Origin of the sequence: Flavobacterium jejuense (assembly GCF_006491595.2) — a bacterium.
GTDB classification, from domain to species: domain Bacteria; phylum Bacteroidota; class Bacteroidia; order Flavobacteriales; family Flavobacteriaceae; genus Flavobacterium; species Flavobacterium jejuense.
Genome location: NZ_VEVQ02000004.1, coordinates 229,150 through 286,820 on the forward strand (window position 1 = coordinate 229,150; position 57,671 = coordinate 286,820).

The 57,671-nt window shown below is 28.7% G+C and carries 56 protein-coding genes (2 of these 56 only partly in view); 26 read left to right on the forward strand and 30 right to left on the reverse strand.

Annotated features, from left to right (window positions below; translation table 11 throughout):
- The 9 genes from FIA58_RS07975 to FIA58_RS08015 form a co-directional block, all read left to right on the forward strand.
- Positions 1 to 716, forward strand: the 3' portion of a protein-coding gene (locus tag FIA58_RS07975; RefSeq protein WP_140961943.1) for an oligosaccharide flippase family protein. It extends 559 nt beyond the left edge of the window; the window shows 716 of its 1,275 coding nt (coding positions 560-1,275); its start codon lies off the left edge, out of view; it ends in the stop codon at positions 714 to 716.
- A gap of 183 nt (positions 717 to 899) precedes the next feature.
- On the forward strand, positions 900 to 1,817 hold the full coding sequence (locus FIA58_RS07980) for a hypothetical protein (protein ID WP_140961945.1): 918 nt from the start codon (positions 900 to 902) through the stop codon (positions 1,815 to 1,817).
- A gap of 3 nt (positions 1,818 to 1,820) precedes the next feature.
- Positions 1,821 to 3,074: a hypothetical protein gene (locus tag FIA58_RS07985; protein ID WP_140961948.1), complete on the forward strand. Its 1,254-nt coding sequence runs from the start codon at positions 1,821 to 1,823 to the stop codon at positions 3,072 to 3,074.
- A complete protein-coding gene (locus FIA58_RS07990) occupies positions 3,071 to 4,171 on the forward strand; it encodes a glycosyltransferase family 4 protein (RefSeq protein WP_140961951.1) in 1,101 nt (366 codons plus the stop codon). The genes FIA58_RS07985 and FIA58_RS07990 overlap by 4 nt, the downstream gene beginning before the upstream one ends.
- Before the next feature lie 35 nt (positions 4,172 to 4,206).
- The gene (locus tag FIA58_RS07995) at positions 4,207 to 5,313 is read left to right on the forward strand and encodes a DUF1972 domain-containing protein (RefSeq protein WP_140961953.1); all 1,107 of its coding nucleotides are present in this window, start codon (positions 4,207 to 4,209) and stop codon (positions 5,311 to 5,313) included.
- A gap of 202 nt (positions 5,314 to 5,515) precedes the next feature.
- Positions 5,516 to 6,589 carry an O-antigen ligase family protein gene (locus FIA58_RS08000; protein ID WP_165928881.1) on the forward strand — a complete coding sequence of 358 codons (1,074 nt, stop codon included), beginning with the start codon at positions 5,516 to 5,518 and terminating at the stop codon, positions 6,587 to 6,589.
- A 1-nt stretch (position 6,590) separates the two neighbouring features.
- Positions 6,591 to 7,574: a UDP-glucuronic acid decarboxylase family protein gene (locus FIA58_RS08005; protein ID WP_140961956.1), complete on the forward strand. Its 984-nt coding sequence runs from the start codon at positions 6,591 to 6,593 to the stop codon at positions 7,572 to 7,574.
- On the forward strand, positions 7,575 to 8,927 hold the full coding sequence (locus FIA58_RS08010) for an undecaprenyl-phosphate glucose phosphotransferase (RefSeq protein ID WP_140961957.1): 1,353 nt from the start codon (positions 7,575 to 7,577) through the stop codon (positions 8,925 to 8,927).
- On the forward strand, positions 8,927 to 9,679 hold the full coding sequence (locus FIA58_RS08015) for a glycosyltransferase family 2 protein (protein ID WP_140961958.1): 753 nt from the start codon (positions 8,927 to 8,929) through the stop codon (positions 9,677 to 9,679). The genes FIA58_RS08010 and FIA58_RS08015 overlap by 1 nt, the downstream gene beginning before the upstream one ends.
- Here the strand turns inward: FIA58_RS08015 and FIA58_RS08020 are convergent.
- The gene (locus FIA58_RS08020; protein ID WP_140961959.1) at positions 9,660 to 10,985 is read right to left on the reverse strand and encodes an acyl-CoA synthetase family protein; all 1,326 of its coding nucleotides are present in this window, start codon (positions 10,983 to 10,985) and stop codon (positions 9,660 to 9,662) included. The genes FIA58_RS08015 and FIA58_RS08020 overlap by 20 nt on opposite strands.
- A 111-nt stretch (positions 10,986 to 11,096) precedes the next feature.
- On the opposite strand from FIA58_RS08020, the gene purD reads away from it, so the two are divergent.
- Positions 11,097 to 12,368, forward strand: a complete 1,272-nt coding sequence (gene purD, locus FIA58_RS08025) for a phosphoribosylamine--glycine ligase (RefSeq protein ID WP_140961960.1) — start codon at positions 11,097 to 11,099, stop codon at positions 12,366 to 12,368.
- Positions 12,369 to 12,393: 25 nt separating this feature from the next.
- Here purD and FIA58_RS08030 read toward each other — a convergent pair whose 3' ends face one another.
- Positions 12,394 to 12,624 carry a DUF6341 family protein gene (locus FIA58_RS08030; RefSeq protein WP_140961961.1) on the reverse strand — a complete coding sequence of 77 codons (231 nt, stop codon included), beginning with the start codon at positions 12,622 to 12,624 and terminating at the stop codon, positions 12,394 to 12,396.
- 46 nt (positions 12,625 to 12,670) lie between these two features.
- Here FIA58_RS08030 and FIA58_RS08035 point away from each other — a divergent pair, with 46 nt between their 5' ends.
- Positions 12,671 to 13,597 (forward strand): DUF6427 family protein, encoded by a 927-nt coding sequence (locus tag FIA58_RS08035; RefSeq protein WP_140961962.1) that lies wholly within the window; start codon positions 12,671 to 12,673, stop codon positions 13,595 to 13,597.
- Here the strand turns inward: FIA58_RS08035 and upp are convergent.
- Complete coding sequence (gene upp / locus FIA58_RS08040; RefSeq protein ID WP_140961963.1) at positions 13,592 to 14,245, reverse strand: uracil phosphoribosyltransferase; 654 nt, start codon at positions 14,243 to 14,245, stop codon at positions 13,592 to 13,594. The genes FIA58_RS08035 and upp overlap by 6 nt on opposite strands.
- A 73-nt stretch (positions 14,246 to 14,318) precedes the next feature.
- Between upp and FIA58_RS08045 the strand changes: the two genes are divergently transcribed.
- The gene (locus tag FIA58_RS08045; protein ID WP_140961964.1) at positions 14,319 to 14,924 is read left to right on the forward strand and encodes a DUF4254 domain-containing protein; all 606 of its coding nucleotides are present in this window, start codon (positions 14,319 to 14,321) and stop codon (positions 14,922 to 14,924) included.
- A gap of 11 nt (positions 14,925 to 14,935) precedes the next feature.
- Positions 14,936 to 15,976 (forward strand): glycosyltransferase family 9 protein, encoded by a 1,041-nt coding sequence (locus FIA58_RS08050; RefSeq protein ID WP_140961965.1) that lies wholly within the window; start codon positions 14,936 to 14,938, stop codon positions 15,974 to 15,976.
- Here the strand turns inward: FIA58_RS08050 and FIA58_RS08055 are convergent.
- On the reverse strand, positions 15,966 to 16,712 hold the full coding sequence (locus tag FIA58_RS08055; RefSeq protein WP_140961966.1) for a lysophospholipid acyltransferase family protein: 747 nt from the start codon (positions 16,710 to 16,712) through the stop codon (positions 15,966 to 15,968). The genes FIA58_RS08050 and FIA58_RS08055 overlap by 11 nt on opposite strands.
- Positions 16,713 to 16,934: 222 nt before the next feature.
- Between FIA58_RS08055 and trpS the strand changes: the two genes are divergently transcribed.
- Positions 16,935 to 17,903 carry a tryptophan--tRNA ligase gene (gene trpS, locus FIA58_RS08060; RefSeq protein ID WP_140961967.1) on the forward strand — a complete coding sequence of 323 codons (969 nt, stop codon included), beginning with the start codon at positions 16,935 to 16,937 and terminating at the stop codon, positions 17,901 to 17,903.
- A gap of 55 nt (positions 17,904 to 17,958) precedes the next feature.
- Here trpS and FIA58_RS08065 read toward each other — a convergent pair whose 3' ends face one another.
- From FIA58_RS08065 to hemB, 6 genes are all read right to left on the reverse strand, one after another.
- Positions 17,959 to 18,603, reverse strand: coding sequence for a hypothetical protein (locus FIA58_RS08065; RefSeq protein WP_140961968.1), 645 nt, complete (start codon positions 18,601 to 18,603; stop codon positions 17,959 to 17,961).
- Complete coding sequence (locus FIA58_RS08070; RefSeq protein WP_140961969.1) at positions 18,596 to 19,264, reverse strand: hypothetical protein; 669 nt, start codon at positions 19,262 to 19,264, stop codon at positions 18,596 to 18,598. The genes FIA58_RS08065 and FIA58_RS08070 overlap by 8 nt, the downstream gene beginning before the upstream one ends.
- A gap of 85 nt (positions 19,265 to 19,349) precedes the next feature.
- Entirely contained in the window at positions 19,350 to 21,926 is a 2,577-nt protein-coding gene (locus FIA58_RS08075) for a phosphoenolpyruvate carboxylase (protein ID WP_140961970.1), read from the reverse strand.
- Positions 21,927 to 22,023: 97 nt separating this feature from the next.
- Complete coding sequence (dprA, locus tag FIA58_RS08080) at positions 22,024 to 23,136, reverse strand: DNA-processing protein DprA (RefSeq protein ID WP_140961971.1); 1,113 nt, start codon at positions 23,134 to 23,136, stop codon at positions 22,024 to 22,026.
- Positions 23,137 to 23,213: 77 nt separating this feature from the next.
- The gene (locus FIA58_RS08085) at positions 23,214 to 24,272 is read right to left on the reverse strand and encodes a CNNM domain-containing protein (protein ID WP_140961972.1); all 1,059 of its coding nucleotides are present in this window, start codon (positions 24,270 to 24,272) and stop codon (positions 23,214 to 23,216) included.
- An 89-nt stretch (positions 24,273 to 24,361) separates the two neighbouring features.
- The gene (gene hemB / locus FIA58_RS08090) at positions 24,362 to 25,351 is read right to left on the reverse strand and encodes a porphobilinogen synthase (protein ID WP_140961973.1); all 990 of its coding nucleotides are present in this window, start codon (positions 25,349 to 25,351) and stop codon (positions 24,362 to 24,364) included.
- 152 nt (positions 25,352 to 25,503) lie between these two features.
- Between hemB and FIA58_RS08095 the strand changes: the two genes are divergently transcribed.
- Both FIA58_RS08095 and FIA58_RS08100 read left to right on the forward strand, forming a co-directional pair.
- Positions 25,504 to 26,139, forward strand: coding sequence for a hypothetical protein (locus tag FIA58_RS08095; protein ID WP_140961974.1), 636 nt, complete (start codon positions 25,504 to 25,506; stop codon positions 26,137 to 26,139).
- A gap of 2 nt (positions 26,140 to 26,141) precedes the next feature.
- Entirely contained in the window at positions 26,142 to 28,034 is a 1,893-nt protein-coding gene (locus FIA58_RS08100) for a hypothetical protein (protein ID WP_140961975.1), read from the forward strand.
- A gap of 60 nt (positions 28,035 to 28,094) precedes the next feature.
- On the opposite strand, the gene FIA58_RS08105 is transcribed toward FIA58_RS08100, so the two are convergent.
- The 9 genes from FIA58_RS08105 to hemA all read right to left on the reverse strand — a co-directional run bounded on the left by FIA58_RS08105 (position 28,095) and on the right by hemA (position 37,116).
- A complete protein-coding gene (locus FIA58_RS08105; protein ID WP_140961976.1) occupies positions 28,095 to 29,081 on the reverse strand; it encodes a DUF4421 family protein in 987 nt (328 codons plus the stop codon).
- Positions 29,072 to 29,974, reverse strand: a complete 903-nt coding sequence (hemF, locus tag FIA58_RS08110; RefSeq protein ID WP_140961977.1) for an oxygen-dependent coproporphyrinogen oxidase — start codon at positions 29,972 to 29,974, stop codon at positions 29,072 to 29,074. The genes FIA58_RS08105 and hemF overlap by 10 nt, the downstream gene beginning before the upstream one ends.
- Before the next feature lie 37 nt (positions 29,975 to 30,011).
- Entirely contained in the window at positions 30,012 to 30,584 is a 573-nt protein-coding gene (locus tag FIA58_RS08115) for a DUF3575 domain-containing protein (protein WP_140961978.1), read from the reverse strand.
- Positions 30,585 to 30,625: 41 nt separating this feature from the next.
- Entirely contained in the window at positions 30,626 to 31,651 is a 1,026-nt protein-coding gene (gene hemE, locus FIA58_RS08120; protein WP_140961979.1) for a uroporphyrinogen decarboxylase, read from the reverse strand.
- 70 nt (positions 31,652 to 31,721) lie between these two features.
- The gene (locus FIA58_RS08125; RefSeq protein WP_140961980.1) at positions 31,722 to 32,387 is read right to left on the reverse strand and encodes a uroporphyrinogen-III synthase; all 666 of its coding nucleotides are present in this window, start codon (positions 32,385 to 32,387) and stop codon (positions 31,722 to 31,724) included.
- The gene (locus FIA58_RS08130; RefSeq protein WP_140961981.1) at positions 32,388 to 33,104 is read right to left on the reverse strand and encodes a potassium channel family protein; all 717 of its coding nucleotides are present in this window, start codon (positions 33,102 to 33,104) and stop codon (positions 32,388 to 32,390) included. It abuts the gene before it with no gap.
- Between the two features lie 11 nt (positions 33,105 to 33,115).
- Positions 33,116 to 34,858: a TrkH family potassium uptake protein gene (locus FIA58_RS08135; protein ID WP_140961982.1), complete on the reverse strand. Its 1,743-nt coding sequence runs from the start codon at positions 34,856 to 34,858 to the stop codon at positions 33,116 to 33,118.
- A gap of 12 nt (positions 34,859 to 34,870) precedes the next feature.
- Positions 34,871 to 35,794, reverse strand: coding sequence for a hydroxymethylbilane synthase (hemC, locus tag FIA58_RS08140; RefSeq protein WP_140961983.1), 924 nt, complete (start codon positions 35,792 to 35,794; stop codon positions 34,871 to 34,873).
- A 74-nt stretch (positions 35,795 to 35,868) separates the two neighbouring features.
- A complete protein-coding gene (gene hemA / locus FIA58_RS08145) occupies positions 35,869 to 37,116 on the reverse strand; it encodes a glutamyl-tRNA reductase (RefSeq protein ID WP_140961984.1) in 1,248 nt (415 codons plus the stop codon).
- A 228-nt stretch (positions 37,117 to 37,344) separates the two neighbouring features.
- Here hemA and FIA58_RS08150 point away from each other — a divergent pair, with 228 nt between their 5' ends.
- The 6 genes from FIA58_RS08150 to FIA58_RS08175 all read left to right on the forward strand — a co-directional run bounded on the left by FIA58_RS08150 (position 37,345) and on the right by FIA58_RS08175 (position 43,550).
- Positions 37,345 to 38,217: a helix-turn-helix transcriptional regulator gene (locus FIA58_RS08150; RefSeq protein ID WP_140961985.1), complete on the forward strand. Its 873-nt coding sequence runs from the start codon at positions 37,345 to 37,347 to the stop codon at positions 38,215 to 38,217.
- 126 nt (positions 38,218 to 38,343) lie between these two features.
- The gene (gene hemH, locus FIA58_RS08155) at positions 38,344 to 39,381 is read left to right on the forward strand and encodes a ferrochelatase (protein ID WP_140961986.1); all 1,038 of its coding nucleotides are present in this window, start codon (positions 38,344 to 38,346) and stop codon (positions 39,379 to 39,381) included.
- Positions 39,381 to 40,733, forward strand: a complete 1,353-nt coding sequence (locus tag FIA58_RS08160) for an MATE family efflux transporter (protein ID WP_208022779.1) — start codon at positions 39,381 to 39,383, stop codon at positions 40,731 to 40,733. The genes hemH and FIA58_RS08160 overlap by 1 nt, the downstream gene beginning before the upstream one ends.
- Entirely contained in the window at positions 40,723 to 41,274 is a 552-nt protein-coding gene (locus FIA58_RS08165) for a CopD family protein (protein WP_140961987.1), read from the forward strand. The genes FIA58_RS08160 and FIA58_RS08165 overlap by 11 nt, the downstream gene beginning before the upstream one ends.
- Positions 41,275 to 41,333: 59 nt before the next feature.
- Positions 41,334 to 42,761: a sensor histidine kinase gene (locus FIA58_RS08170; RefSeq protein WP_140961988.1), complete on the forward strand. Its 1,428-nt coding sequence runs from the start codon at positions 41,334 to 41,336 to the stop codon at positions 42,759 to 42,761.
- 12 nt (positions 42,762 to 42,773) lie between these two features.
- Positions 42,774 to 43,550, forward strand: a complete 777-nt coding sequence (locus FIA58_RS08175; protein ID WP_140961989.1) for an enoyl-CoA hydratase/isomerase family protein — start codon at positions 42,774 to 42,776, stop codon at positions 43,548 to 43,550.
- Positions 43,551 to 43,620: 70 nt separating this feature from the next.
- Here the strand turns inward: FIA58_RS08175 and FIA58_RS08180 are convergent, their stop codons facing one another.
- The 6 genes from FIA58_RS08180 to FIA58_RS08205 form a co-directional block, all read right to left on the reverse strand.
- Complete coding sequence (locus FIA58_RS08180; RefSeq protein ID WP_140961990.1) at positions 43,621 to 45,333, reverse strand: alkaline phosphatase D family protein; 1,713 nt, start codon at positions 45,331 to 45,333, stop codon at positions 43,621 to 43,623.
- Positions 45,334 to 45,489: 156 nt separating this feature from the next.
- Entirely contained in the window at positions 45,490 to 46,134 is a 645-nt protein-coding gene (locus FIA58_RS08185; protein ID WP_140961991.1) for an HD domain-containing protein, read from the reverse strand.
- A gap of 75 nt (positions 46,135 to 46,209) precedes the next feature.
- Complete coding sequence (locus FIA58_RS08190) at positions 46,210 to 47,202, reverse strand: acyl-ACP desaturase (RefSeq protein WP_140961992.1); 993 nt, start codon at positions 47,200 to 47,202, stop codon at positions 46,210 to 46,212.
- Between the two features lie 4 nt (positions 47,203 to 47,206).
- On the reverse strand, positions 47,207 to 47,941 hold the full coding sequence (locus FIA58_RS08195; RefSeq protein WP_140961993.1) for a lysophospholipid acyltransferase family protein: 735 nt from the start codon (positions 47,939 to 47,941) through the stop codon (positions 47,207 to 47,209).
- Positions 47,942 to 48,028: 87 nt separating this feature from the next.
- Positions 48,029 to 48,439 (reverse strand): BrxA/BrxB family bacilliredoxin, encoded by a 411-nt coding sequence (locus tag FIA58_RS08200; protein WP_140961994.1) that lies wholly within the window; start codon positions 48,437 to 48,439, stop codon positions 48,029 to 48,031.
- A 103-nt stretch (positions 48,440 to 48,542) separates the two neighbouring features.
- Entirely contained in the window at positions 48,543 to 49,679 is a 1,137-nt protein-coding gene (locus FIA58_RS08205; protein WP_140961995.1) for a lycopene cyclase family protein, read from the reverse strand.
- Positions 49,680 to 49,805: 126 nt separating this feature from the next.
- Between FIA58_RS08205 and FIA58_RS08210 the strand changes: the two genes are divergently transcribed.
- Complete coding sequence (locus FIA58_RS08210; RefSeq protein WP_140961996.1) at positions 49,806 to 50,291, forward strand: PAS domain-containing protein; 486 nt, start codon at positions 49,806 to 49,808, stop codon at positions 50,289 to 50,291.
- On the opposite strand, the gene FIA58_RS08215 is transcribed toward FIA58_RS08210, so the two are convergent.
- Together FIA58_RS08215 and FIA58_RS08220 are read right to left on the reverse strand one after the other, a co-directional pair.
- A complete protein-coding gene (locus FIA58_RS08215) occupies positions 50,288 to 50,677 on the reverse strand; it encodes an acyl-CoA thioesterase (RefSeq protein WP_140961997.1) in 390 nt (129 codons plus the stop codon). The two genes, FIA58_RS08210 and FIA58_RS08215, sit on opposite strands and share 4 nt — an antisense overlap.
- 98 nt (positions 50,678 to 50,775) lie before the next feature.
- The gene (locus FIA58_RS08220) at positions 50,776 to 53,025 is read right to left on the reverse strand and encodes a TonB-dependent receptor (protein ID WP_140961998.1); all 2,250 of its coding nucleotides are present in this window, start codon (positions 53,023 to 53,025) and stop codon (positions 50,776 to 50,778) included.
- Positions 53,026 to 53,114: 89 nt separating this feature from the next.
- Between FIA58_RS08220 and FIA58_RS08225 the strand changes: the two genes are divergently transcribed.
- The 3 genes from FIA58_RS08225 to FIA58_RS08235 are packed head-to-tail and all read left to right on the forward strand — an operon-like array spanning position 53,115 to position 56,056.
- Complete coding sequence (locus tag FIA58_RS08225; protein ID WP_140962075.1) at positions 53,115 to 53,762, forward strand: metal-dependent transcriptional regulator; 648 nt, start codon at positions 53,115 to 53,117, stop codon at positions 53,760 to 53,762.
- An 11-nt stretch (positions 53,763 to 53,773) separates the two neighbouring features.
- On the forward strand, positions 53,774 to 55,648 hold the full coding sequence (locus FIA58_RS08230; protein ID WP_140961999.1) for an Nramp family divalent metal transporter: 1,875 nt from the start codon (positions 53,774 to 53,776) through the stop codon (positions 55,646 to 55,648).
- A gap of 9 nt (positions 55,649 to 55,657) precedes the next feature.
- Positions 55,658 to 56,056, forward strand: a complete 399-nt coding sequence (locus tag FIA58_RS08235) for a hypothetical protein (protein ID WP_140962000.1) — start codon at positions 55,658 to 55,660, stop codon at positions 56,054 to 56,056.
- Here FIA58_RS08235 and FIA58_RS08240 read toward each other — a convergent pair.
- The 3 genes in view from FIA58_RS08240 to feoB are tightly spaced (at most 38 nt apart) and all read right to left on the reverse strand, a layout consistent with a single transcriptional unit that may run on beyond the window.
- Positions 56,053 to 56,181, reverse strand: a complete 129-nt coding sequence (locus FIA58_RS08240) for a FeoB-associated Cys-rich membrane protein (protein ID WP_140962001.1) — start codon at positions 56,179 to 56,181, stop codon at positions 56,053 to 56,055. The genes FIA58_RS08235 and FIA58_RS08240 overlap by 4 nt on opposite strands.
- A 13-nt stretch (positions 56,182 to 56,194) precedes the next feature.
- Entirely contained in the window at positions 56,195 to 57,043 is an 849-nt protein-coding gene (locus FIA58_RS08245) for a hypothetical protein (RefSeq protein WP_140962002.1), read from the reverse strand.
- Between the two features lie 38 nt (positions 57,044 to 57,081).
- On the reverse strand, positions 57,082 to 57,671 hold the 3' portion of the coding sequence (feoB, locus tag FIA58_RS08250; protein WP_140962003.1) for a ferrous iron transport protein B. Its footprint extends 1,525 nt past the window's final position; only the last 590 of its 2,115 coding nucleotides appear in the window; its start codon lies beyond the right edge, outside the window; the stop codon is at positions 57,082 to 57,084.

A 57,671-nucleotide genomic window follows, 5' to 3' on the forward strand; every position in this document is an offset into this window, starting at 1 on the left:
TAAGCTCTTTGTTTTTTAATGCAATTGGACTTTTAATTATAAAAAAAAAATATGTTTTTAAAATCGTATTTCCAAAATACAATGTAGTTAAAAACATAATCAAAAAAGATTTTTCATTTTGTATTTCTCAACTTTCTTTATCAATAAGACAATTATCACCACTAGTATTGACTAGCTATTTTTTAGGTTTTTCATTAGCAGGACAATATAAAGTTTTAGAACAAGTAATTAGTTTATGTAGAACATTTATCCAAGTGTTTTTAAAATTCTTTTATCCAAGTGTTTGTTTAAAATATAAAAACAATAAAAAAGAAGGAATACATTATTGGAAAAAGTATACAATTTTTATAGTTTTTATTATTTTTTCAATAATTTCAACAATATATTGTTTTTCAAATGCAACATTACAATTTTTTCATTTGACGTCGCAAGACATAAACTCGATTTCTTCATTATTTAAAGTTTCTTTAATTGTTTCTTTATTAATGTCTATATCACTACCCTTAGAACAATTAATGTTTGTTCAAGAAAAACACATTAAGTATGTTAGAACAACAATTTTAATTACACTAACTAATCTAATCATAATACTTTTATTCATTCATAGTTTTCAATTAAAAGCAATAATTTTTTCATTAATCTTTGCAGAATTATTATTTATATTTTTCTATTATATATTCACAAAAAAAGGAGCTATAAATAACATAAAAAAGTAGAATTGATTTCAGTTTATAACTTTTTTATTGAGCAAAAGAGATAATAAAAAAACAAATAGTTATCAATTAGGTTGCTTATATAACATATTTTTTTAAAGTTTTTAACTCTTATTTTATTAAAGAAACTTGTATAATCATTATATATTAAATACTTTTAAAAAGAAAAAAACTAAAAGAAATAAAATGCTAAATAAAATAAAATTACTCTATAAAAAGGTTTATCAAAAATGGAATTATGATATACAAAAATCACTAGTTTTAAATGGTAAAATTTTAGCAGACATAAATAATAATAAAAAAGAAGTATTATCATTAGACGAAGTTGAGTTCCAAGTATTTTCACAAAGAGGAGAAGATGGAGTAATTCAATATTTAATTAATAAAATTGATATTCCAAATAAAATTTTTGTTGAGTTTGGAGTTGAAACCTATACAGAATCAAATACAAGATTTTTATTAATAAATAATAATTGGTCAGGTTTAATAATTGATGGGGATAAGAATAATATTAACTTTATTAAAAAAGATTATATTTATTGGAAATATGATATTACAGTAAAAGAAAGTTTTATTACAAAAGAAAATATAAATCAAATAATTTCAGAATATACCAAAGAAAAAGACATCGGAGTTTTAAGTGTGGATATAGACGGAAATGACTATTGGATTTGGAAAGAAATTGAATGTATTAAGCCAAGAATAGTTATCTGCGAATATAACTCAGTATTTGGAGATAAAATGAGAGTTACTGTACCATATAATGAGAATTTTATTAGAACAAAAGAACATTATTCAGACTTATATTTTGGAGCTTCTTTAGCTGCATTTTGTGAATTAGCTGAATCAAAAGGATATGATTTTATTGGAACAACTAGAGCTGGAGTTAATGCTTATTTTGTTAGAAAAGATTTATCATTACCATTTAAAAAATTATGTACCAATTCAATATATAATGAATCTGATAATCGTGATTCGAGAGATGAAAAAGGAAATTTAACATTTTTGAGACATAATGAAAGATTAGAAGTTATCAAAAACAAAACTGTTTTTGATTTAGAGAAAAATGAGGAAGTTTTGATAAAAGAATGTTTTAAAATTTAAAGGATGCGTATTTTACAAAACAAAAGTAATTTCTATAGTATTCTATTTTTTCTTTGCATTGGAGTTTCTTATTTAAATAATTATGAATTAACGTTCATGGTTTGGACAATTTCTTTTTTATTAACAATTAAGGATAAATACTCTTTAAGTATAATTAAATGCATTCTTCCTTTTGCTATTATTTTACTAATAGCTTTTGTAGTATCTTTTTTTTATACAAGTTCTATTTATTTAAAGATTAGAGATTTTACTTATTTATTTAAACCTATACTGGGCTTACTATTGGGGTATCAGCTTTTAATTGTAAACCCTAAAGAAGCATTTAAAATTATAGTAAGAACAGGCTTTATAATTGCACTTATTCATTTATTATTAGTTGTAAAATCGATATTTGAAAGTGGTGCTTTTATTGTAAATCATATTAGGCAAGTTGGAGGCTATTTTAGTGATTTTGAAGTTTATGTGATTATAATTTTGATTTTTTATAAACATTATAATTTAGATTATTCATTAAAAAAAAGAAACACCATATTATTAATAGTTTCGGTCTCTTGTTTTCTATATTTATCTAGGACTAATTTTATTCAATTTATAATTTTTTATTTAGCACTAAAAGGATATTTAATATTTACAAAAAAAGCAGTTAAAATAATTTTAATTTCTTTAATATCAACTCTTTTAGCATATTCTGTAGTCTTATATATTAACCCTAAGAGACAAGGTAGAGGTTTAGAAGCTTTTTTATATAAGGTTAAGATAGCTCCTATTGAACCTTTTAAAACAAAGATAAATAAAGAGGATTGGAGAGATTTTAATGACAACTATCGATCATATGAAAATATTATAACTATAAAACAAGTCTCCAATGAAGGTCTTTTGGCAGTAATTTTTGGTAAAGGATTAGGTTCAAATATAAACTTAGGAAGGAAAATAGGAACAAATGATGGAACTATTGTACAGCTCATTCCAATTTTGCATAATGGATTTATTACTGTTTTTTTGAAGTCAGGTATTATAGGTGTTTTTTTTCTTTTCTTTTTTCTTTTTTCTTTATATAGACAAAGAAAATCCTCTATCCCTATTGTAAATTATATTAATTTTCTTTTGATGGGAACAGCAGTTTTCTTAATTGTTTCTAATTGGGTATTTATGGGTTTATATCTTAAATTAGATAACAAGTCTATTATGATTGGTTTTTTATTATCATTAAGAATTTTAATTTTAAAAAAAGAAGAATATCAAAACTTAAATGAATGAAAAAGAAAAGAATCTTAGTTGATTGTCATAAGTTTGATGAAGATTACCAAGGAATTACAACATATATAAAAGGTCTTTATTCAGAGTTAATAAAAGATAGTAATTACCATTATTATTTTATTTCTTATAATAAAAACAAACTTAGTAAAGAATTTGGAACACATGAAAATGTTACTTATTTAAAGTATTTTTCAAAAAATAAATGGATTCGTTTATTATTAGATTTACCTTTTAAAATTTTAATTAATAAAATAAATGTTGCTCATTTTCAGTATGTAGTTCCTCCTATAAAGTTTTGTAGATATATTGTTACAATTCATGATGTACTTTTCTTAGATTTCCCTCAGTTTTTCAAAAAAGAATATCAACTTAAAAATAATTTTTTATTTAAGAATTCAGCTAAAATTGCTGACATTGTTTTAACTGTTTCTGAATATTCTAAAAAAAGAATACAGTATTATTATAAATTAAAAAAACAAATATTTGTAATTCCAAATGCGATAAATGAAGATTTTTTATACTCCTATGATAAACAAGAAAGTATAGATTATATAGAGCAAAAATTCGGAGTTAAAAATTATTTCCTTTTAGTTAGTAGAATTGAGCCAAGGAAAAATCATTTAATTTTATTAAAATCATTTGTTGAAAATAAATACTATAGCGATAACAGTTTAGTTTTTGTTGGTAAAAGAGATTTACACTATGAGGAATTTGAAAACTATTACATTAAATTAACAGAAGAAATTAAACGTAAAGTTTTAATATTAGAAAATGTAAATAATAAAGATTTAGTTGCATTTTATCAGGCGGCTAAAATCTTTGTTTATCCATCTTTTGCTGAAGGTTTTGGAATACCACCTCTAGAGTCTTTATCTGTTAACATTCCAACTATTTGTTCAAATACAACAGCAATGTCTGATTATACTTTTTTTGAAGACTTTTTATTTAATCCAAATGACTCAAATGACTTAAATTTAAAAATTAAAAAAGCATTACAAAATCCCAATCTCGATGAAATTATAACAAAAATGAGAAAAAATTATAATTGGAAAACTTCTTCTAGTATATTTGTTGATGTCATAAACAAAATAAAATAATCTTATTACTATTTTTGTTATTGAAAAAGAAAGAAATGAGAATAGGAATACTTGGAACTAGAGGAATCCCAAACCATTATGGAGGTTTTGAGCAATTTGCCGAATTTTTTGCAACTTATGCCGCAGATCAAGGACATGAGGTATATGTTTATAATTCTCATAGTCATCCATACAAAGGAAAAAACTTTAAAGGCGTTCATATTGTTCATTGCTATGATCCTGAAAATAAAATAGGAACAGTTGGTCAATTTATCTATGACTTAAATTGTATCAAAGATGCTAGAAATAAAGATTTTGATATTATTTTACAATTAGGATATACAAGTAGCTCTTTCTGGTATTCATTTCATCCTAAGAAGGCAATCGTTATAACAAATATGGATGGTTTAGAATGGAAACGAACTAAATATTCTAAAAAAGTACAGAAAGCGCTTCAAATAGCAGAACGGTTTGCTGTTAAAAAAAGTGATTTTTTAATTTCAGACTCAATAGGAATTCAAAAGTACATTACAGAAAAATACCAAAAGCAAAGTACTTATATAGCTTATGGTGCTAACAATTTCAACAACCCTAATCCAGATATTTTAAAACATTATCAAGTTGAAAAAGAAAAGTTCAATATGATAATGGCTCGTTTTGAACCTGAAAACAATATTGAAATGGTGCTTGAAGGTGTAGCCGAAACAAAAACAAAAACTCCAATTCTTGTTATAGGAAATCACAATACTAAATATGGTTCATATTTAAAACAAAAGTTCTCAATCTATCAACACATTAGGTTTATTGGTGCAGTATATGATTTAGAACATTTGGATAATCTTCGTTATTATTCAAACTTATATTTTCACGGTCATACAGTTGGTGGAACTAATCCTTCATTATTAGAAGCTATGGCTTCTCAGGCATTAGTAGTGGCCCACAATAACGATTTTAATAAAGGAGTTTTAAAAGAAAATGCCTATTACTTTTCATCTAACGAAGAAGTTAAAAAAATCGTAAATTCAATAAAAAAAAGTGATAACTTGCAATTTGTACAAAATAATTATGATGCAATTGAAAAATCCTTTAATTGGGAGAAGATAAATGAACAATATTTACAACTTTTTAAACAGTGTTTGGAAGGACATAATACAAGAGAATAGACAAAACAAATCGTTTATCCCTTTTTTATTATTGATAATTACATTGCCAATATCAATGGCACTTAACAATATTTTGTTATCAATTTTTATACTCAGTTCATTTTTCTATGTTACTAAAAAAAGAAACAAGTTTTCTATAATATTATTATATCCAATAATTTTATTTTTATGGATGACATTATCTTATTTTTGGTCAATTGATATGAACAGAACACTTTTGGCAATACCAAAAGAAATTGGTCTATTGTTAATCCCTTTAGTATTTATTTGGATTCCATTATTTAGTAAAAAACAAAAAGTAAAGATCATTACTTATTATAGTTATACAATGGTTTTTTATGTATTGTATTTTCTTTTAAGGGCTTTTGTTCGTTTTATTATAACAAATGATTCTAGTGTATTTTTTTATCATGGACCAGATAATGATATAGATTCTGGTTTAGTTCCTAGATTATTAAATGCAATTCATTTTTCAGTATATGTTGCAGTAGCATTTTTTTATTTTTTTACTAAAGAATATAAAACAAAAATGGATCAATTTTTGTCTGTTTTACTTTTTGCTTTTGTTATTTTGTTATCCTCTAAAAATATTATTTTAATTTTTATATTTTTAATTTTAATTCAAATTTTCTTCTATTCCAAAATAGCTAATCGTTTTCGTCTACGAAACGTAACACTTCTCTTAATTTTATTTGGTTTTTTTATATCTTTTAATAAAGTTAAAGATCGTTTTTTAATTGAGTTTACTAGTAACACTAAAAAAAGTATTTCCCACAATGTGAGTGTTAAAAAAGTAGAGGGAGTTAATAATATTAGTATTTATGAAGCATGGACACAAGATAAGTTCACATACAATGATTTTTTTCCAGGAACTTCTTTTAGGGTCTACCAATTTAGAATGTTTTTAGAATTTTTAAAAGAAGAACCCATTTTTTGGAAGGGTTTTGGTTTAAACGCTTCACAAAAAAAATTATTAGAAAAAGAAAAGTATTATAATTTGTACCCTAGTTATGGAAGTTTTAATTTCCATAATCAGTATATTCAAAATTTTGCAGAATTAGGTATTGTAGGTTTCATTTTGTTATTGATTTTACTATTTATAAATATTAAAAACGCATTAAAAAGTAAATATTTTACACATATTGCTTTCGCAGTTCTAATGATAAGTTTATTTTTGACAGAATCATTTTTATGGAGGCAGCGTGGAGTATTATTTTTTATTATTTTTTATTGCCTCTTTAATACTACGAACTATCCTAATTTAGAAAAAAAATAAAATGAAAAGAATATTAATTACAGGTGCTGCGGGTTTTTTAGGTTCACATTTGTGTGACCGTTTTTTGTTAGAAGGGTATTTTGTAATAGGAATGGATAATTTAATAACTGGTGATTTAAAAAATATAGAGCATCTTTTTAAAGAAAAGAATTTCGAATTTTATCATCATGATATTACAAAATTTGTACATGTTCCAGGTAAATTAGATTATATTTTACATTTTGCTTCACCAGCAAGTCCTATAGATTATCTAAAGATTCCAATACAAACTTTAAAAGTTGGTTCTTTAGGAACACATAATTTGTTAGGTTTAGCAAGGGTAAAAAAAGCACGTATTTTAATTGCTTCTACATCTGAAATTTACGGAGATCCATTGATTCACCCTCAAACAGAAGAATATTATGGAAATGTAAACACAATAGGTCCTAGAGGTGTATATGACGAAGCAAAACGTTTTCAAGAATCAATTACAATGGCCTATAACACATTTCATGGTGTTGAAACCCGTATTTTAAGAATTTTTAATACTTATGGACCAAGAATGAGATTAAATGATGGAAGGGTTATTCCAGCATTTATAGGACAGGCTTTACGAGGAGAAGATTTAACAGTTTTTGGTGATGGAAGCCAAACTCGTTCTTTTTGTTATGTAGATGATCAAGTAGAAGGAATATGGAGATTATTACATTCTGATTACCATTTACCAGTAAATATTGGTAATCCTGATGAAATAACTATAAAAGATTTTGCAGAAGAAATTATTAAATTAACAGGAACAAGTCAAAAGGTTATTTATAAAGATTTACCAATGAATGATCCACTGCAAAGACAACCAGATATTTCAAAAGCGAAAAAAATTTTAGGTTGGGAACCAAAAATTGGAAGAGCAGAAGGAATGAAAATAACATATGACTATTTTAAGTCACTTTCTCCAGAAGAATTAGCTAAAGAAGAGCATAAAGATTTTACCAAATACATCTATTAATTGTCACCAAAAACAGGAAGATATTCAGGCTATATTAGGCCGTTTTCATACGTAGTTGATTTAACAATAATCAATCTACTAGCTTTTTATTTTCTTCCTCAAGAATTAAACAATTTTGGATTTCATTTTTTTATTTCATTTTCATGGATAGTTATTTCGTCGAATGTAGCTTTTTATGAGGTATATAGATTTACAAAAGAGTTTCAGATATTAGGAAAATTAGTTAAACAACACTTGTTTTTTTTAATTTTCAACTTTGCTTATCTTGGTTTTTTTTATAAGTTTTCTGAACCTTCTCAAATGGTTAAATTTATTTCATTTTCCTTAATTTTTATTTCATTTGAAAAATTTGCCGTTTACTATTTACTAAAAAAGTTCAGAGTTACCTTTGGAGGTAATTTTAGAAGAGTAATTATTGTTGGACATGGAAAACAAGTTGATAAATTAATACATTTTTTTAAAGAAAACCCGGATTATGGTTATAAGCTTGAGAAGGTAATTGATGTTAAAGATGGTAAAAAAAATGCATTCCAATCTTGTTTTAATTTTGTTTTAGAAGAAAAAATTGATGAAATCTATTGTTCAATTTCTAGCTTAAGTAATAGTGAACTAAATCTTTTTGTGGATTTCACTGACAATAATTTAAAAAAACTAAAATTACTTCCTGATAATAAAAATGTTTTATCTAGAAATTTAATTTTGGATTATTATGATTACATACCAATTGTTTCACTTCGTAACATACCTTTAGATAAAAGATCAAGTCAAATTATTAAAAGAGTTTTTGATATAGTCTTTTCTTTTTTAGTAATTATTGGAATTTTATCTTGGTTGACTCCTTTAGTCGCAATATTAATTAAATTGGAATCTAAAGGACCTGTCTTTTTTAAACAAAGAAGAAATGGTTTAAATTACGAAGAATTTTATTGTTATAAGTTTAGATCAATGCATTTAAACCCTATAGCAGATTTAGAGCAAGTTCAAAAAAACGATCCGAGAGTTACAAAATTAGGTGCAATATTAAGAAAAACTAGTTTAGATGAATTACCTCAGTTTTTCAATGTTTTGCTAGGTGATATGTCAGTAGTTGGTCCACGACCTCATATGGTTAGCCATACAGAAATGTATGCTAAAAGTGTAGATAAATTTATGGTTCGTCATTTTATTAAGCCTGGCATAACTGGTCTAGCACAAACTAATGGATTTAGGGGTGAAGTAGAAAATAATAGACATATTATAAATAGAGTTAAATATGATATTTTTTACATTGAAAACTGGTCAGTTTTTTTAGATGTAAAAATTATTTTTTCTACTATTCTTAACGCAATTAAAGGAGAAGAAAGGGCATACTAATGAATATTTTAGTTTCCATAATAACACCAACATTTAATTCTGCAAATTTTATTGCCGAGACTATTCAATCTGTTCAAAAACAAACGTATCAAAATTGGGAAATGATTCTTGTTGATGATGGTTCTTCCGATAAAACTGAAGAAATAATTTTATCAATAATTGAAAAAGATAAAAGAATTCAATTTTATAAATTAAATCAAAACTCTGGACCAGCTGTTGCAAGAAATGCAGGTATAGAGAAAGCAAAAGGGGTTTATATGACTTTTCTTGATGCTGATGATATTTGGTTTCCAAATTTTATAGAAAAAAGTATATGTACTATTAATGAAACAAAGATTCCGTTTGTGTTTTCGTCTTACAAACGCTCTAATGAAAATCTTGAATTTGTATATTCAGATTTTATTGTTCCCCAAAAAGTTACTTATACCGATATTTTAAAATCAAATTCCATTAGTTGTTTAACTGCGTTTTTAGACATTAAAATCTTAGGTAAGAAGTTTATGCCGTTGATTAGAAAAAGACAAGACATGGGGCTTTGGTTACAATATTTAAAAGTGATTCCTTTTGCTTATGGGATTCAAGAAACTCAGGCAATTTATAGAATTAGAGAAAATTCACTTTCTAGAAAGAAATCAGATTTGATTAAATATCAATGGCAATTTTACCGTGAAGTAGAGAAATTAAATGTCTTTCAATCTACGTATTATATGTTACATTGGATGTATAGAGGTTTTATGAAATATCGCAATTAAGAAGAGATTCAAATTGTTTCAATTTTCCTCTTTTGGAACGTTGTAAAACTTCTTTTCGATTATATATGAAATGCAAATTAGGTTCTAAATAATTAGTAATTGCTTTTTCAATTTCTAGTATTTGATTTGAATTTAATTCAATTTTACTTACATAATCAATCTCAAAAGTATCTAATTTAGTTTGACGAATAATAAATTCTTTTACATTCCCATCATCTTCAATGATACTTTTGGTAACATAATAAAAGGTTAAACCTGGTGATTTTTTTCCACTAGGTAAAATAGCAACATCATTGGTTCGACCAATTAACTTCTTTAAAATAGGTTTTTTACTAGTGCTTCTTTCATCTAGAATGCCAATATCACCTATTTCATAGCGAATAAATGGGTGAGCTTTGTTAAATAGGGAAGTAACAACAATTTTACCTTCTTTTCCGTATGGTACTGGTTGGTTATTTTCATCTAAGATTTCTATAAATAAGGTTTCACTGTTCACTTGCCATTCTCCTTGGAGATTTTGAAAAGCAATTAAATCTAATTCGGAAGCACCATATTCATTTACTATTGGAACACCTAAATATTTCTCTAATAGTATTCTATCTTTTTCAAACAACATTTCCGAAGTCACCATACACACTTTTAAAGTCGGACAGATATCAGTTAAAATTATATTTTTAGTTTGTAAGTATTTTCCAAATAAAACGATTGAACTTGTATAACCATTGATATAATCAAACTTTGTTGTTTGGAATTTTTTTAGAACACCCTCTAATATTTTATCTGATAGATCAAAAATAGGGAAACGATATCTTTTACTTAAAAAGTCTTTAAAACGTTCTTTTTGGTAACCCAAATAATCTAAAGGAATTCCATAAAAACGAGCTTGATAAGAAGAATTAAAATCAATTCGATACCAACCAAATCGATAAATAATGGAAGCCCAAGTAATAGCGTGTGCTTCCTTATCTTTTGCAAAAATAAAAGGATCTCCACTTGAACCAGAGGTTTTATTTATAAAAATAGATTTTTTAGTATAAGTATTGGAAAGCCTTTCTTGTAAGGGTTTTTGTAAATCTTTCTTAGTTAGAACGGGTAAATCAGTCCAATTTTTAAAATTCCTTTTGCCAACTAATTTTCGATAAAAAAAATTATTTTCTAAATGATAATCAACAATTTCAGTTTTTTTTAATTCTATAAATTTTTGATATTTATCTTCTGAAATTGCGAGTATTTTCTCCAATTCAACTTGTGCCTTTTTAATAGGAAAGCCATTTAAATTAAGAGTAAGATTAAATAAGTTGAACATAGAATAAATTTAAATTCAAAAATATAAAAAGCAGAATCGATAAACTATTGCGTTGAAACTTTTTTTTCTATTGAAAACAAAGTATTTTTGCCAAACTAACAACACAACAAGATGACAATATTACTTTTAGGTTCTGGAGGACGTGAACACGCTTTAGCATGGAAAATGTTACAAAGTCCAAAATGCACTTCTTTATTTGTGGCTCCAGGAAATGCTGGTACTGCTTCAATTGCAAAAAATGTTTCAATAAATCCAAATGATTTTGAAGCGGTTAAAAAATTAGTTTTAGCCGAAAAAATTGAAATGGTTGTAGTTGGTCCAGAAGATCCTTTGGTAAATGGAATTTATGATTTCTTTAAAAATGATAATGAAATTAATCAAATTCCAGTAATTGGTCCTTCTAAATTAGGTGCTCAATTAGAAGGAAGTAAAGAGTTTGCCAAAGAATTTTTAGTAAAACACAATATACCGACAGCAAAATACGAAAGTTTCACAGCACAAACGGTTGAAAAGGGATGTCAATTTTTGGAAACTTTAAAGGCACCTTATGTTTTAAAAGCAGATGGTTTAGCTGCTGGAAAAGGAGTTTTGATTTTGCAAGATTTAGAGGAAGCTAAAAAAGAATTAAGAAGCATGTTGGTTGATGCAAAATTTGGTCAAGCATCTTCTAAAGTGGTTATTGAAGAGTTTTTAGACGGTATTGAATTAAGTTGTTTCGTTTTAACGGATGGTAAATCGTATAAAATTCTGCCAACAGCAAAAGATTATAAAAGAATTGGTGAAGGAGACACAGGTTTAAATACAGGTGGAATGGGTGCAGTTTCTCCAGTTCCATTTGCAAACAAAGTGTTATTAGATAAAATTGAACATAGTATCGTTAAACCTACTATTGATGGGTTACAAAAAGACAATATAGAATATAAAGGATTTGTTTTCATTGGCCTTATCAATGTAAATGGAGAACCAATGGTTATAGAGTATAACGTTAGAATGGGTGATCCTGAAACAGAAGTGGTAATGCCAAGATTAAAAAGTGATTTGGTTACTGTTTTTGAAGCTATTGGAAAACAAGAATTAGAAACTGTTACTTTGGAAATAGACGAAAGAAGTGCAACAACTATTATGGTAGTTTCAGGTGGTTATCCAGAAGACTACGAAAAAGGAAAAGAAATAACAGGAATTGATGCAATTACTGACTCAATAGTTTTTCATGCAGGAACAAAATTAGAAAACGAAAAAGTAGTAACAAATGGAGGACGAGTTTTAGCTGTTACCTCTTACGGAAATTCTTTTGATGAAGCCATAAAAAAATCTTATCAAAGTATAGCTAAACTACAATTTGATAAGATGTATTATCGTAAAGATATAGGTTTTGACTTATAAATAAAGTTCCTCTTTTAGAGGAATTTTATTTTAAAAATGAATGAGCTGTTGTATCTTGAGTATCTTCATTATTTGCTTTGTGAGCATATAATTGTTTTACCCAATACACCATAGCAACACAACAAATAATGATAAAAACCCAGTTAACACCGTTTGCTAACCACCAATTAGTTAACTCTTCTTTTCTTAATGCATCAAAAGGGATGAATAAAAAATCAGTAAAAAGAGAAGCAATTCCTTCAAAAAATGATTTCATTTTAATAATGTATTATATTTACACTACAAAAGTATAAAATATCCTGATGATAGCAAGCATTTTTAATAAAACAAGACCTTTTAATTATGTAATTATTGCAACGTTACTTTTAGTAGCATTTGTTTTATATTCTTTTTTTCATGTAACATTCTCAGGTTGGCAAGGAGTTTTATATGGAGCTTTCTATTTTATAGCTACAGCTGCCTCTTGTCTATTGGTTAATTTCATATCATTAAAAAATAATTTAACAAGAAATAATAACTATGCTATTTTATTGTTTTTTATTTTTTTATTGTTTTTCCCAACAATTTTTAAAAATAAAAATATTTTAATTTCTAACTTTTTCTTACTCCTTTCTTTACGAAGATTAATTTCATTGAAATCAATGAAAAACACAAAAGAAAAGATTTTTGATGCTTCTTTTTGGATTTTCTTAGCGGCATTATTCCATTTTTGGAGTATTTTGTATATTATGTTGGTTTTTATTTCAATTGTTTTACACGTTTCAAGAGATTATAAAAATTGGATTATACCAGGAATTGCTTTGTTTAGTGTTATTATTTTATTCTTCATTTTTAATATAATAAGCGAAAATGCTTTATTAGAAGATATTTTTAATAAAACTTATATTAGCTTTGATTTCACCTATTTTGAAAATATTTACCAAAATATTGCTCTTGCTGTTTTTTCGTCAATTGGTTTTTTATTTTTTATTAGTATGATAGTAACTTTAAGTGCAAAACCAATGAATATGAAAACTTCCTATAAAAAAATTATATTTTCTTTTTTGTTAGGGCTGGCAATTTATGGTATTTCAGCAGATAAAAACAATAGTTGTTTGGCTTTTTCATTAGCACCTTTAGCAATAATGGGAGCTAATTTTATCGAAAATCAAGAAAACAAAATCATCAAAGAAGTAACATTATACCTTCTCTTTGCGTTAGGATTATTATTTTTTGTAACCCAATTATAATTTGATACCGTAAGCCAAATCTCCTGCATCTCCTAAACCAGGAATGATGTAATTTTTCTCATTTAATTTTTCATCCAAAGCCGCAATCCATAAATGCACATTTTCAGGAACATTCTCTTGTAAATATTGAACACCTTCTGGAGCAGCAATGGCTACTGCAATATGAATCTCTTTTGGTTTTTGTTCCAAATGTAATTTGTGCAAAACAGCTACAATTGACTGCCCAGTTGCAAGCATTGGATCAATTAGAATAAGTGTTTTATCGGCTAAATTTGGAGCCGCTTGATATTCAACTCTGATTTCAAATTCCACATCATTATTCGGATGATATCGATAAGCAGAAACAAAACCGTTATCGGCAGCATCAAAAACATTCATAAAACCAGTATGAAGTGCTAAACCAGCTCTTAAAATCGAGCATAATACAATTTTATCTGAAATTTGAGTAGTTTCTTTTATACCTAAAGGAGTTTGAACACTAGTAGCTTCATAATCTAAAGTTTTACTGAGTTCATAAGCCATTATTTCCCCTATACGTTCTACATTTTTACGAAAACGCATACTATCTTTTTGAATGGATACATCTCTAATTTGAGCTAAGAAATGATTTAAAATACTATTTTCTTCAGAAATATAATGAACATGCATAGGATTAGTTTTTAATTTTCAGGATAAAAGTACAAAAAAACCTTATTTTTGTAGAAATTTAAATTAGTTAATCATGTTTGCAGAATTTGCATTTCCCATATTTGAACGTTCTATAAAAGAATATCACATTATTGATGATGTATACCAACCAACACAAAATCCTTATGAAAAAGGAACAATTGAGCATTTATTATATGCTAAAAATTGGGTTGACACGGTACAATGGCATTATGAAGATATTATTCGTGATCCGCAAATTGACCCTGTAGCAGCTTTAGATTTAAAACGTAAAATCGATGCTTCTAACCAAGTTCGTACCGATATGGTAGAATATATAGATAGCTATTTTCTTCAAAAATATGTAGATGTTCAGGTAAAACCAAATGCAAAAATTAATACTGAAAGTCCAGCTTGGGCAATTGATAGATTGTCTATTTTAGCTTTGAAAATTTACCATATGAATGAAGAAGCAACTCGTGTAGAAGCTTCAGCAGAACATAGAGCAAAATGTCAAGTAAAATTAGACGTTTTATTGGACCAAAAAAATGATATGTTTGCTTCTATTAGTCAGTTGATTGAAGATATCGAAAACGGTGATAAATACATGAAAGTATACAAACAAATGAAAATGTACAACGACGAAGAATTAAATCCGGTTTTGTACCAAAATAAAAAGTAGTCATCGAAAAGATGCCTAATCCAAAACATATTTTAGTAATAAGGCTCTCAGCCATGGGTGATGTTGCCATGACAGTCCCAGTGTTGAGAGTTTTTTCTATGCAATATCCTGAAACTAAAATTACAGTTGTTTCAAGACCCTTTTTTAAACCTTTTTTTAATGATATTCCTAATGTGAATTTCTTTGCAGTAGATTTAAACAAAAGGCACAAAGGTTTTTTAGGCTTATTAAAACTGTTTTCCGATTTAAAAAAAATAAAAATTGATTATGTCGCCGATTTACATAATGTCTTGCGTTCCAAAATCATTCGAACCTTGTTTCTACTTTTCGGAAAAAAAGTAGCAGCAACTGACAAAGGCAGAAAAGCAAAAAAAGAACTTACAAGACTTGAAAACAAGATTTTTCAACCTGTAAAATCCATGTTTAAAAATCATCTGGAAACATTTAATAAGTTAGGTTTTCCAGTAGACTTAAATCAACCAACTTTCCCTAAAAAAGCAACTTTATCAGAAGCAATTTTGAATGAAATTTCTTTTTCTCAAGAGTTAAAGAAAATAGGAATAGCTCCTTTTGCACAATATGAAAGCAAAGTCTATCCTTTGGATTTAATGCAACAAGTTATTGATGATTTGGCTACTAATTCAAATCATATAATTTATCTCTTTGGAGGTGGAAAAAAAGAAATTGAACTATTAAACCAATTGCAAAATAACCATAGAAATGTTATTGTATTAGCTGGTAAATTTAATTTGGAACAAGAATTAACCATCATTTCAAATCTTGACGTTATGTTGTCTATGGATTCTGGAAATGCTCATATTGCAGCCATGTTAGGTGTAAAAGTAATTACACTTTGGGGAGCTACTCATCCTTATGCAGGTTTTAAACCCTTCAATCAACCCGATGAATATTGCATAACTTCGGATAGAGAGCAATTCCCATTATTACCAACATCCATTTACGGAAACAAAAAAGTAATAGGCTATGAAAATGCAATGCGAACTATTTTACCAGAAACAGTTGTTGCAAAAATTAAAGGTGTTATTGCTTAATAGTAGATTCTAATTCTTTCAAAATTATCGCTCTCGTTTTTAGCTTTACTTCTTGTCTTTTTTCAAGTGTTAATCCACTCGTTTCAATAAAAGAATGCACTTTAACACGCATTCTACCTGTTGTTCCACTAAAAAAACGAAATGGAAAACGCTTCTTATTATCAATAAAAGTCATAGGAACAATAGGAATTTGGTGTTCGATAGCCAAACGAAAAGCACCGTCTTTAAATTCGTCCAAAACTATGTTTTCATCATCAGGAACACCACCTTCTGGAAAAATACAAATACTCAATCCTTGTTCTAATCTTTTTTGAGCCAACTCAAATACTTTAAAACGGCTTTTGCTACTACTTCTGTCTACCATAATACAAACACGTTTGAAAAAGAAACCAAAAACTGGAATTTTAGCCAATTCTTTTTTCCCTACAAACACAAACGGATTCTTTTTTACAACAAGTAACATTAGCATGATGTCTAACATCGAAGTATGATTGGCCACCAACATATAACTTTTTCCTTTCTCTAATTTTTGTTCGAAATCCACTTTATAATAAAACCCCATTCCATATAAAATTATTTTCGCCCAAAAACGAGCTAAAAAGAAGAATTGCGGATACGTTTTTTCACTAAGAATTGTAAGAAATAGGATTGGAAACAAAACGATAATGGGAATAATAACCAAAAGGTAAAACCAAATTCTCCAAACTATCCAAAAAGCATATTTTAGTATTTTCATATATTAGAAACCAAACATTAGTAAATTGTTTAAACCATTTTCCTGCTATTCGTTTTATCTTTTAAACTTGGTTTAAAAGGATGCCACTACTATCAGGAGTAGTCTCAAACAATAGGCATTTTAAAAAATCTCATTCAAAAATAACAATATTATTCAACCTTTTCAGAATAACCTTTTACCATTTCTGCAAAAGTGCTATTTTTGTGGTAAACAACAAGAAAAATGTCAAAAATTTTAACTGGAATTCAAAGTACAGGAACTCCACATTTAGGTAATTTATTAGGTGCGATTTTACCAGCAATTGAAATGGCAAATAATCCTGCTAATGAATCTTTTCTTTTCATTGCCGATTTACATTCAATCACGCAAATAAAAGATGGAAAAACTTTAAGAGCAAATACGTATAGTGTGGCTGCAACTTGGCTTGCTTGTGGTTTAGATATTGATAGAGCTGTTTTTTACCGTCAGTCAGATGTACCACAAACAGCTGAGTTATCTTGGTATTTAAGTTGTTTTTTTCCATATCAAAGATTAACATTAGCTCATTCTTTCAAAGATAAAAAAGAAACACTGGAAGATATTAATGCTGGTTTGTTTACATATCCTATGTTAATGGCGGCTGATATTTTATTATATGATGCAGAAGTTGTTCCTGTTGGTAAAGATCAAAAACAACACATAGAAATAACTAGAGTTGTAGCTGAAAAATTTAACAATCAAATGGGAGAAACTTTTGTTCTACCAGAAGCAAAAATTGACGAGAACATCATGTTAATTCCTGGAACAGATGGAAATAAAATGAGTAAGTCTAGAAACAACACCATTAATATTTTTTTAGATGACAAAGCTTTACGCAAACAAATAATGACTATCCAAACGGATAGCACACCATTAGAAGAACCTAAGAACCCAGATACGTGTAATTGCTTTGCATTATATAAATTATTAGCAAAACCAGAACAAACAGCAGTTATGAGAGCTAATTATTTAGGAGGAAATTATGGTTACGGTCATGCCAAACAAGCACTATTTGAATTGATAGTAGAAAAATTCGCAACAGTAAGAGAGAAATACAATTACTACATCAACAACCTAGAAGAAGTAGATGCTTTACTAAAAGAAGGAGCTGCAAAAGCAAGTATTGTGGCTAATGGTGTTTTAGGAAGAGTAAGAGAGAAATTAGGATACTGAAATAACTAGAAGTTAGAAACTAGAAATAGGAAAAGCAGTTCGATAGAGCTGCTTTTTATTTTTTTGTGATTTCTTTTGAAACCCATTTGCCATTTTTCTTCTCAGAAACAACCTCTATTGTATAAGGTAAACAACCAAAAGGATATAATTTAAAAAAAGCCTTAGATTTATCTTTATTAAAAAAAACTCTTGTTACACTAACCATTGCTGAAAGATTTCTATCAAAAATAAATTCTCCCATAGAAGCAATAGTGTCATTTTCTAAAAGTTTTATCTTTAAAGTAGATTTTACTATTTCATTGTTTTTGATTTCTCTTTCTTTTAAGCTATGTAGAACTATCTGCTTTTGGCTTATAGAATCAAATTCTGATTTATTAATGGGGAACATAGTAGTATTTAATCCAATTTCTATTTTATGAAATTCTAAAGCTAATTTTCTTAAACTATCTCTTTGTTTATTTATTGACTCAATCATCTTCTCATCTGATAATGATTTATCATTGTGTTTTTCAAAATCTTCATTTGGAGGAGGTGGAGCAGGAAGTTTGAGACTTATGAATTTTACTATTATTTGAGGCAAAACATCACACAAAACTGCTGCTTCGAGTTGTTCGTAGGTTTTTTGTGCTTCTTTTGTCTTTTCTTGACAATTAAAAAAAATCAATACAAGTAACAATGAAAATATTATTTTTTTAATCATATTCTACTATTTCTTTAACAATCCATTTATTTTTTTCTTCTAAATAATAACAAGAAACTTTCTTTAAATCGTTATATTGAAAAACTTCAAAGTAAGCATTCTCTTTAGGTTTATCTATTAAAACTCTACTCAGACCAATTACTCTTAAGTTTGGATTGTTTCTAATTTCACCTTCAAAAATGGAATCTTTTGGAATAGTTTTAATATTTACTGAACAAGTTAAAAAATCGCTACTATAAATTACTCTAGTATTTAATGAATCACATAATGGAAAAAAATAATTTTCTGTCCCTTTAATTTTTTCTAAAGTAATACTCCATAAAGAATCTACAATTCCAAAGGTTGCTTTTTTATGTTTAGGAATAAGTTTTATAAAACTGTCTCTCGCTTTTGAAATTTGAGAATTTAAGATTTTCCAATTGTTAGTATTTGTCGTATTAATACTATCTAATTGTTTTTTAGAAAAGGTTTTACTATTTGTTTCAAATGGTGGTGGTGGAATTATAGGTTGTTTTTTATAATAATCTTTAATCACGTCAGGTAAAACATCAGATAAAACTTCTGCTTCAAGTTCTTCGTAGGTTTTTTCTACAACTTTTGTTTTTTCTAGGCAATTGATAAAAAATAAGGATAGAATAAAAATAAAAGCACCTTTTCTCATAAAACGATATTTATAAGAAAAGGTACTTCAAAAATTAAGCCGAATTTACAAGATACTGAAACAAGTTCAGCATGACAAAGATAAACTATGCCGAATTTCGACTCGCATTAATATTACCAAATAAAGAACGCATTACGATTTTTTCATAAACAGCAATTTGCTTTTCATCTGGTTTTGGACTTTCTTTTAATTCTTTAATTTTCAGTAAAGCATATTGTTGGATTGTCAATAATGGCAGCACAATTTTTTCTCGCATTGCTACGGAAGCTTTTCCATCTGGATAGTTTTCCATTAATTCAGTGAATCCTGATATTTTTAATAATAAACGTTTGGTTTCCAAATATTCAGTATGAATAATGGTCCAAAAAGAACCATATTCTGGATCATTCTTCATGTAAGCTGTTAACGGAAAGAATGATTTGCTTAAAGCCATCATACTATTTTCCAATAACGTTTTAAAGAATAACGAATTATTATATAAGTTTTGTACATCTTCCCAAGTTCCGTTTTCTTCAAAACTTTTTAAAGCTGTTCCTACACCAAAAAAGCCAGGTACATTTTGTTTTAATTGACTCCAAGAACCTACAAAAGGAATCGCTCTTAAATCGTCTAAATTTAATTCTGTAGATTGTTTTCTTTTTGCGGGACGACTGCCAATATTAGTCTTCGCATAATAATTCAACGTACTCATATTTTCTAGATAAGGTACAAATTTAGGATGACTTTTAAAATCAATGTATTTTTGGTAACTAATTTCAGAAAGCTTTTGCATCACTTCTTTTTCCTTAACAGTCAAATGATTCTCTTGATGATGAAACACTTGATTATTGGCTCCAGCACTCAATAAATTTTCTAAATTATAACGACAAGAATCCATGGTTCCAAAATTAGAACTAATAGTTTGTCCTTGGACGGTTAATTGAATTTGTTTGTTTTCAATTTCTGGACCTAAAGAAGCATAAAATTGGTGTGTTTTTCCACCACCACGAGCTGGTGGTCCACCACGACCATCAAAAAAGACAACTTTGATGTTGTATTTTCTAGACATTGCAGAAATAGCCGTTTTTGCATTGTATATTCCCCAATTAGCCATTAAATAACCACCATCTTTAGTTCCGTCAGAAAAACCTAACATAATAGTTTGCTGGTTTCCTCTACTAGCTAAATGTGCTTTGTAAGTTGGGTTTGTATATAATTGTTCCATTACCTGATCTGCTTTTTGCAAATCTTCAACACTTTCAAATAAAGGGACAATGTCTACAGGTGGGTTTTTCCAATTGGTTAAACGGAATAAAGCCAGAGCTTCCATTACATTTAAAGCACTTTCATTATTACTAATGATATAACGGTTGCAACCGAATTCTCCATTTTTTTCTTGAATGGTTTTGATGGCTCTTATAGAACCTAGAGTAGACTTCGTTCCTTCATCTGTAAAATCGTTTTCATTTAAATTAGCGGTAATTGTTGAAAGGATAGCAATTTTATCTGCTTCGTTCAGTTCATTATAATCTAAAGAAAACAAAGCTGGATTTTTTGATATGATGTCTTGAAAAACAGCTTGATGAATTTTACTATTTTGACGAATATCTAAAGTAGCAAAATGGTAACCAAAAACACTTAGCTTGTTAATCAAATCTTCAATTTCATTTAAATACAAAGATTGATGTTGGTCTATTAAAAGTTGTTTAATTTTATTTAGTTCGGTAGCTAATTCTTTTTTAGTGATAAAAACCGTTCCTTCAGAATAAAAAACCGAACGATATAATTTATTTTCAACACTGCTAACTAATTCTTCTACTCCAGAAAAGGTTAATTTTCTTTTTAATTTTCTAATATCAAGATAATAACATTTTAGAATTGCAGAACGCAATCTATCCGCTACTTTTAAAGTGATTTCAGTGGTTACAAAAGGGTTTCCATCTCTATCTCCACCTGGCCAAAAACCAAGATTAAAAATGTCATTATTTAAATGATCTTTTTTCTCAAAAATATTTTTTTTAATGTATTGCATCATTTCACCAACAGTATGGTAAAATACATTTTCTAAATACCAAATGATACTAACGGCCTCATCAAAAGGAGTTGGTTTTTCTTTTTTGATAAAAGGTGTTTTCCCAAGTTGGGCTAATAATTCTTTAATACTATTAAAGTCATTTGTTTTTACAGCTTCAGTTAAGTCGGTAATGATTCCTAAAACAGAACCTGGATAAAATTGAGTGGGATGCGCAGTTAAAACAGTTCTTACTTTAAAATCATTCAAAAACGAAATTAATTCTTCCTTTTTAAAGCGTTGTTCTGCGCGTTCTTTAATACTTCTCAAAGAACCACTACCTTCCATATTGTTTACTATATCAAAAGCTGAATCTTCAATAGCATCAAACAAAACCACTTGTCGTTCTACATATTGAATAAAACGGAACATTAAATCGATTTTTTCCTTTTCAGAGGCATTTTCTAAATATTTTGAAGCAAAAGTGTCAAAAATTTCTTCCGGACTTTGGTTGTTTTTATACCCTTGTTGGCAAACATCAGAAAATAAAGGCAATAAAACACCTGTATTGTTGATTTCGTCATAAGGTAAAGTGATAAAAATACTGTTATAAATATTAAACTTTGAAGCTACATTTTGTTCGAATCGTTCTAGTTTCGGTAATGAATACATTGTAAATAAATTTTATACTAAAATACATCAATATTTTCAAAGAAACCCGATGATTGTTGTTGTAAATAGAACACAATGTTATTTTTTTATGATTTTTTTAAAGTATTTCGAATATTTTACCTGGTAATGGTCGAATTACACCTTTTAATTCCATATTTAATAAAATGGAGGAGGTTTTAAATATTGGAAAATCGCAATCTAGTGCAATACTATCGATTGTTTCGTTATTTTTTATTTGCAGATAATCGTAAATTTTCTGTTCTTCTTCATTCAAAGAGATGAATAATTGTTTTTGAATTCCTTTTTCTTCTTTTCTGTTTTTTTTACTAATTTCCCAATTTAGCATATAAATTAAATCAGCAGCGGAAGTTAAAACATGAGCTCTTTGTGTTTTGATGAGGTTATTACATCCTTGACTGTACTTGTCAGTAATTCTTCCAGGAACGGCAAAAACATCTCTATTATAATCGTTTGCAATTTGTGCCGTAATTAATGAACCGCCTTTTTCTGCACTTTCTATAACAATGGTGGCTTCGCTCATTCCAGCTACAATTCGATTTCTTTTGACGAAATTTTCTCGATCGGGTTTTGAGTCACTCCAAAATTCGGTTAAAAAGCCACCATTTTCTTCCATTTTTACCATGTATTTCTTATGGATTTTTGGATAAATTTGGTTTAAACCATGCGCTAAAACACCAATAGTTTGTAGTCCAAAATCCATGGATGCTTGATGAGCCACAATATCCACCCCATAAGCAAAACCACTGACTATAATAGGATTTAAAGGAGCTAATTCTTCAATTAGCTTTTTAGTACATTCAGAACCATAAGTAGTTACTTGACGAGTGCCTACAATGCTAATTATTTTTCTGTTAGATAAATCCACATTCCCAGATTGAAAAAGGAGTACTGGAGCATCAAAACAGTGTTTTAATCTTTCAGGATAATTTATATCTTGGTAATACCATAAATTGATATTTTCCTTTTCAATAATTCGTAACTCGTGCTCTGTTTTATGAAAAACGGTTTTATCCTGAATGTTTTTTAGGAATGTTTTTCCAATGCCTTCAATTTTAGCTAAAGTTGTTTTTTTAGCTTTGAAAACTTCCTCTGCAGAACCACAATTTTGGATGAGTTTTTTGGCAAGAATATCGCCTACTCCTTCTACTTGCATTAACGCAAGCGTATAGTATAATTCGTTTTGTAACATGGCGTGTAATAAAAATAATTGGCTTATATATTACACAAATGTAGTTTTTATTTTGGAATTTGCAAATGGATAAAATACTAGTTTTCAGATTTTTTTAAAGCTTCAATTCTTTTTTCTAAGTTCTTTTTGGCTAGTTTTTGAAGGTCTTCAACCGAATCACTTTCATCCATAATTTCTAGACCAAGAAGTGTTTCAATAACATCTTCTTGTGTAACTAAACCACTGAATGAACCATATTCGTCAAGAACAGCAGCCATGTGATTTTTGTTTTCGATTAATTCATCAAATAACTGTGGAATGGGTTGATTTCTTTTGGTTAAAACAATTGGTCTTTTTATAGATTCAAGGGTAGCACTTCCATTGTTATTAATCATTGCTTCTAGTAAATCGGTTTTTAAAACTAACCCAACGATATCATCTGACGAATTTTGATAAATGGGAATTCTAGAAAAACGCAGGTTTTTATTTTCGTTATAAAATGTTTCAATAGAAGTTGAAGCATTAGCAATTTTAACAACAGTTCTAGGTGACATGATATCTTTGGCAAACACAGAATCAAGACTCAATAAATTTTTTAATACTTTGGATTCAGAAGCTTTGAAAACACCTTCTTTTTCGGCTAAATCTGCCATAGCTGAAAAATCGTCTCTACTTAAAATAGAAACATGTCCAGTCCCTCCAATTAACTTTGTGGTAAGTTGTAGTAACCATAAGACTCCTGTAATTCTTAATGGAAAAATTAATATATTCAAGGTATTTGTAGTAAAAGCGGCTAATTGTTTCCAAAATTTTGCCCCAATAGTTTTAGGAATAATTTCAGATAAAATCAAGATTAAAAAAGTCATGATTGAAGAAACAATGGCAACCGCATTATTGCCATTACCAAAGGTTTTTTCAGCTTGTACACCTACTAATATAGCTCCTACAGTATGCGCAACGGTATTCAGAGTAAGTATTGTAATTAATGGTTTGTCTATATCGGCTTTTAAAGCTTCAAGTTTAGTAGCAAAAATTTTTCCATCCCGTTTATTTATGGTTATAAAAGTATGGGTAACACTTAAAAGTACTGCTTCTAAAATGGAACATAGAAAAGAAAAAAAAATAGAAGTAACTGCGTAAATAATTAAAAGGGTCATTAATTTTAATTTTAAAATTCTAAAATAAGCAATAAAAACTGATAATACAAAAGAAATGGGTTGATGTAAATTTTACTGTAACAAAAAAATTACTTCAATAATTTTACAATATCTTTTGCAAAATAACTAGCAATGATATCTGCACCAGCTCTTTTAAACGCAGTGGTTTGTTCTAACATAATAGCATCATGATCTAACCAGCCTTTTTCTGCGGCTGCTTTTATCATAGCATATTCTCCAGAAACTTGATAGACTGCAACAGGAACTTCCGACATGTTTTTTATATCTCGAATTATATCTAAGTAAACAATCCCTGGCTTTACCATTACAATATCAGCACCTTCCTCAATATCCATTCTAGTTTCTCTTATTGCCTCTTTACGATTGTGATAATCCATTTGATAGGTTTTTTTATCTTTTGGAATATCTACTAAGTCTACAGGTGCAGAATCTAATGCATCTCGAAATGGTCCATAAAGAGATGAAGCATATTTAGCACTATAACTCATAATTCCAGTATTAGTAAAATTCTCTTCTTCTAATAATTCTCTCATTTCTAATATTCTACCGTCCATCATATCACTTGGTGCTACAAAATCGGCACCAGCTTTTGCGTGTGATAAGGCCATTTCTGCTAAAATTGAAGAAGAAATGTCGTTTAAAACGATTCCGTTTTCAATAACACCATCATGTCCAAAAGAAGAATAAGGATCTAAAGCAACATCAGTCATAACAATCATTTCCGGAACAGTATTTTTAACAACTTTTATAGCACGTTGCATTAACCCATTAGAATTTAAAGCTTCTGTGCCTTTATTGTCTTTTAAATTGTCAGGAACTTTTACAAAGAGTAAGACAGATTTTAAACCCATTGCCCATAATTCTTTCACTTCTTTTTCTAATAAGTCTAAACTATATCGAAAATAATTAGGCATGGATGGGATTTCTTCTTTAATTCCTTTTCCTTCAACAACAAAAAGAGGTACTAAAAAATCGTTTGGTGTTAGTATGGTTTCGCGAACTAAGGAACGAATGCTTTCATTGGTTCTTAATCGTCTATTTCTTCTTAATGGGAACATAATTTATTTAATTTAAGCCTTTATATAAAGTGTTTTTAATTGTAAAATTTATCAAACAAAGTTAATGAAATTCAAGTAAAGATAATGGCTTACGGATATAGTATTCTTAAATAAAAGTACAAAAAATAAATTATTAATCTTAAGTTTGCAAAATGAAAAGAATTATGATTATAGCCTTGTGTTTTTCCTTAACAAGTTGTTTTGAAATAACAGAAAGAATTAAACATAATAGAGATGAAAGTGGGGATTATAGCCTTATTGTAGATTTTTCTAAATCATGGTTTAGAACAAGGTCTGCAATATGGTTAGAAGAAGTGGATGGAGTAAGTATTCCAAGTGAAGAAGATATTAAAAACAAATTAGCTGATTTTAGAACTCAAGCTTCTAAAATAGAAGGTATTTCTTCAGTTACTACTAAATATGATTTTAAAACTTACATCTTTACTTTTAAGTTTAAATACAGTAATTTAAAAGCACTCAATGCTGTTTTGAATAGCATGAATAAAGAAAATCCAATTACCCATTTTAGTGAATCAAAGGAGAGTTATTTTCAGAGATTTGCATCTTACCCTATTCCAAAAAATTTGGTTAAGAATGATGATAAAAAAGAAGATCTAGAAGACGCTCATATTACAACGATTTATACTTTTGACAAAGAAGTTTCTCAATTTACAAACCCAAACTGTAAACTTTCAAAAAGTAAACAAACCGTTTTTTTAAAACAAAATATATATAGCGTTTTAAAAAACAATACCTTAATGAATAATACAATTTATTTTAATCCATAATTATGAAAAAACAGTTACATGTTTTATTACTACTAGCCAGCACATTTGTTTTTAGTCAATTAACTCCAAAAGAGTTAGATTACTTTGTTCAATTTAATGGAAGTCAATTTTCTAAAAAAGTAAGTTTAGATGAAATTCTAAATCACGATGCTATAAAAAAGATTTCAAATTCTAAATCAGATTTTAATATTAAAGAGTACACTTCTTTAATAAGAATGGATAAGGATATTACTATTCATGGAAATTTTTCGTCTAAAAATATTCCTTTTTATCAAATTACTATTCCGATTAAAAATCGCGAAGAAGTGAGAACTCTTTTAACTAAGAAAAATGAAGAAGATAGAATAAACACTAAGGATTCTATTACTGCGGAAATAATTGATTATGAATTGTATTCGGTTTTTAATGATCCAAAACAAGAATTTTCAATAGCCTGGAATAATGATTATTTAATTTTTATAGAGTTTATTAAACCTATTTCAAACGATAACGGCTATTCTAATCTTTATAATACTTCACCAGTTTATGATGAGGAAGTAATTGAAGTAGCTGAAACAGAAGAAGCAGTTGAATATAATGAGGAAGAATATAGAGAAGAAGAAATTATTATACAATCTACAGAAGTTGAAGATCAGACGGAATGGGAGGAAGTAGAAGTGGTAGAAGCACCTGTTGATGATTATGATTACAATTATAATTATGAAGAAGAAAATAATGAATATTTAAAACAAATCGAAGAGGAAAAACAAAGGAGAAAAGAAATGCAAAATGAACATATTGCTTTTCTTTTTGATGATGGATTTGTTGTTCCAACATCTGATAAAATAAATTTAAAAGCAGACATTTCTGCTTGGGTTAATTATCAATCTGCTTTTAATTCAATGAAAGATTTTTCTGGAATTGTAAAATCAATGGTTGGTGGTTCAAGAGGGTTAAGTTCAGATGATATTGATAGCTTTATTAAAGGAGTTAATTTTAACATGTATTTTGAAAATAAAAATGCTAGAATAGAACAAACAATAGAATATTCAAAATCATTAGCAGACATAATGACTAAAGTGGTAAATCGAAAAATAAATAAAAATATTTTTAAGTATTTCCCAAATCAGACTCCTATGGCTTATATGAGTTATCATATTAATTCTGAAGAATTATTAAGGAATTTCCCATCTATTACTGCACAGATGTATAATGACAATAGATTTTTAAAGAAAGAAGATATGGAAATAGTTACTGATTTAATCAGTACAATGCTAGATGAAAAAGCAATTGCATCCTTATTTGATGGTGACTTTACTGTTTTTCTACACGATATATCTGAACAAGAATATACTTATAAAAGTTATGAATATGATGAAGATTATAATGAGATTGAAGTAGAAAAAACAGATAAAAGAACGACACCTATTTTCACAGTTTTATTTACTTCGACGCATAGAACTATGGGAAATAAACTTTTAGATTTAGCAGAAAGAAGAAAAGTACTTATTAAAGAAAAACAGTTTTATAAAGTAAGAGGTTCTGAGAAAGAGATGGGAGATCTAAGAATAATAAAAGATGGAGATGTTGTAGTTATTACTAATGGACTAAGTTTTATAAGTAATTCAAATTCAAATTTCACGATTAACTTTAAACAACAAATTAAGAAGAATTACATGTTTGGAGATCTTAATTTAAAAAAATTGATGGAAAAATATGCTTCTAAAGAGAACTTAGGAAAGGATGCTTCAAAAATGAGAAAGGTAAGTCAGCAATTTGAAAAAATTGATTTTAAATCTTCAAAAAAAATGGAAAACAACAAGTTACAATTTGAAATGAGTTTACATTCTTCTAGTTCAGATAAAAATATTATTTTACAAACATTAGATTTAGTTACTTTTTTAAGTACTAAATAGTTAAATTTATATTGAAAATTATAAGCAATGATTAATCAAATCATTGCTTTTTTTATGTAATTAAAATTTTAGTTTATCATTAATTTTATTAACCTTTTGAAGTAATTTTTTTGGAGCTTTAAACCGATAACCTAAAAAAAATTCGATAAATGGAATATTGTCTTTTACATAGGAAGAACTATCAGTATTATGGTTAAGAATTAAGTAACTGAAATGACTTCCAAAATAAAAATTAGAAAAATCATATGTTATCGAAGAACTAAAATCTAATTCTGTTAATAAGGATGTAACTGATTTATTGTCTGAAGTGGTAGTATTTAAACCAATACCTGTAGAGATACCAGTAGATAATAATAAGTTTTTTATAGGTACAAAGTTATAGTAGTAAGAAGGTGCTAATGCAATATCAAAAGAGTAAATTTTACTTTCAAAACTTACAATATCATTCTCACTTACAATATCATATTCACTATAATAATAAAGTATTCTAGGTATAAGACTTCCAGCACTTTTAAGTTGTTTTTCATCTTGAGATACAACAGATTTAAAAGAGAAATTTGGATTTAAAATATAAGATGTGGAACCACCAATTTTAATTGATTTTATTTTTGGAAAATAGAAATTTATGGCATCATTTTTAATGTAAAATCCTTTTTCCTTATAAATATCAAAGGTTTGCATCCAATTACTAAAATAGGTTCTTAAGTTAATATTGAAAAGTTTGGCACCTTCATTGTCTTTATTAGTAGCTAAAAAATATGGAGCTATAGAGTATGAAATGGAAATGGATCGAAAGGAAATTGTAGCTCCAATTCTATCTTGTTTATTTGGATCAAGAATATAAAAATCATTAGAATTACGATCTTTTACATATAAGGAATTTGAAGTGTTTATAAAAAAAAGTCTAGTTGATATATTATTAGGAAAAGACTGAATAAAGCTATTTTTTTCATTAAAAACAGTATCTTTTACTATTGTTTCCTGTGAAAAACATGAAACAGAAATAATAAAAACAATACTGTTTAATAATGAAATTTTTATAGCCATTCAATTGGAGATTTTAAGACTTGAAGTAATTTTTCTTCTTCACTTCCTTTTTCAGGATGATGATTATAAACCCACTGTACATGAGGTGGTAAACTCATTAGAATACTTTCTATTCTTCCATTAGTTTTTAAACCAAATAAAGTACCTTTATCATGAACTAAATTAAATTCTACATAACGACCACGACGAATTTCTTGCCAGTTTTTTTGAATATTTGTATAAGACATTTTTTTTCTTTTTTCAACAATTGGAATATACGCAGTTAGAAAACTATTTCCAACATCTGTTACAAAATTATACCAATCTTCCATTTTCATGGTTTCAGTTTCTTTACAATAATCGAAAAATAAGCCCCCGATTCCACGAGCTTCATTTCTGTGTGCATTCCAAAAATAAGTATCGCATTGTTTTTTATATCTAGAATAAAATTCAGAATTATGTTTATCACAAACTGTTTTGCAAGTTTGGTGAAAATGTTTAGCATCTTCTTCAAACAAATAATAAGGTGTTAAATCTTGTCCGCCACCAAACCAACTATTGATTATTTCTCCTTTATCATCATACATTTCAAAATACCTCCAATTGGCATGTACAGTTGGCACCATTGGACTTTTAGGATGAATTACTAGACTCAATCCGCAAGCAAAAAAATCCGCTTCTCCTACATTGAATAATTTTTGCATAGAATCGGGTAATTTTCCATGAACTGCAGAAATATTTACACCTCCTTTTTCAAAAACATTTCCGTTTTCAATGACACGTGTTCTCCCACCACCTCCTTCGGGACGACTCCATAGATCTTCTTTGAAATAAGCTTTACCGTCTATTTCTTCTAATCCTTTACAAATTTGATCTTGAAGTTTTTGTATGTATGTATAAAATTTATTTTTCATAATTTGAATTCCAAATATTTCCTTTTTTTAAATTGTATTATAACTGGTAAACCAACATTAATCCTCCTCTATATAGTATCCATTCACCACTTTTATTAAATTTATCTGCACCATCATACCTTTCATTAGTACTTATTTTGTAGCCTTTGTAATAGCCTTGACTTGAGCCTCCACCAATAAACACTTCGAGATACCATTTTTTATTTATTAGGAATTGATAACCAGTAGTTATTCCATACATTATATTATATCCTTTTTGATAAAAATCGGTTGACCAATAATTGTATTTTTGGAGTTTATAAGAACCACCACCAATATGTGTTCCAATATAAAAACCTTTTCCAAATTCTTTAGTATAATAACGAAATTCAGGAAAAAGTAAGACAAATTTTTGAGGAGCAGTATTAATTGATTCCCAAAAAGAAGTGGTAACATCTATTTGAAAAGAAGTATGTTTTCCTAGCTTTGTTTCTATGCCTAAATTAGGAACTGCGGCTATTGCATAAAAAACATTTACTTTTAAATTAGTTTGACCATTTGAAAATAGCACAGTAGATAACAAAAATAAAAAGAGTAATGAAATCTGTACTTTTTTAGAACTTAGATTCATAAGTTAACTCCTTTTATTTTTGTTATTTAACCAAAGTGTTTCTACTTTTTATACTCTTTAACGGCTTCCACAAATGCTTTTGCATGATCTACAGGGATATTTGGTAAAATACCATGACCAAGGTTCACTATGTAATTGTCTTTACCAAATTCATCAATCATTTCATGAACCATTTTCTTGATAACAGGAATAGGAGATAACAATCTTGAAGGATCAAAATTACCTTGTAAAGTTATTTTTCCTCCAGTTAGATATCTAGCATTTCTTGGCGAACATGTCCAATCAACACCAATAGCTGCTGCTTTGGATTTTGCCATATCATTGAGTGCAAACCAACATCCTTTTCCAAAAACGATAACTTTTGTTGAATCAGCTAAAGCTTCTACTATTTGATTGATATATTGCCATGAAAATTCTGTATAATCAGTTGGAGACAACATTCCACCCCAAGAATCGAATATTTGTACAGCATTCACACCATGTTTTACTTTCTCTTTTAAGTAAAGAATAGTAGTATCAGTAATTTTTTGTAATAATAAATGTGCAGCAACAGGATTTGAAAAACAAAACCCTTTTGCTTTATCAAAGCTTTTTGACCCTTTTCCTTCTACAGCATAACAGAAAATAGTCCAAGGAGAACCTGCAAAACCAATTAATGGTACTTCATCATTTAACTTCTCTCGTGTCATGTCGATAGCATCCATAACATAACCTAAAGTTTCATTAATATCTGGAACAAAAACTTTATCTACATCAGTAGCTTTACGAATAGGGTTTGGTAAAACAGGTCCAATGTTATCTTGTAATTCTACATCGATTCCCATCGCTTGAGGAATAACTAAAATATCTGAAAATAAAATAGCTGCATCAGGTTTTATAACACGAATAGGTTGAACAGTAATCTCAGAGGCTAACTCAGGTGTTTTACAACGTGTAAAGAAATCGTACTTTTCTTTTATTGCCATAAATTCTGGCAAATATCTACCTGCTTGGCGCATCATCCAAACTGGAGGTCGTTCTACTGTTTCGTTATTAAGAGCTTTTAAAAACAAATCGTTTTTTATCATTTGATTTAAGGTTTTAAAAGTTAAGGTATTAAAGTTTAATTTTTTTAAACGAAAAACCTAAAACTAGTAATTAATTATTATATTTTATTACTTCTTCAATTACACTTTCAATACTAGGTTGAGAGGCAATTACTATATTCAATTCCGAAGTTTCGGAAATATCTTCTAATGCTTTTGCTGTTGTTTTTCCAATACAAAAACAAGTTTGATTATTTATTTTATTTTTTTGTAAATAACTTTCTACAGCAGACGGACTAAAAAATAAAATAGCATTGGTTTCTATTATAATATTTTTAGGCTGTAAAACCGTTTTATAAACTTGTATTTCATTAAAAAAAACACCTTTTTCAATTAATTTTTTCGGCAAAATATCCTTACGAATGGTTCCAGAAAAGAAAGTGAATTTTTGATTGAAATATTTTTCAATAATTTTTTCGGCAAGAGAATAAGCATCTGATGCAAAATCAATAACATTGAAACTATTTTTTTCTAAAAAACGCTTTGTTTTTTCTCCTACACAAAAACACTTTTTACTTGTAACACTATTAACATCTTTATTTTTTAAAATGCTTTTCACTGCATTTTTACTAGTAAAAATTAAGTTTTCATTTATTTGATCTAATGAAAAATTAAGTGTTTTTATTTTTATAAAATCAGCATGTACAAGGGCAAACTTTTTTTTATCAAGTAATGTAATTTGCTTTTTTGAAAGTTCTTTTGTACTTAAAACAACCATTTAGATTTTTTTATTTCTCAAATCATATTCTTCTTGACCCATGCAATAATTCTCAATATCTTTATTGTTTCCGTAAACTACCAAAATATCATCCTCTTGAACTATAGTTTCCGGATTAGGTCTGCCTATTGACTCTTTTACAAGCGTTTTTTTACCTATTAAATTTCGCTTTTCTTTTTTGCGAATGATAGTCACAAGTGTTAAGCTATATTTATCTACAGAATCTAGCTCACCTAGTGTTTTTCCATAAAATTCTTTTTTTGCCCTTACTTCAGAAATGGTAAAGTTATTATCTAACTGGTAATTTTCTAAAGTAGATTTGAAATTAATTTGCTTGGTTAAACGATCTGCAGAATCTTGTTCAGGGTGAATTATACTATAAATCCCCATAGCTTCAAGAACAGTATCGTGAATAGGAGATAGAGCCCTACTAATAATTTTTACATTGCTTAGTTTTTTGATAATGGCAGTTGTGATAATGGCAGCACCTTCATTTTCACCGATAGCAACTACTACTTTATCTGAATCTTTTAAAGGAACAGCTTCATAAGCTAACTCATTAGTCGAATCCATACAAATAGCATGTGATATTTTGTCTTTTACAAGATTTACCTTATCCATTTGTTTATCGATACCAATGACTTCGTTTCCAGTTTCTGTTAAACTTAAAGCCAATGACATTCCAAAATTTCCAAGCCCAAAAACAATTATTTTCATTTGAAACTTTTTTAGTTAATCAAAATATTTTCTTTTGGATACTCATAAAATTGATGGTTCATTTGACGTAATAAACCAATCATTAAGTTGAGCATTCCTATTCTCCCTATAAACATAACAGCAATAATTACATACTTGCTGGGTTCTGATAGTGTGGATGTAAAATTCAAACTTAAACCGACTGTACTGTAGGCTGAAAAACATTCAAAAACAACAGTTAATACAGGAGTCTTTTCGGGTTCAAATATTAATAAAGCCATTATTGCAATTCCTATAACAATTAGTGAAATACATAAAATTGCAAAGGCACGAGATGTTGATTCACTAGATATTCTTCTTCCAAAAATTTGAATTCTACTTTTTCCTTTTGCAACAGCAAATATATTTAGTGTTGCTAATGCAAAGGTACTTGTTTTAACACCACCACCAGTAGAAGCAGGTGAAGCCCCTATCCACATTAGAAAAATAATAAAAAGTAGTGATGGAACGGTCATTTTTGTATAATCTACCACATTAAAACCAGCTGTCCTTGGAGTAACGGAGCTAAAAGCTGCATTAGTAATTTTCCCAAATATTGTTTTGTGTTCTAACAAGGTGTTATTATATTCTGAAATAAATAAAAACAACCATCCTCCAAATAGTAATATGGTTGTAGTATAAATTACAATTTTTGTATTTACAGTAATTACAGGAACTTGCTTATGAATTAATTTTTTATCAAATAATTCTAAAACATACGTTTTAATATATCTATAAAAGTTAAAAATAATATTGTGACCAAGACCTCCAAAAATAATAAGTATCATTATTATCCATTGAAAAAAATAATGAAAGCGAATAGTCTCATCATAGAGACCATTTGAAAAAATAGAAAATCCAGCATTACAAAAAGCAGAAATGGAATGGAATATTGAAAAGAAAAACTTATTATCAATAGAATAATTATTGACTACAGATGAATAAATGAAAATAGCTCCAATAATTTCAACACTAACGGTAAAAATAACAACATTTAATGCTGCTCTAAAAACATCTTTTAATCCTTCTTGAGCAATAAAATCTTTTGTGTTTAATCCTTCTTTAAAAGAAGAACTTCCTCTAAAGAAAAAAGCAAAGAAAGATGTAAAAGTTAATATACCAATTCCCCCTAATTGAATTAATACTAAAATAATAGATTGTCCTATAGTTGTAAAGTCAACACCTGTGTCAACAACAGCTAAACCTGTCACACAAACTGCACTAGTTGCCGTAAATAATGCATTTGTAAAGGTAATTCCATTTGTAGTTGCACTTGGTAGCATCAATAAAAAAGCTCCAGATAAAGCAAGGATTAAAAAACTACCTACAAAAACAATCGCTGGATTAAAATAGATATCATATATATGTCTAACAAGTACTAATAGTCTTAAAAGAAAATATATAATTAAACCACCTTCTAAAATAGGTTTAATTTTTTGTAAAATGTAATGGTAACTAAAATCAGTGTTTGAAATAGCAATAAAAAACGAGATGATTAGCAAGAGTGAAATAATAATCATATTTACTAATGCTACTTTTTTATTGCTTTTATATTTATAAATAAAGAATTTAAAAGTATTAAAAACAAGAAGTAAAACGGATAGAATGATTAATCCAATTACATGAGGACTATTGAAGTTTTCTGCAAAATCATAACCAAAGTCAAAGACTATAAAAAGTAGTACAATAATATCAAAAAAGCGGTAAATATAATTGAGTAATGATTCTCTTTCCATTTTAGCAGTGATTTATTTCACTTTTAGCAGTGAACGAAGCTCTTTCATTAAAGAGTCACCTCCTTGATTTAAAATTTCGTTTGCACACTCTTTTCCAAAAGATTTATAATCAGCAAAATTACAACTTTTTTTAATGTAATGTTTCTCTTTTCCGTTTAAAGAGAATAACACCCCTTCAAAACGTATCTCGTTGTTTTTTATGGTTGCCAATGCACCAATTGGGGCTGTACAACCTCCTTCTAACGTTTTTAAAAATTGTCGCTCAATAAACGTACAAATTTCCGTTTCATTATGATTTAACTTTTCAAGAGCTTTTATTGAAAAACTATCATTTTCCATAGCGACAATAAGCATTGCGCCTTGTGCAGGAGCAGGAATCATCCAATCTAAATTGAGAAATGTTTCGGGTTTTAAATTGATTCTTTCTAAACCAGCAGCTGCAAAAATAGCTCCATTCCATCTGTTGTCTTTCAATTTCTGCATTCTTGTATTTACATTTCCACGTAAATCTTCAACAGTATGAGTAGGGTATTTATGCAACCATTGTGCTTTTCGTCTTAGACTCCCTGAAGCAATTATTCCGTCGGTTTCTAAAAAGTCTAAATTACCTTTGTGAATTAGAATATCTAATGTATTAGCTCTTTCTAAAACAGCCGCTTGCACAATTCCTTTAGGTAAACTCGTAGGAACGTCTTTCATAGAATGAACAGCAATATCTACTTCGCCTTTAAGCATTGCAACATCTAGAGTTTTTGTAAAAATGCCTGTTATTCCAAGTTCGTATAAAGGTTTATCAAGAATAAGATCTCCAGTAGCTTTTACAGCAATGATTTCTGTTTTATAACCTAAAGTGTTAAGTTTGTTTTGAACGGTATGAGCTTGCCAAAGTGCTAATTCGCTATCACGAGTTCCTATTCGTATTGTTTTTTCCAACATTTTATTTTTTTTGAACCATTAAGAAACTAAAGTTTTTAAAAATAATCAATTGCTAATGGTTTTAAAGAAGTAATTTAGTTATTTAATTGAAACACCTTCTCAATCCATTCGATACTTTCATCAACCATAGTGTTTTCATGTTTTAAATGATTGGCAAAATGAGTAGTGATTTTTTGAATGATTCGATTACTGATGATTTCCGCTTGTTCTTCGTTAAAATTATCGAGTTTTTTTCGTTGGTAATTCAACTCTGTTTTTTTTATATCGGCTAATTTTTCTTTTAAGGAATGAATGGTTGGAGCAAATTTTCTTGTTTTGGACCAACTCATAAATTCTTCAACAATTTCATTAATGATTTTTTCTGCAGCAGGAATGTGTTCTTTTCTTTTTTCTATGGTTTCATCGGTTACTTGAGATAAATAATCCAAATGTACTAAGGAAACACCATCTACAGTATTTACATTTTCGTTCACATTTTTAGGAATTGATAAATCTAAAATAAGTAATGGTTTTTTTAAATTTAAAATGGCTGCATCAATAGTTGGATTTTGTGCTCCTGTTGCAACGACTAAAACGTCTGATTTTTGAATTTCTAACTGTAAATTAGCATAGTCTTTAACTATAAGATTGAACTTTCCAGCAATTTTTTCTGCTTTTTCTTTTGTTCTATTTATTAAAACAATATGATCATTTTTTGTATGTTTAACTAGATTTTCACAAGTATTTCTGCCAATTTTTCCCGTTCCAAAAAGTAAAATATTTTTGGCACCAATATCCGGTACATTATTCATTATATATTGCACAGAAGCAAATGAGACAGAAGTTGCACCCGAACTAATATGTGTTTCATTCTTTACCCTTTTACTAGCTTGTATTACTGCATTAATTAAACGTTCAATGTAATTATTGCCTAAACCAAATTTTTTGCTTTCTGTAAATCCAATTTTTATCTGTGAAATAATTTCAAAATCACCTAATATTTGACTATCTAATCCTGTACCAACTTTAAATAAATGCGAAATGGCTTCTTTGTTTTTATAGACATAGGCAATCTTTTGAAAATCTTCAACAGTACCTAAACTATTATCGCAAAGTAATTTGATTAATTGGAAAGGATGTTCTGCAAATCCATATATTTCAGTACGATTACAAGTCGAAATAACAAAAAGGCTTTCAATGTTTTCGTTTTTCGCTTGATTTAATAAATCTATTCTTGTCTTTTCATTCAAACTAAATTTACCCCTCATCTCGGCATCCGCTTTTTTGTAGCTTAAACCAATGGCATAAAAAGTAGTGTGTTTGATACCTGTAAAGTTATCCATAAATTGTACTTTCCTTAAAGTGAAACAAAATTAAGGTAGAGCAGTGTTTAAAAATAACGCTCAAAGTACTTTTTGTGTCGATTGCAGATTTTTTGTAAAAATTATGATTTGTTTTTAGTATTTCATGTATTTTTGTAGTAAAATTGGTCATTGAGAACTTATTTATTTATAACCAATCTAAATAAGTTTAATTTTTAAAGCCTTATTTTTAATTCAAAAAACAACGCTATGAGTTCATTTGAAGAAATAAAAATAGAAACAGATTTTACATTACTTCGTTTTCAAAATGATTCTGAAACCATGGAACGCATTGAAAAACAAGTAAAAACAGGATTGATCCAATTTCATTTTAATGTGAAGGGAAAGGCTAAATTTATTTTCAATCAAGGTACTTATGCATTGGATTTAAATGAAGAAAAATCACTTTTACTTTATAATCCACAAAAAGAATTGCCATTACATTTAGAAGTAAGTCCAAAATCTTGGATTATTTCAATGCTTATTTCAATAAAAAAATTTCATGCTTTGTTTTCTAATGAAGCAGATGTTATTCCTTTTTTAAGCCAGGAAAATTTAGATAAAAAATATTATGGTGAAGAAGATATTAGTCCGTCAATGGCCATTGTACTCAACCAAATTTTTCATTACAATCAAAATTCTTCTATTAAAAATTTATATTTAAAAGGAAAAGGGTACGAATTAATGAGTTTGTATTTTAACCAAAATGAAGATCCAAATGCAGAACATTGTCCGTTTTTGATTGATGAAGAGAATGTTTTAAAAATAAAGAAAGCTAAAGAAATTGTCATAGAAAATATGGCAGAACCACCAGGATTACAAGAATTAGCAGATAAAGTTGGGTTAACCCTAAAAAAACTAAAAGTAGGTTTCAAACAAATTTATGGTGATAGTGTTTATAGTTTTTTGTTTGATTACAAAATGGAATATGCTAGAAAAATGTTAGATTCAGGTTCATACAATGTAAATGAAGTTGGGCTGAAAGTAGGTTACAGTACTTCAAGTCATTTTATTGCGGCTTTTAAGAAGAAATTTGGAACCACACCCAAAAAGTATTTAATGAACTTGAATTTGAATGTGTAAAAACTATAAATGATTGATTTATTTAATATTGGAATAGGAAAAATTAGTATAATTATAACACATATAAAAACTTGATTATTTATTTTTATCCAAGAGAATAATCATAGAAAATACAATTTAGAATAAATGAAAAAAGGAGTATTATTAGTCAATTTAGGTTCACCAGAAAGCCCTACCCCAAAGGATGTAAAACCCTATTTAGATGAATTTTTAATGGATAAGTATGTAATAGACGTTCCGTTTTTATTACGTGCTTTATTAGTAAGAGGAATTATTTTACAAACAAGACCCAAAAAATCAGCTGCTGCTTATAAAAAAATTTGGTGGGAAGAAGGTTCACCATTAATTGTGCTTTCGAAAAGAATGAAAGCTAAAGTAGAACAAAATGTAAGTATTCCTATTTCTTTAGCGATGAGATATGGTAATCCAAGTATTGAAAGTGGCTTACAAGAATTAAGCGATAAAGGAGTTACTGAAGTATTATTATTTCCTTTGTATCCACAACATGCTATGGCTTCAACGGTTACCATTTTAGTTTTAGCTGAAGAATTGCGTAAAAAGAAATTTCCTCACATGAATTTTACGATTGTTCCTGCTTTCTATAATCAAAAGGATTACATTAGAGATCTATCCAATTCTATTAAAAAACATTTAGAAGGATTTGAATATGATCATTTATTATTTTCTTATCACGGAATTCCAGAACGTCACGTTCGTAAAACAGATATTACTAAAAACCATTGTAAAATAGATGGTAGTTGTTGTAATACACCTTCACCAGCTCATGAATTTTGTTACCGTCATCAATGTTATGAAACCACAAAACAAGTGGTTGAATTTTTAGGTATCGAAGAAGGAAAATACAGTCAGACTTTCCAATCGCGTTTAGCTGGTGATAAATGGTTAACCCCTTATACGGATGTTGAAATCAACAAAATGCCAGAAAAAGGAATTAAAAAACTAGCAGTTGTAACTCCAGCTTTTGTATCGGATTGTTTAGAGACATTAGAAGAGATTGCAATGGAAGCCAATCATGAATTTAAAGCTCATGGTGGTGAAGAATTCAAAGCAATCCCTTGTCTAAATGATGATGATGATTGGTGCAAAACGTTAAGTCGCTGGATTGATCAATGGGCTTTTCAACCAGAAGAACAAAACAGATAATGGCAGTTTCTTCAACGGAATTAGGTACTTTGTCGATTAAACAGCTATTAATTAAACAATCTGTTCCTGCGTCTATAGGTATTTTATTTATGTCGGTTAATATTTTAATTGACACCATTTTTGTAGGTCAATGGATAGGTTCTTTAGCTATAGCAGCTGTTTCTGTTGTTTTACCTATTACATTTTTGATTTCTTCCTTAGGAATGGCTTTAGGTATTGGTGGAAGTTCTATAATATCAAGAGCTTTAGGGGCTAATAATAGAGAAAAAGCATTAAAAACATTTGGGAATCAAATTATGATGACCTTAGGTTTAGCGGTGATGTCTGTTATTATTGGTTTTTCCTTTTCAAGTGAAGTTTTGTTACTTTTTGGTGCTAATGGAGACATAATGAAACCCGCAATGGAATTTTTTACTCCTGTTTTATATGGTGTTCCATTTTTAGCACTTTGTATGATGGGAAATACTGTAATTAGAGCAGAAGGAAAGCCAAAGTTTGCGATGATTGCGATGATAATTCCCGCATTTAGTAATATTATTTTAGACATCCTTTTTATAAAAGTCTTAAATTTAGGAATGTTTGGTGCTGCTTTGGCTACCTCTATTTCTTATTTTATGTGTTTTGCTTTTATTTTGTGGTTTTTCATCTTTAAAAGTGAATTACACTTACATCTGAAACATTATTTTCTTGATTTTAAAATTGTTTCTGAAATTGCATCATTAGGTTTTGTAACTTTCGCTCGACAGGGAGTTGTGGCTATATTGTCTATTATTTTAAATCATACACTTTTTATTCATGGAGGAGAAATCTCTGTAGCCATTTATGGAATTATAAGCCGTATGTTAATGTTTGCTTTATTCCCAATATTAGGAGTTACACAAGGTTTTCTTCCAATTGCAGGTTATAATTATGGAGCTAAAAATTATGTTAGAGTTAGCGAAACAATTTCAACTTCTGTAAAATGGGCTGCAGGTCTAGCTACTGTTATTTTTATAGTTATTCTAGTTTTTGCAGAACCGATAGTAACTATTTTCTCAAAAGATGCAACAATAGTAAAAGAAACACCTAATGCTTTACGAATGGTTTTTGCTGCGTCACCTATTATAGCAATTCAGTTAATAGGAGCTGCGTATTTTCAGGCAGCTGGTAAAGCGATTCCTGCACTTTTATTGACTTTAACCAAACAAGGTTTTTTCTTAATACCATTGATTTTAGTTTTACCAAATTATTATGGTATTTTTGGAGTATGGATAGCCTTTCCTATTGCTGATATTTTATCTACTTTAGTAACAGGCTTCTTTTTAAAACGTGAAATGAATAGAAAGTTAACATTCGCTCAAGATGGAATATAACTATATAAAAGCTTTACACCTTATCTTTGTGATTACTTGGTTCGCAGGACTTTTTTATATGGTTCGCTTGTTTGTATATCATGCTGAAGCCAAACAAAAACCACAACTAGAACAAGATATTTTAATTAAGCAATATCAATTAATGCAATATAGGCTTTGGTATATCATTACTTGGCCAAGTGCTATTTTAGCAAGTATTTTTGCTTATTGGATGCTTTTTTTTACAGAAAGCGGAAAATTTTGGTTAACCCAACCTTGGATGCATGTAAAGCTAGCATTTGTTTTGCTACTCTATATATATCATGGAAAATGCCATCAAATTTTTAAACAATTACAAAGAAATGAAGTAAGAAACAGCTCTAATTTTTTTAGAATTTGGAATGAAGGTGCTACTATTATTTTATTTGCCATTGTTTTTTTGGTAATTTTAAAAAGTGCCATTAACTGGATTTACGGTGTTGTAGGCATTTTTGTTTTTTCAATTCTAATTATGTTAGGATTTAAATTATATAAACGAATTCGAGAAAAGAAGAATAATTAAAAGTGTACGCAATATTTAATATAAAACATATTTCTCTCCGATTAAGAATATTTCTTTCCATGATATTTTTAACACTTATTGCGTCTATTCTAATCGCATTTGTTTCTTATTATCAATTTAAAAAAGAAGCAAGAGAATACCATCAAGACCGATTAGAAAGAAAAGAGAATGCAATTATTGAAAATATTAATTATATTCTAAATAACACTAGTTTTCCTTTAATTACAGAGAATATTCAATATATATTCAAAGAAAAAATACATGAAATAGCAGATATCCATAGTCTTGAAATAAACTTTTTTGATTTAAAAGGGAATTTAATTATTTCATCAAAACCTGTTTTTAAAATGGATAGTATTCGACCAGAAATAAATGCTTCTACTTTAAAAATTTTACAAGGAACAATAGATAAGAGATATGTAGAGTTTACCAAAATTGATGGTTTACCTTATCGATCTTCATATTGTTATATAAAAGATAATAAATTTAAACCTTTGGCAATATTAAATTTACCTTATGAGGAAGATACCGAGTTTTACGATAACGAAATCAAGAATTTTCTAATTCGCTTTGGTCAGGTTTACTTTGTAATGTTGTTAATTTCTATTTTTCTTTCCTATTTTCTTTCTAGTTATATTACAAAATCGTTAAAAATAATTTCCGATAAAATACAGGAAACAAATTTCAATCAACAAAATCAAAAAATTGAATTAGACGAAGGTAGTAAAGAAATTAATTTACTGATAGAATCCTATAATAACATGGTAGATAAGTTAGAAGATAGTGCAACAAAATTGGCTCAGAGTGAAAGAGAACAAGCATGGAGAGAAATGGCAAAGCAAGTTGCTCACGAAATTAAAAATCCTTTAACACCTATGCGTTTGACGGTGCAAAGCTATCAAAGACGATTTGATTTAAATGATCCAAAAGCAAAAGAAAAGCTAGATGATTTTGCCAAAATATTAATTCAACAAATAGACACTATGAGTTCTGTAGCTGGAGCATTTTCTAATTTTGCCTCTATGCCAGCTCAGCAAAATGAAACTTTAAATGTGGTAAAAGTTGTTCAATTAGCCTTAGATATATTTAATGAAGATTTTATTCGTTTTTCATATTCAGAAGAAGAAATTATTGCTAGTTTAGATAGAACTCAATTAATTAGAGTAATTACAAATTTGGTTAAGAATGCTACTCAAGCTATCCCAGAGGAACAAGAAGATAAAGAAGTTGTTGTGCGAGTTTATAAGGATGAAAACAATGCTCTTATTTCTGTAAAAGACAATGGGAAAGGTGTAACAGAGCAAAATAAAGCACGTATTTTTGAACCAAAATTCACTACTAAATCTAGTGGAATGGGATTGGGTTTAGCTATAATAAAAAACATTATAGAAAATTATAATGGAACAATTACTTTTCAAAGTGAAGAAGGAACTGGAACTGAATTTTTAGTTTCTTTTCCAATTACAGAAGAACAGGAAATCATTTAACTACTAAAAAATATAAAAATGGAAAATATTTTAATTGAAAAATTAGACAACATTGCAATCATTACAATTAATAGACCTGAAAAATTAAATGCTTTAAATAAAGCTACAATTTTAGATTTACATGAAGGATTTAAATCTTTAGATGATGATAAATCAATAAAAGTTATTATAATTACTGGAAGCGGAGAAAAAGCCTTTGTAGCTGGAGCAGACATTTCTGAATTTGCTCATTTTTCTGAGGAAGATGGAGGAAAATTAGCGGCAAAAGGACAAGAATTATTATTTGATTTCGTTCAAAATTTATCAACACCAGTTATTGCTGCAGTAAATGGTTTTGCTCTAGGTGGTGGATTAGAATTAGCTATGGCTTGTCATTTTAGAGTAGCAAGTGATAATGCAAGAATGGGATTGCCAGAAGTAACCCTTGGAGTCATTCCAGGTTATGGAGGAACACAACGTTTATCACAATTAGTAGGAAAAGGAAGAGCAATGGAAATGATCATGACAGCTGGAATGATAGACGCACAAACTGCTTTAAATTATGGATTAGTAAATCATGTAGTACCACAAGCAGAATTATTAGATTTAGCCAAAGGAATTGCAGCAAAAATCACAAAAAATTCTAGTACTGCTATTTCAAAAGCAATTCAAGCAATCAATGCTAATTTTGAAGATGGTGTCAATGGATACGAAGTTGAGATTAAAAACTTTGGTGCTTCTTTTGGAACTGAAGATTTTAAAGAAGGAACTACTGCTTTTTTAGAGAAGAGGAAAGCTGATTTTAAATAGTAAAAAACAATTATAATTTAAAAGGCTGTTTTGATATTTTCAAACAGCCTTTTTGTTTTCATTAGAATAATTAGATAGAATAAGATTCTACTCTGTCTGTATTTTCAGAAAAGTTTTCATCAAAAACCGTACTCACAAAATTCCATTTTGATTCTACATTACTTGTTGTAAATGTTAGCGTAAGATACCCTCTATTGGATGCGTTTACATAATTAAGATCATCAATTAAGATTTGCATGGCATTTTCAAAACCAGTAATGCTAGTTGCATCAATTCCTAAATAATACTCTAAACCTGGAGAAGTTACTGAAGAAGTTGCAAATTCTTTACCAATTTCATTCGAGTCATTAGATACTAAATTAGTATACCAAGCATTATGTGTATCTCCTGCTAAACAGACTATTTTTTTACCAGCAAAGCTGTTGTATAACATTTCTCGCTCCACAGGATAACCATCCCAAGCATCTAAATTATAAGGTAAAACAGTTGCTATTCTAGCAATTTCGACACTTGTAAGTGTTGGGTCATTATTGAGATAACGTAATTTTATAGTCACTAATTCTGTTAAAGTTTGTTGAAACTGTTGTAAAGCTCCTGGAGCTCCTCCTGTAACAGCACCTAACCCTAATAACATTTCAGCAGGAATAAACATTTTTCCCATTAAAACTTGTTGACCCAAAACTTGCCAATGTGCGGAACTACCAGTAACTTGAGAAACCAACCAATTTCTTTGTGTAGATCCTAATAATGTACGTGTTGGATCCAACCAATCGTTTTGAAAGCTAGTAGTATTAAAATTGCCAGTTCCATCAATATAATTAGTATAATCTAGCTGCTTGTCTCTAGCAATAACACGAGTATCTAACATGATTAAGTTTACTAGATTACCAATGTTGAAATTTCTGTAGATTAAACTGGTGTCATTTGAGCGTAAAGGTAAAAATTCGCTATAGGCTTTAATGGCATCTGCTTTTCTAGCTTCAAAACTACCTTCATTGGGCTGATGATTTTCTGCTCCATCTTTATAAGTATCATTAGCAATTTCATGATCATCCCAAACGCAGATAAAAGGTTTCTTTTGGTGTGCCAATTGTAAGCTTTTATCAGAACGATATTGCTTGTAACGGGTTCTATATTCTGCTAAAGTTATAATTTCATTTTCTGGTTCATGACTTCTATTTAATAAAGTAGTGAATTCATTGGTTCCATATTGACCTTGACCATATTCGTATATATAATCGCCTAAATGCACAATAATGTCAGCATCAGAATTGGCCATAGCTTTATAAACATTAAATAATCCAGCAGGATAATTGGAACAAGAACAAACCGCTAGTTTTATCGAATTAGTTGCAATTGGTAAAGTAATGGTTTCACCTACAACTGATACGCTTCTGTCTTCTTGGTTAAAAAAACGGTAATATATTTTTTTATCAGCCTCTAAATTTTGAAGTTCAATAGCTAATGTATAATCTCTAGTAGGGTCTGTAATTACTTCACCACTTCTAAAAACGGATTCAAATTGGTTATCATAAGCTACTTGCCAATGAATTTTAATTTGAGGTTTACCAGTGTTATATCGGGTCCAAATGATAACTTGATCATGAGTAGGGTCAAAACTAGCTACACCATGTGCAAAATTATCTGGAGTATAATCATCTGGTATACCAAAAACGGTAGTATCATCGGTACAACTAATAAAATTAGGAGCTAAAAGTAGCCCACCAGTTGTTAAAATGGAATTGACTAAAAAGCGTCTTCTAGATAAAGAATGCTGACTCATTTTTTCTATATTTAAATTTTATCAAAATTCAAATATTAGATTTATAAAGTCTTTACCTAATGATTAAGTAAAGATTAAATAAGATTCTTAAAGTGTATTGTTAGTAGGCTATTCTTTAAGAAAAGAATAAATCATTATTAATTTAGTAGTACTTTATTATTTTTCACCTTCCCATTCAGCATAAAATTGCGCTAAAAATTTCTCCATAAAGGCATGGCGTTCTTTAGCTAATTTTTTACCAGTTTCGGTATTCATTTTATCCTTTAAAAGTAGTAGTTTTTCGTAGAAATGATTTAATGTTGGTGCTTCGCTCTTTTTATATTCTTCTTTACTCATGTTGAGGTTCGGTTGAATTTCTGGATTATACAAAGGTCTGTTTTTAAAACCACCATAATTAAAACTCCGAGCTATTCCTATGGCTCCAATGGCATCCAATCGATCAGCATCTTGTACAATATCTAATTCTTTTGAAGTGAATTTCTTTTCAAAATTACCTCCTTTAAAGGAAATATTTTCAATAATAGCAATTACATGTGTTATAGTATTTTCATTAACATTTTGGGTAACCAAAAAACCACGAGCTACTTTCGGGCCAATTTTTTCATCACCATTATGAAATTTACTATCAGCAATATCATGAAGTAAAGCACCTAGTTTTACAATTTCAAGATTACAATCTTCTTCTTTGGCAATTAATAACGCATTTTTATAAACACGTTCAATGTGAAACCAATCATGACCTCCTTCTGCATGTTGAAGTTGCTCTTTTACAAAAAGAATAGTGTTATTTATAAGTGTCATTTTTTATATAGAAAAATTCCAAATTCCATTACAAATGAATAGAATTTGGAATTTAATTTTTTAGAATTTATAGTATTATTTTATTAAAGCGGGTTGAACCCATTTAAAAACATGACTAGTTTCAGGAATAACTAGTCTTTCAGAAACGCGTGTCATTCGAGCAGGTAATTTCATTAAAAAATCCCTTGCTTTTTCAGCTTCATCTGTAAGATTAGTAATTTTATCAATTTGCCATTTATCAATCAATTTTTGCATGATATCAACATAATCAGCCGCTGTGTACACACCAATTCTTTGAGCAGCATCTGAAAACTGTTCAAAAGCAGTACTTATTTTTTGTCCAGATTCTCTCAAAAAGTGAGCAGGCATTGTAATTTTATGCTTCATCATGTGTTGGAAAGCCAACATCATTTCACTTGGATCCACTTCGAAAATTCTACTTACAAAAGTACTATATGCTTGATGATGACGCATTTCGTCTCCAGCGATTAATCGACACATTTTAGCCAATTTATTATCACCAAATTTCTTAGCCATTTGCGCTACGCGATTGTGAGAAACATAGGTTGCTAACTCTTGAAAACTAGTATAAACAAAGTTTTTATAAGGATCATTACTAGTTCCAATATCAAAACCATCATTAATTAGATGTTGTGTGGTCATTTCAATTTCACGCATGTCTACACGTCCTGATAAATAAAGGTATTTATTAAGTGTGTCTCCATGACGATTTTCTTCACCAGTCCATTGCCTAATCCATTTGCTCCAACCGTTTCCACCATTTTCTTGATCAACACCTTCCACTTGAGTTAACCAGGATTCATAAGTTGGTAAAGCTTCTTCAGTGATAGTATCACCTACTAAAACGACCCAAAAATCATAAGGGAATTCTTTAGCAATTTCTCTCAATTCCGTTACTTCATCAAAGAATTTTTCATTTTGAGAATTGGGTAACAAATCGGTTGGTTGCCAAATTTTTTCAACTGGAATTAAAAATTCTTCTACGAAAGAATCAATTTTCTTTTCCAAAAACTGCATTACTTCTAAGCGAACATTTTTTATTGACATTATATTATTTTTTTATATTATCAGTTATTATTTTTTCTGTTTTTTCTAAAATTTCTTCAAATTTGTAATCAGAAATTTTTAAAGGTTCGTGAACTTGAAATTCTAATCGATTTCCTAGTCCTAATGGAAAAGTACCGTAACGTGACATTTTCCATGAATTATTTATAGTTACAGGAGCAAAATAAGCATCTGGAGCAAATTTGTATAACATTTTTAAGCCATTTACTGAAAAAGGCTTTGGAACTCCTGTTTTACTTCTTGTCCCTTCTGGAAAAATGACTACTGAATAATTATTTTTATTAATAAATTCTCCACATTTTTTAATTTCCGACAAAGCTTGTTTGCCATCTTTTCTATCAATTAGAGCTGAACCGCCATGTCTTAGGTTATAAGAAACACTTGGAATGCCTTTTCCTAATTCTTTTTTGCTGATAAATTTGGGATGCCAACTTCTTAAAAACCAAATTAAAGCTGGAATATCATATAAACTTTGATGATTGGCTACAATAATTAAAGGCACATTTTTTGGCAATTTTTCTTTTCCTTTGAACGAATAAATTGTACCTAATAGATGCGTATTTCTAACCAAAAACCAGTTTAATATTGCAACACTCCATCGATGTGCATTGTATCCAAAAAGGTTGAAGCAAATCCATTGTATGGGATGAAACAAACATAACCAAAACAAAAACAGTGTATAATACACAATAGAAATTGGGTAAGAAATTATCTTTTGCATAACAGGATAGACTTTTTAACAAAGGTACTATTTAAAACAAAAAAACCATCATTAAAAGATGGTTTTCATAGTTTTAGAGATAACAAATTAACAATATTCGTTATAAGCATCTTTTAAGTTTTCTGCAATTAATTCTGCTGGACGACCTTCAATATGATGACGTTCTAACATATGAACTAATTCTCCATTCTTGAATAAAGCCATACTTGGCGAAGAAGGAGGAAAAGGAAACATTTGTTCTCTTGCAGCATCAACTGCTTCTTTATCTACACCTGCAAAAACGGTGATTAAATTAGCTGGTTTTTTTGCACCATCTAAACTCATTTTTGCACCTGGACGCGCATTTCTTGCAGCACAACCACAAACGGAATTCACTACTACTAAAGTAGTTCCTTCTTTCTGAATTTCATTGTTAACGTCTGCTGCTGTATATAATTCTTTAAAACCAGCTTCAGAAAGTTCTGCACGCATGGGTTTTACCATTTCTTCTGGATACATAAATTTGTATTTTAAATTAACATTACAAAGTTACAAAGATTAACTAATTCCATATCTAATAAAATCATAAAGATTTGTTATAGGTCAATAAAGAAAGTAAAATTTAGAAAATTCTTCTAAATAAAGCTTTCATAAAAGGAATTTTTGGGCATTTCCACATCACTCTTAAATCTTCAAGAAACGAAGTCTCTTCATCCAAAAATCTAAAAATTAAAATCGGATTTCCTTTTTTGAATAAAGCTGAAAACACTTTTGAACCTAGAGCATTATTTTTGAATAAAACATCAATAAATAATAAATCATAAAGCCAAAATTTATCTTTTTTGTAAAATTGAGTAAAATCAGCATCTTTTTGAAGAAATGTTACTAAGGCTTTTGATTTTTTGGTTGCATTTTTAAAAGTAAAACCAGTACTTGCTTTGGTCCAACCACCTGCGGAACCTATATTGACTATGTTTTTGGTGTTGTGTTTCCAAAATTCATAACTTGTCATAGGTATATTTCCATATTCTTTTTCAATTATTTCATAGTCGTAAATTCCTAATTTTTGTATGTAATTTACAATGGCCTCTTCATATTCTTCTATAGAAAGTAAATCTTTTGAAAACAAAGTGTATTCTAATAAAGCTTCGGTTTTTGAAGTTGGTAAAACATACATAAAACGAGTATTTCCTTTTTGTTCAATCGAAAAATCCATAAAAGTGGCAGCATCTTGATTAAAAACAGCTTCTTTTGTTTTAATGAACCAACCTATAAAATGTTGTTGCAATAAAGGGTATTTATTTTGAGAAGTAACTATTTCAGAATAAAAAATGGAATTAAAAACTTTATCTGCTGTAAATTCTTGGTATTCCGTTTTTATATGACACTGGTTACCCAAATCTTCAAAAGAAACTACATCTTCAGTAAGAAAAGATATTTCTTTGTGTTTCGAAATCTCTTGGAAAACAAAGTTATAAAAGTCTATTCCTTTTATCATTTTATATTCATAGGGTTGAATCTTTAGTTCTTTTTTAAAATTGTTGTTGGTAAAAAGAGCTGCTTGCCATTTCTTTGAGATAATGGAATCAAAAAGAGTTGTTTCATCCCAAAAACACCACGTTCTGTCATTGATTTTTTTAGAATCTTTATCAAGTAATAAAATAGATTTACCTTTAAATTTTCCAGATAAAATCATTTCATAAACTATCATTAAAGCCGAAAGACCTGAGCCAGTAAATATGTAATTGTAGTGTTTCACTTTTCAAAGATATTGAAATGAAGTTATATTTGTCATGATTTGTTCCATCAAACAAACGTTAAACCTTGTTTAAAAAACGAATTGAATCTATAAAACATATAATTTTGACATATTAAATTTATAATTATGCTTAAGGAATATGATAAAGCGTGGGCTAAGTACCAAGAAAGTTTAAAAATTGTACCACTTCCATTAATAAGTTGGGAATTTTATAATATGCCAAGAGCTGAGCAAAAAGAATTTAATGATATTCAAGCCAACTGGTCTGAGAAAATTAACTATTTAAAAGTAAAGAAGACAAACAATAGTGCCATTTTAGTTACTGATGCTAATTTTAAAATCATTTTTGCCTCTACTAACATTATGGAAATGAATGGCTATGATTACAAAGAAATAATAGGAAATTCTCCAAAGATGTTTCAAGGCAAGGAGACTTCATTAGAAAGTAGAAAAAAAATTCGTATAGCAATAGAAAATTTACGTCCTTTTAAAGAGGTTATTTTGAATTACAAAAAGAACGGAGAAATTTATTTATGTCAAATTGAAGCGTATCCAAAATTTGATAAAAAAGGCATTTTTGTAAATTATATTGCCTTTGAAACGGCAGCTTAATTTGAAATAATTTTAACTGCGGATTTATCTTCTCCTATGGCTACAAATGTAAATTCACCTGTAACAGCTTTTTCACGGGTGTCATCATACATTTGCTCTATAAAAATCTCTACTCTCACTTTTAAGCTTGTATTCCCTAAATAGGTTACTTTACCAATAAGTTCAACAATTGTTCCATGAGGTATAGGTTTATTAAAATCTATTTTATCACTACTAACAGTTACCATTTTTTGTCTGCTAAAACGAGTGGCTGTTATAAAAGCAACTTCGTCCATTAATTGCATAGCAGTCCCTCCAAAAAGGGTGTCATAATGATTTGTTGTATTAGGGAAAACGGCCTTGAATACTCTTGTAATCGAATTTTCGATTCTTTTTTCTAAACTCATAAAGTGTAAATTATCTTTATAATTTTGTATTAAAATTCCTAAATTAGTTAAGTTTTCAAAAGTAATACATATCTACTCTAAAAAAGAATATTTTCGATTTAATTTAAAATATATCTAAGTCCTAAAAACCCTCTTATTCCTTGGTTAGGAGCATAAACATAACTAGGGTCAAAAGTTAGCGCGTACGGATTGTTTGGCGTTGCTGTAGCGTTTCCATTGGCATCAAAAACAACTGCTTTATCAAATGGATCGTTTGCTCTTGCTATTAAAAAAGGGTTGTTTTTATTTGGTGTCCAATTTAAAAGATTTTTAATGCCACCATAAAGTTCAAAATACTTGAAGTTTTTATAGGTAAATTGGATATTTTGAATACTCCAAAAAGGAGAATATTCGCTTCTTGGATCTAGATCCCCTAATAATGGTAATCGCATGGGACCGTATAAATTACCAGTATAATCGATAGAGGAATTCCATTTTACAATATCATAAGTAATTCCCCAAGTAGTGCTAAATTTTTCAGTTAATATAGGAGTGCTTATGATTCCATCTCTTTTGTTTTTTGACTCTAAAGCAGTAAAGCCTATCATTGTTTTTAAACCAAATGGGAAAATTAACTCAAAATTTCCTGTTAGACCATAGGTTTTAGAATATCCATTTAAATTAGAATATATAATTTGATTAGGATTAGTATCATAATCAGGAATAATTTGATTTTTAAAATGAGTGTACCAACTCGAAAATTCTATTACTGAATGAACTCCATCACCTATTTCAAATTTTCTTAAATAATTGAAATTAATATTGTAGGATTTCTCTGGGTTTAAATTTTCAGTAATGATAACATCTCTGGAACCCGTTAAAGCAGCATGTTCTTCTGTGAATAAATTGACCACTCTAAAGCCAGTTCCAGCATTAATTCTAAAAATATCATTTTTAGAGGGTTTCCATTTATAGGCTATTCTAGGAGTAAAAATAGCGCCATGTATAGAATTATAATCATATCTTGTACCTAACAAAACACTATGTTTTTCGCTTAATTTTATTTCATCTTGAAGAAAAAGGCTACTAATTTTAGTTTTTTCCGGTTTTTTGGTTGCGGTTGTATTATCATTATAAAATTGGTAACGAAAAGCCGTTCCAAAAAGCAGATCGTGATTTCCTATTTTTTTATCCCATGTCATTTGTCCATAAGCAATTTCTTGTTTCGCTAGAAAAAACACATCTCCGTAAACGGAATTTTGATTGTGATTAGTATAAGAAAAAGAAGCTATTAAATTTTCTTTAATAGGTAATTGATATTTTCCTAGTACTTCATAACGTTTAGTATAAATGCTTTCCCCATATACTTCATTGCCACCTCTATAACTTTTATTCCATTGCATTTCTCCACCCCAACGGTCTTCATAAAAATAACGTCCAGCAAGTGAAAATTCTTTTTCACTTTTTCTTAAAATGGAAAATTTATTAAAAATTGAAATTCTATTTTGTAAAGTAACATCGGTAAAATTATCTTTATTATTGTCAATTGGGTTGTTGTAATTGTAATAATTTATCCCAATAAGTGAATTGATTTTCTTTCCTAAGGAATATTTAGCACCTAAATCAATATTGTTTTCTAGCCAAGAAGTACTGAAAGCATCTGCATAGAATAACGGAGCTGTTTCTGGACTTTTTGTAATAATATTAATTAAACCTCCTACAGCTTCACTACCATACAAAGAAGAAGCAGGTCCTTTTACAATTTCTATTCTGTCAATCAATGAATTTGGAATTCCAGACAATCCATATACAGTTGACAAACCACTTACTATAGGCATTCCATCTATGGTTACCATTGTGTAAGGACCTTCTAAACCATTAATATGAATATCACCAGTATTACAAACATTACAATTTAATTGAGGGCGTACACCATTTACATTTTGTAGGGCTTCAAAAATATTGGGTGTTGGGTTTTTCTTTAGGAAAGAGGCAGTATAGACTTCTACTGGCACAGGAGTTTCTAGTCTGGAAACGGGTTTTAGAGTTCCTGTAACAACAACTTCATCTAGGCTGTGATTTTCCTCAAGCGTTATATTAATAGTAATGTCAGTTTCATTATTTACAGTGATATTCTTCTTTTTTGATTTAAAACCAATAAAAGAATAAGTAATTGAATAAGTTCCATTTGGAATATTTTTTAAAAGATAAAAGCCATTTTCATCTGAATTTATTCCCAAATTTAACGTTGGAATAAAAACAGAAGCAAAAGCCAAAGCCTCATTATTAGTTAAAATTTTCCCTTTTATAGTGGTTTGCCCAGAACTAAGTGCAGTAATAAAACCAAATAGCAGAAATATTTTTTTCATTTACATTAAAATTAAATTTAGACAAAACTAAAAATATTTTTTAGAATAACAGAATAAATTTATTATATTTGATTAAATTTATTTTTAAAATGACCATTTCTGAAGAGAATTATTTAAAAGTTATTTATCATTTATCATTGGTTTCACCAAAAGGAGTAAACACAAATGCTATTGCAGGAATGCTAGAGACAAAAGCTTCATCAGTAACTGATATGTTAAAAAAATTAGCTGAAAAAGAAGTAGTTACCTATAAAAAATATCAAGGTGCTTCTTTAACTAATAAGGGATTAATACAGGCAAAAAAAATAGTAAGGCGTCACCGATTGTGGGAAGTTTTTTTAGTGGAAAAGTTGCAATTTTCTTGGGATGAAGTACATGAAATTGCGGAAGAATTAGAACATATAAAATCAGAAAAACTAATTAATAGTTTGGATGCATTTTTAGAATTTCCTGATTTTGATCCACATGGAGATCCTATTCCTAATGAAAAAGGGGAAATGAAAAAATTAGATAAACAATTACTATCTGAGATACCTTTAGAAACTTTATGTAAATGTGTAGGAGTAAAGGATTCTTCAGCAGAATTTTTACAATATTTAGATAAACAAAAAATCACTTTAGGTTCTCAAATTAAAATACTTGAGAAGGAATCTTTTGATGAATTAATTAGAGTTGAAATAGATAAAAAAGTAATGGTTTTATCTAATAAAATTGCCACAAACTTATATGTACAATAACATAAAAAATCATGAGTAAGTCATTAGAAGAAGTTAATGAATCGGTTGCAACACAAGGTAAAGCATCAACCTTTAGAAAAATACTAGCTTTTTTTGGACCCGCTTACCTAATTAGTGTAGGTTATATGGATCCAGGAAATTGGGCTACTGATTTAGCTGGTGGTAGTCAGTTTGGTTATGCCTTAATTTGGGTATTATTGATGAGTAATATCATGGCTTTGTTGTTACAAAGTTTAAGCGCGAGACTAGGAATTGTGACACAACGTGATTTAGCTCAAGCATCAAGGGAAACTTATTCTCCTTTTATAAATTATATTTTATATTTCTTAGCTGAAATTGCAATTGCAGCTTGTGATTTGGCTGAGGTTTTAGGTATGGCAATTGGTTTAAATTTGTTATTTAATATCTCTTTAATTGACGGTGTTATTATTACGGTTTTAGATACATTTTTATTACTTTTTCTAATAAATAAAGGCATTAGAAAAATGGAAGCATTTATTATAGCTTTAGTTGCTATAGTAGGTTTTTCATTTGTTTTTGAAATGATTTTTGCAGAACCTGAAATGGGAAAAGTACTAACAGGTTTAATTCCAACTTTACCAAATGAAAATGCTTTATATATTGCTATTGGTATTATTGGAGCAACAGTAATGCCTCACAATTTATACTTACATTCTTCATTGGTTCAAACTAGAAAATTTGACAGGAGTAAAAAGGGAGTAAAACAAGCATTAAAGTACAATTTTATAGATAGTGCAATTGCTTTAAATTTAGCTTTTTTTGTGAATGCAGCCATTTTAATTTTAGCAGCAGCCACTTTTTATAAAAATGGATTATTTGAAGTAGCAGAAATTCAAGATGCACATCAGTTATTAGAGCCACTGTTAGGAACTAAATGGGCTCCAATTTTATTTGCAGTTGCTTTAATTGCAGCAGGTCAAAGTTCTACAATTACAGGGACGTTAGCAGGACAAATTATAATGGAAGGGTATTTGAATTTAAGAATTCAACCATGGGTTAGAAGAATTATTACTCGTTTATTAGCTATTGTTCCAGCAGTTTTGACTATTCTTTATTTTGGTGAACAAGTTACAGGAAAATTGTTGATTTTGAGTCAGGTAATTTTGAGTTTACAGCTTGGTTTTGCAATTATACCATTAATTCATTTTGTTAGCGATAAAAGTAAAATGAAAGGTTTTCATATTTCTAAAGTTACTCAAATTGCTTCATGGTTAATTGCTTCTATCATTGTTTCTTTAAATGGAAAGTTGGTTTATGATGAAATAAAAGGTTGGTTAGAAACTTCAAGTAACCCAACAATAATTTGGTTAACTGTTGTTCCTTTAGCAATTGGTTTTTTAATTTTATTATTATATATCGTTTTCAAGCCGTTTTTTGTGAAAGCAAAACATAAAATTGAAAATCATTCTCCGCATAATTTAAAGTTGAAATTAGAAGAAACGAATACTTATTCTACAAAAAATATAGCAATTGCAGTTGATTTTTCAAAAGCAGATGAATTAGCTATTAATAGCGCTTTTGAACTAGGAGGTCCTCAAGCAAAATATACTTTAATCCATGTTGTTGAGACAGTAGGAGCTATGATGTATGGAAGAAATGCAGCAGATCATGAAACGACGATAGACGAAAAATTGTTATTAGAATATAAAGAAATACTTTTGGAAAAAGGATATGATGTCGCTATTAAATTAGGCTTTGGAAAACCATATAAGATTCTACCTAAAATTATAAATGAAAATCATTTTGATATTTTGGTAATGGGAACTCATGGTCACTCAGGGATTAAAGATATTTTATTTGGAACAACAGTTGATAAATTACGTCATAAAATTTATGTACCTTTATTTATAGTAAAAAACAAATAACAAGTAATCATGAAATCAGTAATCCTTTTTTTAACTATTTTTCTTGCACAATGTTCTTCTAAACAATCAAGTGATATGGCCAATAATACAAATATAACCAATCAAAAAGGAGTTACTCAAGAGGAATATCAAATAAAACTTAAAAAAGTTACTGCAGATTCTCGTTGCCCTGAAGGATTAAATTGCGTTTGGGAAGGACAAGTTGAAATGATTGTAGCGGTTTACAAGGCTGATAAACTAATTGAAGAAAAAGAGTTAATTGTAAATTCTCAAACGGTAAGTGAAAACGCAACTTGGGCAAGTAAGTATAGTAAAAAGGCAATTACTTTTATTGGTGTTACACCAGAAAGAATAAAAGATGAACTTATAAATGATTCCGATTATAAGTTGTTAATTAAGTATGATTAATGACAAGCACAATCATCTCCACAAGAATTTGATTTTTTAGGTTTTTTTTTCCAAAGAAATTTTTTTACTAAAAAGCCAATGGCAATAGCAAGTGTAATGTAAACTAATATTTGTTGAAAATTCATAATTTATTAATATTTAAAAGTAAACTCCAGCACCTAAAGTTACAAAATTATAAGTTGGTGTGGCAATTTTTAAGTGTTCAAATCCTAAGGAAAAATAATAATTCTTTTTGTGATATTTACTTTGTAATTCAAAAGCATTAACGGGTCTTGTGTTTATTCTACTCCATTTAGCACTTCCAGAAAAGCTTATGTTCTTATCTAGAAAAAAATCAGTTGAAATACCATAAGTAAAGCCTGTTTTTCTTACATCATTACCAATGTAACTGACTCCTAAATTCCATCCTAAGTTAAATTTATCCATCCTAATTCTATCATATCCTAAGGTGAAATGAGAAAAATAGAGTTTGTAATTGCTATCATTTATAGGGTCAGATTCATAGACTTGTCTAAGGTCGGTTTGAAGATAAAAATATTGAAAAGGTCTAATTTTTGCTTTAAAATGATTACCTACTAAGTTTTTGTTACTATACATGAAACTATCTTCAATATCTATTCTAATTTTACTTTTAGACAAGCTATCACGACTATTGAAATTACCATAACTTCCGTCTTTGTAGGGATAATGACTTAGATTATTGTATAAATGATCTTCATTGTAATAATCTCCAATAATGCCGTATTTAAATGCTCCTACCGTTGCTTCAACAAAAAACCGTACAAAAATTTCTGCGAACGCACTTTCTCCATCACTACTGGAAGATGAGCGACTTCTACTTGAAGAACTAGAGGATGAACTTTGATGCCTAACTGCAGATTGCTCAGTTAATTCTTCTTTTGATTTTTCAATTTTCTTTTGACCATGTATGCTGTAAGAAAAAAATAGTAAACCAATAATTGCTAATAGGGTAGTTTTTTGAATCATAAGAAACTTTTAATACTACTTATCAAATATTGAACCAATTATTTTAAAATTTGATAAGCTATCAAGGCAGTCAAATATGCAAAACCACTCATGAATACAAATTGGATAAGAGGCCATTTCCAAGAATTAGTCTCTTTTTTTACAATAGCTATTGTTGACATGCATTGCATAGCAAAAGCATAAAATAGTAATAAAGAAATACCTGAGGCAAAGTTAAATATTTTTTCACCAGTTACTGGATTAATCTCTGCTGCCATTCTGTTTTTTATAGTTACTTCTTCGTCACTGTGATTTCCTACATTATAAATCGTGGCTAGTGTCCCTACAAAGACTTCTCTTGCAGCAAAAGAACTTACAACAGCAATTCCTATTTTCCAATCATAACCTAAAGGTCTTATAGCAGGTTCTATAGCTTTTCCAAGGATACCAATGTAAGAATGTTCTAGTTTGTAACTACTTATTTTATTTTCAATAAGTTCTGGTTCAATGGAAGCTATATTTTGGGATAATTCTAATTCTTGTAAGACAATTGCATCTGCATTTTTAAAATTATTTGTTGGTCCGTGAGAGCCTAAAAACCATAAAATAATAGATAAAGCCAAGATTATTTTTCCTGCACCAGTTACAA

What these genes read in the sequence shown, in the direction of transcription:
- FIA58_RS07980 (WP_140961945.1), top strand. Translation starts at nt 900, where the DNA reads ATGCTAAATAAAATAAAATTACTCTATAAAAAGGTTTATCAAAAATGG.
- FIA58_RS07985 (WP_140961948.1), top strand. Translation starts at nt 1,821, where the DNA reads ATGCGTATTTTACAAAACAAAAGTAATTTCTATAGTATTCTATTTTTT.
- FIA58_RS07990 (WP_140961951.1), top strand. Translation starts at nt 3,071, where the DNA reads ATGAAAAAGAAAAGAATCTTAGTTGATTGTCATAAGTTTGATGAAGAT.
- FIA58_RS07995 (WP_140961953.1), top strand. Translation starts at nt 4,207, where the DNA reads ATGAGAATAGGAATACTTGGAACTAGAGGAATCCCAAACCATTATGGA.
- FIA58_RS08000 (WP_165928881.1), top strand. Translation starts at nt 5,516, where the DNA reads ATGAACAGAACACTTTTGGCAATACCAAAAGAAATTGGTCTATTGTTA.
- FIA58_RS08005 (WP_140961956.1), top strand. Translation starts at nt 6,591, where the DNA reads ATGAAAAGAATATTAATTACAGGTGCTGCGGGTTTTTTAGGTTCACAT.
- FIA58_RS08015 (WP_140961958.1), top strand. Translation starts at nt 8,927, where the DNA reads ATGAATATTTTAGTTTCCATAATAACACCAACATTTAATTCTGCAAAT.
- FIA58_RS08020 (WP_140961959.1), bottom strand. Translation starts at nt 10,985, where the DNA reads ATGTTCAACTTATTTAATCTTACTCTTAATTTAAATGGCTTTCCTATT.
- purD (WP_140961960.1), top strand. Translation starts at nt 11,097, where the DNA reads ATGACAATATTACTTTTAGGTTCTGGAGGACGTGAACACGCTTTAGCA.
- FIA58_RS08030 (WP_140961961.1), bottom strand. Translation starts at nt 12,624, where the DNA reads ATGAAATCATTTTTTGAAGGAATTGCTTCTCTTTTTACTGATTTTTTA.
- FIA58_RS08035 (WP_140961962.1), top strand. Translation starts at nt 12,671, where the DNA reads ATGATAGCAAGCATTTTTAATAAAACAAGACCTTTTAATTATGTAATT.
- upp (WP_140961963.1), bottom strand. Translation starts at nt 14,245, where the DNA reads ATGCATGTTCATTATATTTCTGAAGAAAATAGTATTTTAAATCATTTC.
- FIA58_RS08045 (WP_140961964.1), top strand. Translation starts at nt 14,319, where the DNA reads ATGTTTGCAGAATTTGCATTTCCCATATTTGAACGTTCTATAAAAGAA.
- FIA58_RS08050 (WP_140961965.1), top strand. Translation starts at nt 14,936, where the DNA reads ATGCCTAATCCAAAACATATTTTAGTAATAAGGCTCTCAGCCATGGGT.
- FIA58_RS08055 (WP_140961966.1), bottom strand. Translation starts at nt 16,712, where the DNA reads ATGAAAATACTAAAATATGCTTTTTGGATAGTTTGGAGAATTTGGTTT.
- trpS (WP_140961967.1), top strand. Translation starts at nt 16,935, where the DNA reads ATGTCAAAAATTTTAACTGGAATTCAAAGTACAGGAACTCCACATTTA.
- FIA58_RS08065 (WP_140961968.1), bottom strand. Translation starts at nt 18,603, where the DNA reads ATGATTAAAAAAATAATATTTTCATTGTTACTTGTATTGATTTTTTTT.
- FIA58_RS08070 (WP_140961969.1), bottom strand. Translation starts at nt 19,264, where the DNA reads ATGAGAAAAGGTGCTTTTATTTTTATTCTATCCTTATTTTTTATCAAT.
- FIA58_RS08075 (WP_140961970.1), bottom strand. Translation starts at nt 21,926, where the DNA reads ATGTATTCATTACCGAAACTAGAACGATTCGAACAAAATGTAGCTTCA.
- dprA (WP_140961971.1), bottom strand. Translation starts at nt 23,136, where the DNA reads ATGTTACAAAACGAATTATACTATACGCTTGCGTTAATGCAAGTAGAA.
- FIA58_RS08085 (WP_140961972.1), bottom strand. Translation starts at nt 24,272, where the DNA reads ATGACCCTTTTAATTATTTACGCAGTTACTTCTATTTTTTTTTCTTTT.
- hemB (WP_140961973.1), bottom strand. Translation starts at nt 25,351, where the DNA reads ATGTTCCCATTAAGAAGAAATAGACGATTAAGAACCAATGAAAGCATT.
- FIA58_RS08095 (WP_140961974.1), top strand. Translation starts at nt 25,504, where the DNA reads ATGAAAAGAATTATGATTATAGCCTTGTGTTTTTCCTTAACAAGTTGT.
- FIA58_RS08100 (WP_140961975.1), top strand. Translation starts at nt 26,142, where the DNA reads ATGAAAAAACAGTTACATGTTTTATTACTACTAGCCAGCACATTTGTT.
- FIA58_RS08105 (WP_140961976.1), bottom strand. Translation starts at nt 29,081, where the DNA reads ATGGCTATAAAAATTTCATTATTAAACAGTATTGTTTTTATTATTTCT.
- hemF (WP_140961977.1), bottom strand. Translation starts at nt 29,974, where the DNA reads ATGAAAAATAAATTTTATACATACATACAAAAACTTCAAGATCAAATT.
- FIA58_RS08115 (WP_140961978.1), bottom strand. Translation starts at nt 30,584, where the DNA reads ATGAATCTAAGTTCTAAAAAAGTACAGATTTCATTACTCTTTTTATTT.
- hemE (WP_140961979.1), bottom strand. Translation starts at nt 31,651, where the DNA reads ATGATAAAAAACGATTTGTTTTTAAAAGCTCTTAATAACGAAACAGTA.
- FIA58_RS08125 (WP_140961980.1), bottom strand. Translation starts at nt 32,387, where the DNA reads ATGGTTGTTTTAAGTACAAAAGAACTTTCAAAAAAGCAAATTACATTA.
- FIA58_RS08130 (WP_140961981.1), bottom strand. Translation starts at nt 33,104, where the DNA reads ATGAAAATAATTGTTTTTGGGCTTGGAAATTTTGGAATGTCATTGGCT.
- FIA58_RS08135 (WP_140961982.1), bottom strand. Translation starts at nt 34,858, where the DNA reads ATGGAAAGAGAATCATTACTCAATTATATTTACCGCTTTTTTGATATT.
- hemC (WP_140961983.1), bottom strand. Translation starts at nt 35,794, where the DNA reads ATGTTGGAAAAAACAATACGAATAGGAACTCGTGATAGCGAATTAGCA.
- hemA (WP_140961984.1), bottom strand. Translation starts at nt 37,116, where the DNA reads ATGGATAACTTTACAGGTATCAAACACACTACTTTTTATGCCATTGGT.
- FIA58_RS08150 (WP_140961985.1), top strand. Translation starts at nt 37,345, where the DNA reads ATGAGTTCATTTGAAGAAATAAAAATAGAAACAGATTTTACATTACTT.
- hemH (WP_140961986.1), top strand. Translation starts at nt 38,344, where the DNA reads ATGAAAAAAGGAGTATTATTAGTCAATTTAGGTTCACCAGAAAGCCCT.
- FIA58_RS08160 (WP_208022779.1), top strand. Translation starts at nt 39,381, where the DNA reads ATGGCAGTTTCTTCAACGGAATTAGGTACTTTGTCGATTAAACAGCTA.
- FIA58_RS08165 (WP_140961987.1), top strand. Translation starts at nt 40,723, where the DNA reads ATGGAATATAACTATATAAAAGCTTTACACCTTATCTTTGTGATTACT.
- FIA58_RS08170 (WP_140961988.1), top strand. Translation starts at nt 41,334, where the DNA reads ATGATATTTTTAACACTTATTGCGTCTATTCTAATCGCATTTGTTTCT.
- FIA58_RS08180 (WP_140961990.1), bottom strand. Translation starts at nt 45,333, where the DNA reads ATGAGTCAGCATTCTTTATCTAGAAGACGCTTTTTAGTCAATTCCATT.
- FIA58_RS08185 (WP_140961991.1), bottom strand. Translation starts at nt 46,134, where the DNA reads ATGACACTTATAAATAACACTATTCTTTTTGTAAAAGAGCAACTTCAA.
- FIA58_RS08190 (WP_140961992.1), bottom strand. Translation starts at nt 47,202, where the DNA reads ATGTCAATAAAAAATGTTCGCTTAGAAGTAATGCAGTTTTTGGAAAAG.
- FIA58_RS08195 (WP_140961993.1), bottom strand. Translation starts at nt 47,941, where the DNA reads ATGCAAAAGATAATTTCTTACCCAATTTCTATTGTGTATTATACACTG.
- FIA58_RS08200 (WP_140961994.1), bottom strand. Translation starts at nt 48,439, where the DNA reads ATGTATCCAGAAGAAATGGTAAAACCCATGCGTGCAGAACTTTCTGAA.
- FIA58_RS08210 (WP_140961996.1), top strand. Translation starts at nt 49,806, where the DNA reads ATGCTTAAGGAATATGATAAAGCGTGGGCTAAGTACCAAGAAAGTTTA.
- FIA58_RS08215 (WP_140961997.1), bottom strand. Translation starts at nt 50,677, where the DNA reads ATGAGTTTAGAAAAAAGAATCGAAAATTCGATTACAAGAGTATTCAAG.
- FIA58_RS08220 (WP_140961998.1), bottom strand. Translation starts at nt 53,025, where the DNA reads ATGAAAAAAATATTTCTGCTATTTGGTTTTATTACTGCACTTAGTTCT.
- FIA58_RS08225 (WP_140962075.1), top strand. Translation starts at nt 53,115, where the DNA reads ATGACCATTTCTGAAGAGAATTATTTAAAAGTTATTTATCATTTATCA.
- FIA58_RS08230 (WP_140961999.1), top strand. Translation starts at nt 53,774, where the DNA reads ATGAGTAAGTCATTAGAAGAAGTTAATGAATCGGTTGCAACACAAGGT.
- FIA58_RS08235 (WP_140962000.1), top strand. Translation starts at nt 55,658, where the DNA reads ATGAAATCAGTAATCCTTTTTTTAACTATTTTTCTTGCACAATGTTCT.
- FIA58_RS08240 (WP_140962001.1), bottom strand. Translation starts at nt 56,181, where the DNA reads ATGAATTTTCAACAAATATTAGTTTACATTACACTTGCTATTGCCATT.
- FIA58_RS08245 (WP_140962002.1), bottom strand. Translation starts at nt 57,043, where the DNA reads ATGATTCAAAAAACTACCCTATTAGCAATTATTGGTTTACTATTTTTT.